43 protein-coding genes (2 of these 43 cut by a window edge) are annotated in these 57,671 nt (G+C 70.9%); 19 read left to right on the top strand and 24 right to left on the bottom strand.

All coding sequences use genetic code 11. The annotated features are described in order from the left end of the window. The 3 genes in view from BM142_RS10790 to thiD are tightly spaced (each overlapping or abutting the next) and all read left to right on the top strand, a layout consistent with a single transcriptional unit that may run on beyond the window. Positions 1–801, top strand: the 3' portion of a protein-coding gene (locus tag BM142_RS10790; RefSeq protein ID WP_092197984.1) for a thiazole synthase. 12 nt of this gene lie to the left of the window's left edge; only the last 801 of its 813 coding nucleotides appear in the window; the start codon falls outside the window, past its left edge; it ends in the stop codon at positions 799–801. Then, on the top strand, positions 798–1,385 hold the full coding sequence (locus BM142_RS10785) for a thiamine phosphate synthase (RefSeq protein WP_092197981.1): 588 nt from the start codon (positions 798–800) through the stop codon (positions 1,383–1,385). Before BM142_RS10790 ends, BM142_RS10785 begins: the two co-directional genes overlap by 4 nt. Next, complete coding sequence (thiD, locus tag BM142_RS10780) at positions 1,382–2,290, top strand: bifunctional hydroxymethylpyrimidine kinase/phosphomethylpyrimidine kinase (protein ID WP_092197978.1); 909 nt, start codon at positions 1,382–1,384, stop codon at positions 2,288–2,290. The genes BM142_RS10785 and thiD overlap by 4 nt, the downstream gene beginning before the upstream one ends. 38 nt (positions 2,291–2,328) lie before the next feature. Here thiD and BM142_RS10775 read toward each other — a convergent pair whose 3' ends face one another. Beyond that, complete coding sequence (locus BM142_RS10775; protein ID WP_092197975.1) at positions 2,329–2,949, bottom strand: hypothetical protein; 621 nt, start codon at positions 2,947–2,949, stop codon at positions 2,329–2,331. A gap of 1,653 nt (positions 2,950–4,602) precedes the next feature. Here BM142_RS10775 and fliG point away from each other — a divergent pair. Next, positions 4,603–5,667 carry a flagellar motor switch protein FliG gene (gene fliG / locus BM142_RS10770; RefSeq protein ID WP_217640674.1) on the top strand — a complete coding sequence of 355 codons (1,065 nt, stop codon included), beginning with the start codon at positions 4,603–4,605 and terminating at the stop codon, positions 5,665–5,667. Between the two features lie 640 nt (positions 5,668–6,307). Here fliG and BM142_RS24880 read toward each other — a convergent pair. The 3 genes from BM142_RS24880 to BM142_RS24180 form a co-directional block, all read right to left on the bottom strand. Beyond that, entirely contained in the window at positions 6,308–6,457 is a 150-nt protein-coding gene (locus BM142_RS24880; RefSeq protein WP_217640673.1) for a hypothetical protein, read from the bottom strand. A gap of 16 nt (positions 6,458–6,473) precedes the next feature. Continuing rightward, positions 6,474–6,812: a glycerophosphodiester phosphodiesterase family protein gene (locus BM142_RS24875; protein WP_256381291.1), complete on the bottom strand. Its 339-nt coding sequence runs from the start codon at positions 6,810–6,812 to the stop codon at positions 6,474–6,476. A 381-nt stretch (positions 6,813–7,193) separates the two neighbouring features. Further along, positions 7,194–7,397, bottom strand: coding sequence for a three-helix bundle dimerization domain-containing protein (locus tag BM142_RS24180; RefSeq protein ID WP_139228850.1), 204 nt, complete (start codon positions 7,395–7,397; stop codon positions 7,194–7,196). A gap of 154 nt (positions 7,398–7,551) precedes the next feature. Between BM142_RS24180 and BM142_RS10760 the strand changes: the two genes are divergently transcribed. From BM142_RS10760 to BM142_RS10735, 6 genes are all read left to right on the top strand, one after another. After that, positions 7,552–8,421 carry a phosphatidylinositol-specific phospholipase C/glycerophosphodiester phosphodiesterase family protein gene (locus BM142_RS10760; protein WP_092197972.1) on the top strand — a complete coding sequence of 290 codons (870 nt, stop codon included), beginning with the start codon at positions 7,552–7,554 and terminating at the stop codon, positions 8,419–8,421. A gap of 975 nt (positions 8,422–9,396) precedes the next feature. Beyond that, complete coding sequence (locus BM142_RS25655; protein WP_092197969.1) at positions 9,397–9,657, top strand: universal stress protein; 261 nt, start codon at positions 9,397–9,399, stop codon at positions 9,655–9,657. 255 nt (positions 9,658–9,912) lie between these two features. Beyond that, complete coding sequence (locus BM142_RS10750; protein WP_092197966.1) at positions 9,913–11,634, top strand: EAL domain-containing protein; 1,722 nt, start codon at positions 9,913–9,915, stop codon at positions 11,632–11,634. Between the two features lie 509 nt (positions 11,635–12,143). After that, a complete protein-coding gene (locus tag BM142_RS10745; protein ID WP_139228849.1) occupies positions 12,144–14,111 on the top strand; it encodes a sensor domain-containing diguanylate cyclase in 1,968 nt (655 codons plus the stop codon). Positions 14,112–14,472: 361 nt separating this feature from the next. Next, the gene (locus BM142_RS10740; protein WP_254790767.1) at positions 14,473–16,317 is read left to right on the top strand and encodes a SpoIIE family protein phosphatase; all 1,845 of its coding nucleotides are present in this window, start codon (positions 14,473–14,475) and stop codon (positions 16,315–16,317) included. Between the two features lie 196 nt (positions 16,318–16,513). After that, positions 16,514–17,005: an ATP-binding protein gene (locus tag BM142_RS10735; protein WP_254790765.1), complete on the top strand. Its 492-nt coding sequence runs from the start codon at positions 16,514–16,516 to the stop codon at positions 17,003–17,005. Between the two features lie 504 nt (positions 17,006–17,509). Here the strand turns inward: BM142_RS10735 and BM142_RS10730 are convergent. Together BM142_RS10730 and BM142_RS10725 are read right to left on the bottom strand one after the other, a co-directional pair. Next, positions 17,510–18,796 (bottom strand): 3'-5' exonuclease, encoded by a 1,287-nt coding sequence (locus tag BM142_RS10730; protein ID WP_092197955.1) that lies wholly within the window; start codon positions 18,794–18,796, stop codon positions 17,510–17,512. Continuing rightward, on the bottom strand, positions 18,793–19,326 hold the full coding sequence (locus BM142_RS10725) for a hypothetical protein (RefSeq protein ID WP_139228848.1): 534 nt from the start codon (positions 19,324–19,326) through the stop codon (positions 18,793–18,795). The genes BM142_RS10730 and BM142_RS10725 overlap by 4 nt, the downstream gene beginning before the upstream one ends. A 311-nt stretch (positions 19,327–19,637) precedes the next feature. On the opposite strand from BM142_RS10725, the gene BM142_RS10720 reads away from it, so the two are divergent. Both BM142_RS10720 and BM142_RS10715 read left to right on the top strand, forming a co-directional pair. Next, on the top strand, positions 19,638–20,795 hold the full coding sequence (locus tag BM142_RS10720; protein WP_092197949.1) for an SIR2 family protein: 1,158 nt from the start codon (positions 19,638–19,640) through the stop codon (positions 20,793–20,795). Then, the gene (locus BM142_RS10715) at positions 20,788–22,548 is read left to right on the top strand and encodes an ATP-binding protein (RefSeq protein ID WP_092198253.1); all 1,761 of its coding nucleotides are present in this window, start codon (positions 20,788–20,790) and stop codon (positions 22,546–22,548) included. Before BM142_RS10720 ends, BM142_RS10715 begins: the two co-directional genes overlap by 8 nt. 630 nt (positions 22,549–23,178) lie before the next feature. Here the strand turns inward: BM142_RS10715 and BM142_RS10705 are convergent. Continuing rightward, positions 23,179–24,057 (bottom strand): alpha/beta fold hydrolase, encoded by an 879-nt coding sequence (locus tag BM142_RS10705; RefSeq protein WP_092197942.1) that lies wholly within the window; start codon positions 24,055–24,057, stop codon positions 23,179–23,181. 111 nt (positions 24,058–24,168) lie between these two features. Here BM142_RS10705 and BM142_RS10700 point away from each other — a divergent pair, with 111 nt between their 5' ends. Then, positions 24,169–27,441 (top strand): ATP-binding protein, encoded by a 3,273-nt coding sequence (locus BM142_RS10700; RefSeq protein WP_217640672.1) that lies wholly within the window; start codon positions 24,169–24,171, stop codon positions 27,439–27,441. Positions 27,442–28,443: 1,002 nt separating this feature from the next. Continuing rightward, positions 28,444–34,086, top strand: a complete 5,643-nt coding sequence (gene mobF, locus BM142_RS10695) for a MobF family relaxase (RefSeq protein ID WP_092197939.1) — start codon at positions 28,444–28,446, stop codon at positions 34,084–34,086. A 559-nt stretch (positions 34,087–34,645) separates the two neighbouring features. On the opposite strand, the gene BM142_RS24500 is transcribed toward mobF, so the two are convergent. The 13 genes from BM142_RS24500 to BM142_RS10635 all read right to left on the bottom strand — a co-directional run bounded on the left by BM142_RS24500 (position 34,646) and on the right by BM142_RS10635 (position 49,419). Beyond that, a complete protein-coding gene (locus BM142_RS24500) occupies positions 34,646–35,176 on the bottom strand; it encodes a Clp protease N-terminal domain-containing protein (RefSeq protein WP_092197933.1) in 531 nt (176 codons plus the stop codon). A gap of 605 nt (positions 35,177–35,781) precedes the next feature. After that, entirely contained in the window at positions 35,782–37,950 is a 2,169-nt protein-coding gene (locus tag BM142_RS10680) for a putative bifunctional diguanylate cyclase/phosphodiesterase (RefSeq protein WP_175527221.1), read from the bottom strand. 354 nt (positions 37,951–38,304) lie between these two features. Next, positions 38,305–38,703, bottom strand: coding sequence for a hypothetical protein (locus tag BM142_RS10675; protein WP_092197927.1), 399 nt, complete (start codon positions 38,701–38,703; stop codon positions 38,305–38,307). 305 nt (positions 38,704–39,008) lie between these two features. Then, positions 39,009–39,218, bottom strand: a complete 210-nt coding sequence (locus BM142_RS24170; protein ID WP_139228847.1) for a hypothetical protein — start codon at positions 39,216–39,218, stop codon at positions 39,009–39,011. Positions 39,219–39,321: 103 nt separating this feature from the next. Continuing rightward, positions 39,322–39,552 carry a hypothetical protein gene (locus BM142_RS10670; protein ID WP_092197924.1) on the bottom strand — a complete coding sequence of 77 codons (231 nt, stop codon included), beginning with the start codon at positions 39,550–39,552 and terminating at the stop codon, positions 39,322–39,324. 351 nt (positions 39,553–39,903) lie between these two features. Next, positions 39,904–40,380 (bottom strand): nuclease-related domain-containing protein, encoded by a 477-nt coding sequence (locus BM142_RS24495; protein WP_175527220.1) that lies wholly within the window; start codon positions 40,378–40,380, stop codon positions 39,904–39,906. Between the two features lie 644 nt (positions 40,381–41,024). Further along, positions 41,025–41,357, bottom strand: coding sequence for a hypothetical protein (locus BM142_RS10660; RefSeq protein WP_092197918.1), 333 nt, complete (start codon positions 41,355–41,357; stop codon positions 41,025–41,027). Positions 41,358–41,705: 348 nt separating this feature from the next. After that, positions 41,706–42,656 carry a hypothetical protein gene (locus BM142_RS24160; RefSeq protein ID WP_139228845.1) on the bottom strand — a complete coding sequence of 317 codons (951 nt, stop codon included), beginning with the start codon at positions 42,654–42,656 and terminating at the stop codon, positions 41,706–41,708. 58 nt (positions 42,657–42,714) lie between these two features. Beyond that, on the bottom strand, positions 42,715–44,691 hold the full coding sequence (locus BM142_RS10655) for a putative bifunctional diguanylate cyclase/phosphodiesterase (protein WP_139228844.1): 1,977 nt from the start codon (positions 44,689–44,691) through the stop codon (positions 42,715–42,717). Positions 44,692–45,645: 954 nt separating this feature from the next. After that, positions 45,646–45,897: a hypothetical protein gene (locus BM142_RS10650; RefSeq protein WP_092197913.1), complete on the bottom strand. Its 252-nt coding sequence runs from the start codon at positions 45,895–45,897 to the stop codon at positions 45,646–45,648. Between the two features lie 1,090 nt (positions 45,898–46,987). Beyond that, complete coding sequence (locus BM142_RS10645) at positions 46,988–48,235, bottom strand: serpin family protein (RefSeq protein WP_092197910.1); 1,248 nt, start codon at positions 48,233–48,235, stop codon at positions 46,988–46,990. A 9-nt stretch (positions 48,236–48,244) separates the two neighbouring features. After that, positions 48,245–48,931: a hypothetical protein gene (locus tag BM142_RS10640; protein WP_092197907.1), complete on the bottom strand. Its 687-nt coding sequence runs from the start codon at positions 48,929–48,931 to the stop codon at positions 48,245–48,247. Beyond that, positions 48,928–49,419 carry a SigE family RNA polymerase sigma factor gene (locus BM142_RS10635; protein ID WP_092197904.1) on the bottom strand — a complete coding sequence of 164 codons (492 nt, stop codon included), beginning with the start codon at positions 49,417–49,419 and terminating at the stop codon, positions 48,928–48,930. Before BM142_RS10635 ends, BM142_RS10640 begins: the two co-directional genes overlap by 4 nt. Before the next feature lie 295 nt (positions 49,420–49,714). On the opposite strand from BM142_RS10635, the gene BM142_RS10630 reads away from it, so the two are divergent. The 3 genes from BM142_RS10630 to BM142_RS10625 all read left to right on the top strand — a co-directional run bounded on the left by BM142_RS10630 (position 49,715) and on the right by BM142_RS10625 (position 51,685). Beyond that, positions 49,715–49,933: a hypothetical protein gene (locus BM142_RS10630; RefSeq protein ID WP_092197901.1), complete on the top strand. Its 219-nt coding sequence runs from the start codon at positions 49,715–49,717 to the stop codon at positions 49,931–49,933. Between the two features lie 582 nt (positions 49,934–50,515). After that, positions 50,516–50,704, top strand: coding sequence for a tyrosine-type recombinase/integrase (locus BM142_RS25560; RefSeq protein ID WP_335340776.1), 189 nt, complete (start codon positions 50,516–50,518; stop codon positions 50,702–50,704). An 87-nt stretch (positions 50,705–50,791) separates the two neighbouring features. Next, complete coding sequence (locus BM142_RS10625; protein ID WP_254790763.1) at positions 50,792–51,685, top strand: site-specific integrase; 894 nt, start codon at positions 50,792–50,794, stop codon at positions 51,683–51,685. 376 nt (positions 51,686–52,061) lie between these two features. Here the strand turns inward: BM142_RS10625 and BM142_RS10620 are convergent, their stop codons facing one another. Both BM142_RS10620 and BM142_RS10615 read right to left on the bottom strand, forming a co-directional pair. After that, positions 52,062–52,277 carry a helix-turn-helix transcriptional regulator gene (locus tag BM142_RS10620; RefSeq protein ID WP_254790761.1) on the bottom strand — a complete coding sequence of 72 codons (216 nt, stop codon included), beginning with the start codon at positions 52,275–52,277 and terminating at the stop codon, positions 52,062–52,064. Positions 52,278–52,720: 443 nt separating this feature from the next. Next, positions 52,721–53,734: a tyrosine-type recombinase/integrase gene (locus tag BM142_RS10615; protein ID WP_254790759.1), complete on the bottom strand. Its 1,014-nt coding sequence runs from the start codon at positions 53,732–53,734 to the stop codon at positions 52,721–52,723. Positions 53,735–54,161: 427 nt separating this feature from the next. Between BM142_RS10615 and BM142_RS10610 the strand changes: the two genes are divergently transcribed. Beyond that, positions 54,162–54,401, top strand: coding sequence for a hypothetical protein (locus BM142_RS10610; protein WP_139228843.1), 240 nt, complete (start codon positions 54,162–54,164; stop codon positions 54,399–54,401). A gap of 6 nt (positions 54,402–54,407) precedes the next feature. On the opposite strand, the gene BM142_RS10605 is transcribed toward BM142_RS10610, so the two are convergent. Both BM142_RS10605 and BM142_RS10600 read right to left on the bottom strand, forming a co-directional pair. After that, positions 54,408–56,210 (bottom strand): potassium channel family protein, encoded by a 1,803-nt coding sequence (locus tag BM142_RS10605; protein WP_175527219.1) that lies wholly within the window; start codon positions 56,208–56,210, stop codon positions 54,408–54,410. A gap of 12 nt (positions 56,211–56,222) precedes the next feature. Next, a complete protein-coding gene (locus BM142_RS10600; RefSeq protein WP_092197891.1) occupies positions 56,223–56,609 on the bottom strand; it encodes a DUF6394 family protein in 387 nt (128 codons plus the stop codon). A 106-nt stretch (positions 56,610–56,715) separates the two neighbouring features. On the opposite strand from BM142_RS10600, the gene BM142_RS10595 reads away from it, so the two are divergent. Then, on the top strand, positions 56,716–57,671 hold the 5' portion of the coding sequence (locus BM142_RS10595; RefSeq protein ID WP_175527218.1) for an MFS transporter. It continues 265 nt past the right edge of the window; the window shows 956 of its 1,221 coding nt (coding positions 1–956); it begins with the start codon at positions 56,716–56,718; the stop codon falls past the right edge of the window.

Here is a 57,671-nt window from a genome sequence, read left to right as displayed (position 1 = left end):
GACGTCGCTCCGGCCCTGCACCGGCAGGAGGCCGCCGATCCGTTCGCGATCGCGGGCGAGCCGTTCACGTCCAGGCTGCTGCTGGGCACCGGCGGCGTACCCAGCCTGGAGGTGCTGGAGCGGGCCGTCGTGGCCTCGGGCACCCAGCTGGTCACCGTGGCGCTGCGCCGGATGGAGGCCGTCATCGGCGGACCGCTGCTGGAGGTCCTGGACCGGTGCGGGGTCCGGCAGCTGCCCAACACCGCCGGCTGTCGGACCGCACGCGAGGCGGTGCTCACCGCGCAGCTGGCCCGGGAGGCGCTCGACACCTCGTGGGTGAAGCTGGAGGTCATCGGCGACGAGACCACCCTGTTGCCCGACGCGGTGGAGCTGCTGGATGCCGCCGACCAGCTCGTGGCCGACGGGTTCACCGTGCTGGCCTACACCAACGATGACCCCATCCTCGGCCGACGCCTCGCCGACGCCGGCTGTGCCGCCGTCATGCCGCTGGGCTCGCCGATCGGCAGCGGCCTGGGCATCCGCAACCCGCACAACATCGCCCTGCTGCGCGAGGCGGTGGACGTGCCGCTGGTGCTCGACGCCGGCATCGGCACGGCCTCCGACGCGGCACTGGCGATGGAGCTCGGCTGCGACGCCGTCCTGCTCGCCTCCGCCGTGACCCGCGCCCGCGCCCCGGAACGGATGGCGCTGGCCATGCGACACGCCGTCGAGGCCGGCCGGCTCGCCCGCGGCGCCGGCCGGATCCCCCGCCGGTGGCACGCTGAGGCCTCCACCCCGACCGAAGGCCTGGCCGAGCTGTGAACCTGCCCCGCCTGCTGGTGCTGACCGACCGGACGCAGTGCGACCGACCGCTGGTCGATGCGGTTGCCGCCGCCGTCGACGGCGGCGCCCGGGCGGTCGTGCTGCGGGAGAAGGACCTGCCCGACGACGAGCGCGACCGCCTGGCCGAACGGCTGCTCACCGTGCTCGCCCCGGCCGGTGGCCTGCTAATCCACGCCGGCGCGGCCGGGTGCGTGGGTGCCTCCGCCGTCCATCTCGCGGCCAGTGACGCCTTTCCCCGGCCGCGACCCGGGCTGGTCGGGCGCTCCTGCCACTCCGGTCAGGAGGCGGCCGCGGCGCGGGCCGAGGGGTGCGACTACGTGATGATCTCCCCGGTCTTCCCGACCGCGTCCAAGCCCGGCTACGGACCGGCCCTCGGAGCGGCCGGACTCGCCGCGCTGATCGCCGGAGCACCCCCGGCCTACGCTCTCGGCGGCGTGCGACCTGCCGACATATCCGTCTGCCTCGCCGCCGGGGCGCACGGGGTCGCCGTCATGGGCCCGATCATGCGCACCCCCGGCACCGTTCCCGCCTACCTCACCGCACTGCAGGAGGCGGCCGCATGACCCCGCCCGTCGCACTCACCATCGCCGGCTCGGACTCCAGCGGCGGCGCCGGCGTCCAGGCCGACCTGAAGACCTTCGCCGCGCTCGGCGTCTACGGCACCTCGGCGGTCACCGCGCTCACCGCGCAGAACACCCAGGGCGTCCGCGCTATCCACCCGGTGCCGGCCGACTTCGTCCTCGCCCAGGTCGAGGCGGTGCTCGACGACCTCCCCGTCGCGGCGGTCAAGACCGGCATGCTCGCCACCGTCGAGATCGTCCGGGCCGTTGCCAACCTCGCCGCCGGCGGCCGGCTGCCTGAGTTGGTCGTCGATCCGGTGATGGTCTCCTCCAGCGGCGACCGGCTGCTCGAGCCGCAGGCCGAGCGGCTCTACCTGGCCGCACTCCTGCCGCACGCGGCAGTGTTCACCCCCAACCTCCGCGAGGCCGAAGTGCTGCTCAACACCGTGATCCGCACCCTCGGCGACCAGCGGGAGGCCGCCCGGGCGCTCGGCGCCCTCGGCCCCGCCACCGTGGTGGTCAAGGGCGGTCACGCAGTCGCCGACGTCGCCGGAGAAGCGGTCGACGTCGTGTGGGACGGCGATCGGGTCCACGAACTCCGTGGGCACAGGATCGACACCCGCAACAACCACGGCACTGGCTGCACCTTCGCCTCCGCGACGGCAGCCGCCCTGGCGACGGGTTCCGACGCGCACCAGGCCGTCGGTCATGCCAAGGACTTCGTCACCGGAGCCATCACCGGCGGCGCTGCCTGGCGACTGGGCCGCGGCCACGGACCGCTCGACCACTTCGCCGACCGCAGAACCCGCTCTGCTGGGGTTCTCAGGTTAAACGGCCCGACGTCCGGTCAGCGTCGCCCGGTGGGCGGCGATCCGAACGTAGACCCGACCCAGCTCCTCCCGCCCTGAGCCGGGAGGGGCTGGGTCGGTGCGCAGCTGCGCCGGCGTCAGCCCGGTCGGACGACGCAGCTTCCGGCGCTGCCGAAGCGGTCGACGGCGAATCCGCGCAGCAAGAGAAGGTCCCAGACGGCTCGGGTCATGATCTGCCGAACGGTGGCGTCCGTGTCGACCCCGAGGAGCTGGTCCAGGCTGGACCGGTCATGGGCTCGCCACGCAACGACGACGGCGTCAAACACCGGCTCCGGGCTCAGACACACCCCGCCGGTCGGACCAGCCGGGTCATGCAGCGGCAGCCCTGCCTCGGCCAAAGCCGCCGTGATCTCGAGAACCAGGGTGACGAGAGGATCCTCGTCGTCCACGTCGGCGTCCCAGCCCTCCGGCAGCCGGTCGATCTGCGCGCTGACGTGGCCAAGCCAGGCACGGTCTTCCGGAGTCGAGCAGGTAGCCAGGGCACCGTCGGGCCGAGGCAGGCCATGAGCCGGGCGCACCCCGCTGGCTGTCCCGGGCTCGCACGTGCTCGCCGCCCACGCCGCGTCGGTGCGATCGCGGAACGGTCCCGCGACAATCCTCTCCCGCTGCTCGTCACTCGCGCCGACGAGCCACCAGCTCGGTCGACACAGCTCGCCGAGCAGGAGGTCGCCACTGGTCAGACTGCGTGCGCCAGTCATCCATCACCATCCTTGAGTACAGCCGACGCGGGGACACGCCGGCCACCGCACCGTCCGTAGTGCGGGTGGTCGAACCGTAAGTGACAGACGCGCGACTTGCGGAGGCCGCCGACCCGGCTGTGATGCCGCGTGCCCGAATCGTTGCGAACAGGCTGCCCTGCGGGCGCCGACGCTCCGGCGTCGATACCACGGCAGATCGGAAGCGTGTCCACGGCTCCGGCGGGCTCCGCGCACACGCCGCCGAAGCCTCAGAATGGCGCGGCGGCCCCTCGAGGAGGTGACGGCGCCTGTGGTGGTCGTGTACGGCCTGTCTGTCCTCTGTGGCCCTCTCACGACCTACCGCCGCGTCGGACGACGTCCGCCCTGGAGTCACCACGCCGGCGGCGCTTCGGTGTGAAATCCCGCGCGACCCAGCGGAGCCGCCCTCGCACCCTCGAAGCCTCCGAGGAGAGGAACCGTCCTCACAACGCTGCGGCCGTCTCGGTTCCAGCGTCCGCCACGCCCAAGGACCCACCACAGCTGACGCATATGCCGCCTCGATCGGAAATCAGGCCGGCACAGGCTGGATCCCCTGGCGCGTCGCGAGTCGAGGGGCGCAGGATGCAAGGCGGGGGCGCCCGGCGCGCGAACGCCGACCGCCCCCTTGATCCATCCGCCTAACGAGGAGGCGACTGGACCCGTGTTGAACGCTGCGCCCATTGCATGGACCGGGGCAGAGCACTTAGGCCCACACCATCCGCTGGCGGTGAGGCGGCGATGACCACCCCCGGCCACCGGCCCCTGATCTGCTCACACTGCGGCGAGAAGCAGCCCACCGACGGCGCTCTCACCACCGATGACGGGACACCGATCAGCATCCCCCAATACGTTGCGTTGGCCGGCCTGGTCGACGGCGCACTGGTGTGCTCAGCCTGCGTCACCGCCTCCGCGCTGACGCCGGCGATGTGGGCAGGCGCAGGCACGCCGCGGCGCCCGGAGCCAGGCCGGCCGAGCCAGGGAGTGCAGAGACGGCCGTGAGTGAACGAGTCACCTGGGAGACCTGCCCCCGCTGTCGGCAAGCCGCCGCCGTCGGCTGGACCGGCGACGATGCAGTCGAGTTCGACTGCCCGGCCGGCTGCCGCATCCCGGCGTCGGAGATCCCTTGTGCCTTTCCGGTCGCCACCCAGGCACCGCGCCGTAAGCCGTTCGACGGCGAGAACGGGCACAGTGCCCGGTGAAGCGATCTTCCCCATCACCGCCGAAGCTGGCCCCGCGCACGGATCGCCCGCGGACGGCGTGCTTTACCCAGCGTAGGCGCGAACATCCATAGTGTAGCGACATGGACCACGCAGCTCCGCAGCTCGTCCCGCGCGGTTGGCTCCACGCCGACACCGGAGAGCCTGCCCGAGAGACGTCGACGGGTACAGCCACGCCCGCCGAGAGAACAACCGACAGTCAGCGAGCGGGCAACGCCGGGCGCCACCGCGCCCCCGAAGACGACGTGGTCCAGCCCCTGACGAAGTCGCGACAGGACCACACGATACGACTGCCACTGACCCGGATCGCCGTCCCGCCCCCGACCGTCACCCCTCGGTCCAGTCACCAGGAATGGCCGTGAACGACCGGCATCCCCCAGCGCGGAAGCATGATCCCAGCGGCACTCGGTAAGACCAGGTGACCGTCCTCAGCAGCGAACCCGCACCGGCCGGGTCCGCGCCGCCCTCCGCGGTGGCGCTTCCGGAGCCCTCCGGCCTGCGCAAGGCGGCGGTCTTCCTCGCCCAGCTGAGCAGAGACGAGGCCGGTGTCCTCCTCGCCAAGCTGCGACCGCGCGAGGTCGAGGAGATCACCCGCGAGCTGATGCGCCTCGGGTCGGTCGAGCCCCGGGACGTCGACGACGTCATGAACGAGTTCCACGGCCTGATGACCGCCCAGCAGTTCGTCGGCCGAGGCGGGGTCGAGTTCGCCCGCGAAATCCTTGCGGCGGGGTTGGGCGAAGACAAGGCCGACGACCTGCTGGCGCGGGTGAACGCCGCCTACCGAGAGGTGCCGTTCTCCTCACTGCGCAACGCCGACGTCCGTCAGCTGGTCACCTTCCTCAAGGACGAACACCCCCAACTCATCGCGCTGGTCCTCGCCCACCTCACCGCCGCGCAGTCGGCCGAGGTGCTCTCCGGCTTCGCGCCCGAGCAGCAGGCCGCGGTCGCCCACCGCGTCGCCACGATGGACCGGACATCCCCAGAGATGGTCCGCCTCGTCGAGGAGGAGCTCGGCCGCCGGATGGGCTCGCTGCTCGCCCACCAGGACATGGCCACCGTCGGCGGCGTCGAGACCCTCGTGGAAATCATCAACCGCTCCCCGCGGCCCACCGAGCGCTCCATCCTCGAGTGGCTGGACACCACCGACCCCGAGCTGGCCGCCAAGGTGCGCGACCAGATGTTCGTCTTCGAAGACATCGTGACCATCGACGACCGCTCCCTGCAGCAGGTGCTGCGCGAGGTCGAGGCCAACGACCTGGCCACTGCCCTCAAGGGCGTCCGGCCCGACGTCCGCGACAAGGTCGTCCGGAACCTCTCCGAACGCGCCGCCGAGAACCTCAATGAGGAGATGGATCTGCTCGGTCCTGTGCGCACCCACACGGTCGAGGAGGCGCAGGCCAAGGTCGTGGCGGCCATCCGAGCCATGGAGGAACGCGGCGAGCTGACCATCAACCGCGGTGGCGACGAAGACCTCATCACGTGACAAGACTTGCAACCCCGACGCTTGGGCCATCCACGGCGGGCGCATCGATGGCCGCCCCCGACTGCTGGTGACATGGACGAGTCGTCGAGAAGAAAACTTCCTCTTGACCGTCGAGGAACTAGCCTCCGCCGCCTACGACACGGGGGCAAACCGGCACGGACTCGCGCCGCGACCGAGCGACCTCACTGCCGCAGGACGGGCAGGCAACCATCGGAGGGCTACCAACCGCCCGCCAGAGGACGTGACGGTCGGCTCGGCATGCCCAGTCCGGTGACGTCAGGGTCGCTGCTCATCGAGGGCCAGGACGCAGCCAGGCTGGTGCGGCCACCCGGTGCTCCCTCGGCGCTCTGACCTGGATTGCCCAGGGCCTCCGTTTGGGTCTGAGCGACATCGTCACCCGACGGGAGGGGGTGTAGGGCCGGCGCACGGAACTCGAGTCGACCTGGTACACGTAGATGTAGTCCCCGGCGAAGTTGGCGAGGTCGGCCGGTTCTGCCGCCGGCGACCAAGTCCCCGCCGAAGTCGTCGATGTCGATGCGCCCAGCCATGGTGAGGCGCCGGACTGGCCAGTCCTGCAGGAACTGCTGCCCGTTGGCCAGCGCGACGATCGGCAGCTCAGGCTGCACCTGGCGCATGAGCATCAGCGCACCCAGTCGAAGGACTGGATGGTGACCTGGTCCAGCAGCCCGGCCTCACGTACCTTCCCGGCGACGACCTCGACGAACTGTGCCGCGGCGGGGGTCCGCTCGGGGGCGCCGGCCTCCAGCCTGGTCTCCACGTCCAGCGTCACCTGGCGGGCATGCCGTTCAGTGGCCAGGGCGAAGACCTCCGACAGCAATCGGCGCGCCGGGGCTGGCCTGCTGGTCGGGGAACTCCGACAGCGTGTGCGAGCCGCAGTCGATGGTGCGCACCTGGGCAGGGGTCAGGTCCTTGATGTAGCGCCCATCGGGCACGTAGGGGTGCTCGGCTCGCCGGGGAACGCGGGCACGGTGTCCGCGCGCATTTTGCGCGGATTGGGGGTCCCGGTCGTAGGTGACCACCGCGTGACCGTCCTCGGTGATCTGCACGTCCAGCTCCAGGGTGGTCACACCCAGCTCCACGGCCCGGTCGAAGGCGGCCAGGGTGTTCTCGACCGTGAGCGCGATGCCCCCGCGGTGGGCCTGCAGGTCGAAACCGCTGCGCGCCGTAACCGGGCCGTGGGTCCACGCCGGACTTGTTCGGGGCTTCGGCCCCCGCCGGCGCCGCGGCCAGAACCACTACGCCGGCTGCCACCACACCGCGAGCGTCGCGCGCGATGCCTGAGGCATGCGTGAACTCCTCTCCTCCGATGCGCGGACCCGTCCGGGTCGGGAGAGTCACGCTCGTCGGTGAACCTGACTCCCCGGAGCACGGCGGGTGAGCGCTGAGCGAACATGAAGGGGACCGTCCGTCTGTCGGCCGCTGCTGCGACCGACCCGGCCCGCGACGGGGCTGCCGCTGGCATGAACCGGCCGTACGGGTCGTCGACCGCTGGGGAACGGATCCGTCTACCAGTCGGGATCTGACAGCTGCCGCAGGGAGTCGGCAGCGACCCGCTCGACCAGCACCGGCATGAACTGCTCGACGCGGGCGCCGGCGAGTCGTCCGCGTGCCACGCGCACCGAGGCCTCCACTACCACCGGGCACATGTCCGGAAAGACCTTCTCCAGACGTTCCGCCACCGGCCCGCACAGTTCAGCCGCGTCTGCCATGGGCCTATCCCAGCACCCGCGCTGATGTCCCGCGCAGGCGGGTGCGCCACCTTGGGCCAACGTGCCCGGCGTCGTGATTCGGACAGGGACAGTTCAACCGGAGGCCGCCGGCGGTCCGCGAGTGCTTCGCCCGGCGGAGGAACCGTGCTCGGCCATGAGATTCACTCGCCGAGCCCTGCCCCTGATCGTCGCCACCGCGGCCGTCCTCACGGCCCCCGCCATCGCCCCCGCCTCCGCCGCACCCCCGACGTCCGCCGTCGAACCCCTCGAACGGGCCCACGCGCACAACGACTACGAGCACGACCGGCCACTGGCGGACGCGCTCGATCACGGATTCACCAGCGTGGAAGCCGACGTGTGGCTGGTGGACGGCGAGCTGCGCGTCGCGCACGACCTCCAGGACACCCAGCCTGGGGTGACCCTGCAGTCGCTCTACCTGGATCCACTGGCCGACCGCTTCGCCGCCAACGGCGGCTCGACCTACCGCGGCTGGGACGGCTCGCTGCAGCTGCTCATCGACATCAAGAGCGACGGACCCTCCACCTACGCCGCGATCGACGAGGCACTGCGCGCCTACCCGCAGCTCATGACCCGCTGGACCGACGGCACGATGAAGGAGCGAGCAGTCACCGCGGTGATCAGCGGCAACCGCCCCCTGGCCGAGATGGCCGCGCAGCGGACCCGGTTCGCCGGCTACGACGGCCGGCTGACCGACCTGCACTCCGGCCTGCCCGCGGAGCTCATGCCGCTGGTCAGCGACAACTGGACCCGGCACTTCACCTGGACCGGGGTCGGCCCGATGCCCGAGGCCGAGCGGGCGAAGCTGCACTCCATCGTGGCGACCGCACACGCCCACGGATACCGGGTGCGGTTCTGGGCGACCCCGGACATGCCCGGCCCAGAGCGTGACGCGGTGTGGACCGAGCTGATCGCCGCGGGCGTCGACCACATCAACACCGACGACCTCGCCGGCCTGCAGGCATTCCTGCTCGCCCACGACCCGCAGGAGCAGGAAGCCGCCTGAACCTCCATGGAATCGGGCCGGCCGGGGCGACCGTCCCCGGCAGGCCCGCCCGCGGTACCGCGCGAGCGCATCCCCGCTTCGCCGCCCGCACACAACCGGGAAGACCGGCAGTCGACCGCCCCGTCACTCACGGCATCCAGGCTCGCCGGCCCACCGTCCCTCGGGGGCCGGAGGAATGACCGTCCACTGACCGAGAATCTCTTCACCGCCCCTGCGGACGCCCCTGGCGAATCCGTCATCGGGCGCCTCGCCACCGTGCTGGCCGCGGGGCCAGGATCGTCGCCCCCCGGCAGCTGCCGGCGCATCGGAGGACGCCCGCCCGCTCCCCACAGCAGGTGGTGCTGATCAACATGTGGTGCTGATCCACTGGGACGGCTTCGACCCGCGTGCCCGACCGGGGCGAGACCCCGGACCTGGACACCCTCACCGGGCCGGGCGGCCTCACCGCCGGCTCCAGCACGTCCCGGACCGTGTGCGATCCCAGCCGGGCGTCGATCAGCGCCGGGCGCCGGCCGAGAAGTGCCGCACGGGAACTGGCCCCAGTTGAGATGACTCCTTGGTCAGGCCGTCGTTCTTTGGAGTCGGGTGACTGGATTCTCGCGCCCACTGCCCCCTGCGCAGAACGCGCCGTCACCCGGTCGTTCAGCCGACGGCTCTACCGGGCAGCGCTGAATCCCGCGGCCGGGACGCCTCGCGAAGTGTCGGTCGGTTGTTACTCATGTGACGCCTGAGCGCCATCGGGCGCTCCTAGCGTTGCCGTCGACTTGGAGACAGCGCCCCCGGCCAGGGCGCACGTTCGTCACGACCGAGAAGTCGGCAGACGGACGGTCGGCCGGGAATGTGCACGGTCGTGGTCGCAACCACAGTGAGGGCAGTCATGGAAACGATGGAGCGAAGAACCTGGCGTTGCGAGAACTGCGCCCACCAGAACGCGCCGGCACGCAAGCGCTGCAGGGACTGCGGCACCTCCCGCCAATGAGGGATGAAGCCGGTTCCCACGCTGAACGGGGAGCTTCGAATCAGGCCGCCCGTCGCCGCCTCTCAGCGTTAGCGTCGCCCCTAGCCGTACTGACCAGAGACGTCGCCGAGCTCGCGACCGACCGGGGCGCTGCAGTCATCGTCGTCGGGTGGCGTGGCCGGTCGGCCAGCCGCTGGCTCCTCCTCGGCAGCGTCGCCAAGGCCACCCTGCACCACGCCCACCGGCCCGTCCTCGTCGTACCAACCCCACGCGGCTGACCGCCCCCTGAGAACGAGTACCAGTTGCCCCTCCCGTCCCCGGCCGCGACCCTCGCCAGGCGGTCACTGCACCTCGCCGCGCGCCAACCCTCTACTCCGAGCGATGGGTCGGAGCGGTCGCGTCAAAACTGTCGGTGTCGATACGGACCAGCCCCCTTCGGCCCTTCTCCTCAGTCCAACGGAGATGCTGCCCCGTAAGGGTGATCGGGCTGTTCCGAACTGCAGGCGCTGCGTCCGCCGGTCGATCACGGGTGGGTGAGAACTTCCGCAGCCATCGCCGCCGCGGTGTCCATCGCGGACGCCGACGATGAGCAGGCGATCCTCGAGCGCACCCTGCAGGTCGCTCACGAACTGACCGGTGCGACGTCCGGACGGGCACACCTGATCGGCTCCGACAGCGCAATCGCGGTGGAGGTGGTTGAAGGTCCACCGGATCTGCCTACACGCCTGGAGAAGGTTATCGAGACCGTGCTCGCCGGGCGCTCGGTTCGCTCCAACCGGTCGAGGGGCCACCGGACGACCCCGGACGGGCCAGCCATCATCGGTGTGCCGATCACCGCCGGCGGAAAGGTGCTCGGCGGCCTCTACCTCCAGCGTTCGCCGGGGCGGGCACCCTTCAGCGCCCAACACCAGGTCCTCATTGAGGCGCTCGCCCAGCAGTGCGCCACGGCGGTAGCCCGGCTGCGGGCTGGCCGGGCTACCGACGAGCTCTTGGCCGGTCTGCACCTCACCGATCAGCGGGCCGACGACAGACCCACGTTGCCGGGAGAGCCGTCGGCCGTGATCCGTCGGCTGCTGTCCACCGCTCGCGGCGTGCTCGGCATGGAACTGGCCTTTCTGTCCCGCATCGCCGACGGCGTGCAGACCTTCGCGGCAGTCGATGCCGGGGGAAGCGCGCCGTCTCCCGCCGAAGGCTCGACCAACGAAGCCGCCGACGGCTACTGCACCCTGCTGCTGAACGGTGCCATCCCGCCTGCCGTTCCCGACGTGGCGTCGCATCCGGTCCTGGCAGCCATGCCCGTGACGACCGAACTCGGCATCGGCGCCTACTGCGGCGTCCCGGTGCGGCTGCCCGACGGCTCTCTGTACGGAACGCTCTGCGGCCTGCACCCCGACAGCATCACCGCGCCGAGCAGCGCCCAACTGGAAGCCCTGGCCGTCGTCGCCAGGCTCGTCGGGCACAGTCTCGCCGCCGAACAGCGGCTCAGCCGGGAACGGGAAGCCGACCGCCAGGCATTCCGCACCCTGGTCGACGGACAAGGCCGATCGATCGCCCTTCAGCCCATCGTCGACCTCAGCGACGGCCGCGCCGTCGGCTACGAGGCCCTGTCCCGCTTCGTCGACGGCGACGGATCGCCGCGACGCCCGGACGAGGTTTTCGCGAAGGCAGCAGCTCTCGGCCTGCTCCTGTACCTGGAGCAGGCCGCCGCCCGGTCCGCCCTCAGCCTGCTACCGCAACTGCCCGGCGACACCTATCTGTCGATCAACCTCTCCCCCGCGGCACTTCTGGACCCCGTCACCCAGGACTTGCTGCGCTCCTGTGCACCCGGCCGACTTGTCGTCGAAGTCACCGAGCACGAGGAGGTCGGCGACTACCCGGCTATCCGCCAGGCAATCGCCGACCTGCGGGCCCGCGGCCTGCGGCTGGCGATCGACGACACCGGCGCCGGCTTCGCCAGCCTGCAACACCTGACACAGCTCACGCCGGACATCATCAAGCTCGACGTCGCCTTCGTCCGCGACGTGCAAGCCGACCCGGCCTGCCGGGCCGTCGCCCGTGCCATCGCCGGGTATGCCGCCGAAGTCGGAGCCACCCTGGTGGCCGAAGGCATCGAACTCCCGGAACAAGCCACCACGCTGCGCGGTCTGGGAGCCAGCTACGGCCAGGGCTACCACTTCAGCCGTCCGCAGCCCCCTGAACGACTGTTCTCCGCTGCGCCACACCCAACGGGGTCGGTCCGAAAGGCTGTTGCCTGATCCAGCTTCCGCCTGCAAGGACCGGCAGTTGGTCACAAGGGCTGTCACCGGCCGCTGTTGCATCCCCCCCGTGCATCGCGCGAGGGTCAGGGTCGGTGGTGGCCAGAGTCAGCCGGAGTGGGCGAGATGACCCGTCTGCGGGTCGGAGTCCCGGCGCCAACGACGGCCGGCTGGGCTGCCGACTCTGCTAGCGCTACCTTGTTTCCCCGCCCCGGCCGGTGACGGACATCCCGCTCTCCCACCGGCACGCGCCGGCCGCCGCGGCCGGGGCACTCCGGTGGCGTCGTAGTCCACCACCGGATTGCCAGAACCCATTCCAATGCCGTAACGGATCGCATACGATGGGTGACGAAGCTTGACAGCGCACCTCGCTCTTTCCGGGGCGGCAGTCGCGCTTCGACCGAGCACCCGTCCCGGGTTCCGGGAACCGATGGGCGCTCCCCACAGCAGCTGGCTCCCGGACCGACGGGGCACACGCGCGGTACGCGCAGAGAGGTGCGCGTCACGACGTGGATACGGTGATCGGCCTCCTACGCGCTCTCGCGACGCTGCTCTTCCTCGGCCTGGCGGCGGCATCGCTGGCTCAGTGGCGGCAACGTCGGGATGCGCCGGCGAAGTGGGCGGCGGTGAGCTTCGCCCTGCTCGCGCTGGTGACCACCTCCGGGCTGCTGCTGCCGGACACCGGAGGCGCCGCGGTCGCCTGGGCACACAAAGTCCGCATCGCCGCGCTCATCTGCTTCCCCTACTGCCTGCACCGCTTCGCGGCCGCCTTCACCGGGATGCCGAGGTTGATCGACGCCCCGGCGACAGGGGCCACCCTGCTGCTCGCCGTGGTCACGCTGGCCCTGCCGCCGCTCGGACAAGCCGGTGAGCCGGCCCCGGGATGGTCGATCTGGTACATCGCGGCGGCCCTATTGCTGTGGACGGCGTTGTCCGCCCTCGTCGCGGCGCGACTGTGGGTCGCCGGCCGGGGCCAGGCGAACCTGGTGCGCCGGCGCATGCGCCTGTTGGCGTACGCGTCGCTCGGGCTCAGCATCGCCATCCTGACCGCCGGCACCACGCGGGCAGGTTCCGGCGACTGGCCGGCGCTGGTGGTGCAGTCGTTGGCCGTGCTCAGCACGGTTCTGTTCTGGGCCGGGCTGACGCCTCCCCGGTTCCTGCTGGCGTCCTGGCGGCACTCCGACGAGGCCGACCTCGACCAGGCCGTGCAGAGCCTGGTGGCGGCCGCCAGCCGAGCCGAGATCACCGACGTGCTGCTGCCTCATCTGGTGCGGGTTGTGGGGGGCCGCGGCGCCGCAGTGACCGACGCCGAACACGGCGTGGTGGCCGCCTACGGCGACGTGACCGACGCCCGCACGCACGGCCGCGCGGCCACCCACCCTGATGGCGCCGCAGGCTCACCCCGGCGCGTGGACTTCGAGCTTCAATCCGGCCGGCTGTCGGTGTGGGTCAGCCCCTACACACCGTTCTTCGGCGAGACGGAACTGTTCCGGGTGCGGTCACTGGCGACCCTGCTGGACATTGCCCTGGAACGCATCCGGCTCGCGGAGACCGAACGAGAGACCCAGGACGCCCTGGACCGCGAGCGGGAATTCTCCCAGCGTCTCGTCCGCAGCGCCTCGGACTGCATCTTCGCCTTCGACACCGACTTCCGCTACACCCTGTGGAACCCGGCAATGGAAGCGCTCACCGGTGTCCCGGCCGCCGCAGTCCTGGGGCAGGTGGCCTTCGAACGCTTTCCCTCCATCGTGGAGTCCGGCGACGACCGGATCTTCCGGACCACGCTCGGCGGTGACCACGTCGGCACCGGGGAGCGCTACTTCGACGTGCCCGAGACCGGAGTGCAGGGCTGGTTCACGGCCGCCTACTCCCCCCTCCGCAACGAGACCGGGCAGGTCGTCGGGGGACTCGCAGTGGTCCATGACGTCACCGCCGCGCGGGAAGCCGACCGGCTGCGCCGGGAGGCCCTGCACGACCCACTCACCGGGCTGGCCAACCGAACGCTGTTCTTCGAGCGGCTCCGGCACGCCCTGGCTCGGCTGGAACGGCACCCCGGTCCCGTGGCGGCGATGTTCCTCGACGTCGACCGGTTCAAGCAGATCAACGACCGGTACGGGCATGACGCCGGCGACCAGGTCCTCTGCGCGATCGGCGAACGGGTCACCCACGCGCTCCGCCCCGAGGACACCGTTGCCCGCCTCGGCGGAGACGAGATCGCCGTCCTCTGCGAGCACGTCGTGGACGCCGACCATGCATCGGCCATCGCCGAGCGCATCATCGACGCGTTCCGGACGCCGATCACCGTGAACCACCTGGACCTCGCAATCACCGTCAGCGTCGGAATCGCACTCGCCCAGCATGCCGGCGATGATCCGGAGAGACTCCTTGCTCAGGCCGACGCCGCCATGTACCGGGCGAAGAACAACGGACGCGGCCGGGCACAACTCTTCGCCGAGCCCGTGACTCAGCGCGGCTGAGCGTCATCCCGCGCTTCGGCGGTGCCTCCACGCAGCCGGGACAGCGCCGCTCCGCGGAGACTACGGCCGGGCCGGATCCACGAGCACAAGACGTGCTGGCCCTGCACCCGCCTGGTCCACGCCGTCAGCGCCCCCATCGGCACCTGTGGCGGCCCTACATCGTGGACCGCAGTGAGCAAGCCATGAGCAGCTCAACCATGCTCAACACGGTCCGGCCGCTACTCCTCCGACGACTCGGAGGTCGGGAGTGGCATGGAGGGCTAGTTGTGATGCACGTCACATCACCCGATGGGTTTAGGCGGTCACAATGGGTCTATCTCGGGCTGTTGGCGCCCGCGACACGAGGCGTGGAGAGCTGACTGTGACGCACGGGCGCCGGGACCATGGCGAGTGGACACGAACGGCCGACGGCCTGGTGCCGGCCGAGGCCGAGCTGGAGTTCGATGCCGAGGACGGCGACGCGCAGCGGACCCTGCTGGAGCTGGCCGTCACCGCCGCAGGCATCGGCACCTTCGACTGGGACCTGGTCACCGGCAGACTGAGCTGGGACGAACGGCTGCTGGAGATGTTCGGCTACGACGCGCACTCCTTCGACGAAACCCTCGAGGGATTCAACGCCCGGCTGCATCCGGAGGACCTCCCTCGCGTTGGGCAACTACTGCAGGAGGCGATCGACAGCTGTGGGGACTACGCGGCCGAGTACCGCATCCAGCTGGCCGAGGAGGGGCTGCGGTGGATTCAGGCCCGCGGCCGGGTGTTGTGCGACGAGGCCGGCACCGCCGTCCGGCTGTTGGGCGCGGCCTGGGACGTCACGGCCGGCCGCAGTGAGCAGCAGGCCGCGGACGCGGCGGCACGCCGCGCCGAACTGCTCAGCCAGGTTGCCGGCGAGCTGACCGAACACCTGGACGCCGAGCAGGCGGTGACTCGGCTGGCGAGGCTGATGGTCCCGACTCTGGCCGACTGGTGCATGGTCACCCTCGTCGACGACCACGCTCGCGCCGGCTTCCTCCGTGGGCTGCGGGACGTCGCCAGCTGGCATGCCGAGGCGGCGATGCGTCCGCTCCTCGAGCGTTACACCGCCATCCGCTTGGCCGCGACCACGCCCGGCGCGTACCTGCATCGTGCCCTGACCGCGTCGGGGCCGGTGCGCATTCCACCCGACGCCGGGCGGTCGGTCCGGGCGCTGCTGCACCCGGGTGAGGCCGCCGACCTCATCGCGCAGCTGGCCCCCCGACACGGCGTCCTGCTGCCCCTCCGTGCCCGGGGACGCACCGTGGGCGTGCTGTCGCTGTACACCGGGCAGCATCGTCCAGACTTCAGCGCCGAGGACCTGGCCACCGCACAGGAGGCCGCCGCCCGCGCCGGGCTGGCCGTGGACAACCGTCGGCTCTTCGACCAGCAGCGCGACGTCGCCGAGACCCTCCAGCGATCGCTGCTGACCGCACCCCCCGAGCCCGACCATCTGCAGGTCGTCGTGCGGTACACGGCGGCGGCGCGGGCCGCCCAGGTCGGCGGGGACTGGTACGACGCCTTTCTGCAACCCGGTGGTGCCACCGTTCTGGTCATTGGTGACGTCGTCGGCCACGACGTCGCCGCCGCCGCCGACATGAGCCAGATTCGGACGATCGTGCGGACGCTGGGCGCACAGACCAACCGCCGTCCCGCCGCGCTGCTTGCCCAGGCGGACCGGGTGATGCAGACCCTGCAGGTCGACACGCTTGCCACCGCCCTCGTCGCCCGACTCGAGCAGACCTCCGGCGAACGGCGCCGCGGAGTCACCCGGCTGCGCTGGTCCAACGCCGGACACCCCCCGCCGATCGTGCTCCATCCCGACGGCCGGGTGGATCTGCTCACCGGCGACGGTCCCGACCTGCTCCTCGGCGTCGAGCCTGGCACCCCACGCCGAGAATCCGAGATCACCCTGGACCGGGATGCGGTCGTGCTCCTCTACACCGACGGCCTGATCGAACGCCGCGACCAGCTCCTCGACGACGGCCTGCAGCGCCTGCGGCGCACCCTGTCCGAGCTGGCCGGCCGCGACCTCGACCAGCTGTGTGATGACCTGCTGACGCGTCTGCTGCCCGACCGCCCCGAAGACGACGTCGCTCTCGTCGCCGTCCGCCTCCACCCCCAGAACGCGCCCCGCCCAGCCGAGGCCGGACCCAACCGCACCCCACCCAATGTCCCACCTGAACCACCAACCTGACCCGGGCAACCGGTGCCGACTGGGCGCAGCAGGGTCGCGGTGGTGGACCCACCAGAGGAAAGCCGTGAGCTGACTGTCCAGGTCATCCAAGGGAACCTGCGCCGCTGTGGCCGGCGCTCTACCGGGTGCCCTCGGCGTGGCGGCCAGTCCGGCGACCCGCGCAGTCATCGATCGATGTGCTCGCTGGGGTCGCGCGATGGGGCATCGGCTGGTTCCCTGGGCGGCGAGCGCAGCGCCCTTTTCCGACGGCGCCCAAGTTGAACTGAAGGCTATGGACGACACCTGGACACAGCGACCACCCCCGCAGCTCGGCGGCCCGAGCTGGCAGTGGGAGCTGTCGACGACTGCCGACCTGCATTTCGTGCGAGCCGACGTACGCCGCCTCGTCGACGCCGAATCGGTGGTGATGAACGACGCTCGCTGCGAGCGATTCCTCCTCGCCGTCGAGGAACTGGCGTCGAACGGACTCCGCCACGGTGGGCCACCGGTGCGAGCGCGCGTCGTTGCAGCCACCGACGGGCTCCTGATCGAGGTCAGCGACTCGCAGCCCGAACACGCGCCAGAGTTGGCCATAGGGCGCGATCCCGCTCTCGGCGGGTTAGGGCTGTTCCTGGTCGCCCGGCTCACCACCACCCACGGCTGGCTCGTTACCGCCGAGCGCAAGTACGTGTGGGCCTACTGCACCTAGACCCCGCGCCGCGCTCGACGGACGCCGATCGAGAGCGCCGAGTCAGCGGCGTCCAAGGAACGGCGCCATGACCTCGTCGACCACGGCACCAGCTGTTCATCGAACCCTCTGCCGCTGATCGTCCAGCGATGTCGCGTCGCTCGGCGTGAGTCTCCTCGCGGTCGAGAACCGTCAGGAAGGCTTCTGCCCAGCGCGCCATCGGACCGCTGCGGAAAGCTGACGCCAGAGTCGGCCCGTGCTTCATGACGCCGGCAGGGCTCGGCTGGCCTTCCCTCCCGGCCCGACGTCGACCCCGACGAGTGCCGTCAACAGCGCAACCAGGTCATCCGGCAGGGACCAGAAGTCCGGGAACTACCCATCGATTCATCGCTAGCCGTATCGATGACGCTGACCAGAAGGTGGGCCTTCGAGGCCCAGCGCCAGCAGAGGTGACGTCCCGTTGAGTGGTGGATGTAGTCCTCACCGTGTGAAAAGACCGGCGAGGCCGGACTCTCCCGCCGAGCGTCAGCTCACGTGCCCGACGGCGTCCCAGAACACCGCCTCGCCGATGACCCTCACGCCTAGCGCACGGGCCTTCCGCGCCTTACCCGACTGCGAGTCGGGACAAGCGCAGACGAGGACGTCCGTCTTGCCGGACACGGCATTCATCGGCTGGAGTCCGGCGGCGCGGGCGGCATTCTCGAAGGCCGACCGCGGGCGAGACATTTCGCCGGTGAAGCAGATCCAGTCTCCGGCGGAGAAGCCACGAGACCGGCGAGGGACGGAGACCCGCGCGCCAGACCGGGCCATGGTCAGGGCGACCTCGACGTCGCCGGGCCCGAGTCCCAGCAGGACGGCGACCCGGTCGAGGTCGTGGCGCTCGGCGTCGGTGACGATGTCGTCGGCGAGGGCGACGGTGGCCAGCGCGTCGAGGTAGAGGCGGTGTGCGGCCTGGACGTGGCCAGGCCCGCATCCGAGCTCCCCCGCCAGGCCCACGAGCTGGTCGGCCTCGCTGACGCTGACCAGACGGTCCTCGAGCACCTGGTCGAGCACGCCGAGGTAGGGTGCCATCGTCACCGGCGCCGCCGCCAGTTCCGGCATCGCCGACACGAGCCTGGCCAGGTAGCCGTCGCGGTCGCGGCGGACGGCCGCCGCCCGAGACCGGGTCACGCTGCGGCAGGGCCCCGCGCCCGGCCGCCGGCCTGCCGACACCTCGGCCAGCACGCCCGCCCAGTCCCGCCGGTACAGCCCGCCGGAGCCGAGGTAAGCACCGTCGGGGTCGAAGTCCACGGCGAGCACGGCGTCGACCATCACCGCGTCACCCAACAGCTCACGCAGCCGGCACAGGGCCAGCGCCGTCACCCGCGCGTCCTCCAGCGCGGCGTGCGCCTGCTCGTGCGCGATGGACAGCGCCTCGCAGACGGTGGCCAGCGAGCGCAACGACCGGTCGAAGAACCCCGCCAGCCGCATCGTGCACAGCACCGGCGACAGCGCCACCGGCAGACCGGCACGGGCGAACTCGCGGGCGAGGAAGCGCAGGTCGAACAGGGCGTTGTGGGCCACGACCACCCGGCCGGACAGCAGCGCGGACACGTGCGGCGCCACCTCGGCGAAGGCGGGAGCGCCGACAACGTCCGAGGCCCGGATGCCGTGGATCGACGTCGCGCCGACGTCGCGACCCGGATCGACGAGAGTGCAGAACTCCTCTTCCACCTCACCGGCGTCGTCGAGCAGGACGACGCCGATCTCCACGACACGGTCGACGCTGGGATAGACCCCGGTCGTCTCCAGGTCCACGACGGCCACGCTCATGACGGCTCCTCGCTGTTCGTAGTGGTCGGCCAGCCTGGCGGGAAGCTGCGCGCGCTCCCGCCACCAAAAGTGATCAGGAACGGGCGGGCCAGGCGCTCCTTCTCCACGCCGTCCCAGGCGTCGAGCAGATCGGAGACCCGGCGGGCCAGCGCGAGGGTCCCCGCCGCCAACGGGTCACCGGAGTGTCGACCCGACGCGGTCTCCGTGGTCGACGGCCACCGGGGCCGGACCAGACTGCGCCGCGACCGCGACAGGGTGGCCAGGTGGTCGGCGAACGCCCGGTCCAGCCGTGCGGTCTCCGCGTCGATCGCGGCTGCCAGCGCGGCGAGGTCCGCACCGGAGCCGAACCGGGCGACGGCCCCCGGCGTGCTGACCAGCAGCCGCCCGACGACCAGCCCCTCAATCCTCGGGTCGTCGGCGGGAAGCACCCACGCCCCCGCCATCGACGACTCGAGACCGTCGCCCACGCTCACGTGCCAGACGACCACTCGCTCCTCGACCGGCTGGTCGACCACGACCATTCCGCGCATCCCCGCTCCCCCGTTCGCACACAAGCCTGCACGGTGCCATACGAGACGAGGCGGTTTCTAGCCATTCGATCGTGCGGTTCCCACCGGCCTCACGCGTAACAGGAAAGGCGCTACCCCGGACCGTCGTCACACCGTCTCAAGGTCGCCCCTGGGGGCGCCGACCCACCACGAGCTGGAGACGGAGCCCCTCCCAACCTCGGGAGTTGCCACCCGCCGTCGGCGCTCCCCACCCGGCCACGTCAGCGTCAAGCAAGATCGACAGCTGAGAGGGCGCAGGGGTGGTCCAGGGCACCGCACGTAGACTTGGCGCGATGACCGGCCACGCAGTCATGCCGTTCGCCAACGGCATCAGCGCGAAGCTGGCAGCCCGATCACGACATGTATGCGCCTTCCTCGGTGCTGGGGCATCCCGCGCGTGCGGGCTCCCCGATGTCGCCGGTCTGCAGACACTTGTGCTGAAGGGTCTCAACCCCGAACAGCGAACCGCCTTCGAAAGCCAGCTTGCCGGCCGTAACCTCGAAGCCGCGCTCAGTCGGCTGCGTCGCATCGCCGTGCTGCTGGATGGCGGCGACGACACGGTGGACGGACTCGGTGCGGCCGAGGCACGCGCCCTGGACCTGGCGGTCTGCCGGCTCGTTGTCAGCGCCCTCGACATCGCCAACGCTGACATCGATCCGACCTTGCGCTTCGCGGCCTGGGCGGCCCGCGCGAACTACCACCTCCCGGTGGAGCTCTTCACGGTCAACTACGACTTGTTGCTGGAGAGTGCGCTCGAGGCGCTCGGTGTCCCGTACTTCGACGGGTTCGTCGGTGCGCTGCGAGCCCGGTTTCGTGTGGACCTCGTTGAGTCCGCGCCGTCCGACGCTGATGAATGGCTCCCCGCCTTCCTGGTACGGCTGTGGAAACTCCATGGCTCGGTGCACTGGGCCTGGGAAGGTGGGGAACGCGCTGAGGTGGTCCGGGTCGGCGCACCCGTTGCTGACGCTCAGCCGGCCGCGATCTACCCTTCGGACGCAAAATACGACGAGTCCCGTCGCGTTCCTTTCGTGGTTCTCCAGGATCGACTGCGTCGGGCGTTGAATCATCCGGAGACGCTGATGATCATCAGCGGCTACTCCTTCGGTGACGCTCACCTCAACGAGGTGTTGTTCGACGCCGCTCGGCGTCGGCCACGCTCCGAGCTGATCGCGCTGTGCTTCGACGCGATACCCGATGAGCTGGTCGACCGGGCATTGACGACGCCGAACCTGCAGGCGGTAGGTGCCCAGGAGGCGGTCCTGGGCGGCGTCCGGGCCGATTGGGAAGCGCCGAGCGAGGCCCCGGCCGACCTGTGGCGCGACGGCCGCCTCGCACTCGGCGACTTCCGGCACCTGGCCAGTTTTCTGGCGCGCAGCTCGCCGCCGGAAGGGGAGCTGGAAGCCCGGCTGGCGGACCTGCTGGCGAAGGCTGCAGAAGGTGCCCATGCCTGAACGCGACCCAACCTGCATCGGTGTCGTGAGGCACGTCCTCGGCGCGCAGGTGACGGTGGCCCTGAGCACCGACCTCGCGGGTGTCGCACCCATCTACCGGGGTCGACTGCAGCCGGTCGGACAGATCGGGTCGATCGTTCGCATACCTCAGGGGCTGGTGGATCTCATCGGGCAGGTCAGCCTCCTCGGGATCTCCGAACTGTCGGAGGCGCCCGCCCCGGGCGAGGTCGTCCAGACAGGGGAACGCTGGCTGCAGATTCAACTGCTCGGCGAAGTAGCCCGGGCCACGGGGCGTTTCCAGCGCGGCGTGGGCTCCTATCCCGGCCTCGACGACCCCGTGCACTTTGCCACCGCCGACGACCTGCGGACGGTGTTCCCGGGAGCGGACAACGAACACCTCCGCATCGGACGGCTGGCCGCCGCCGAAGAAGTACCGGTGTGCCTCGACGCCGGGCGCCTCGTCCTACGGCACGCCGCCATCGTCGGCTCGACGGGCGCCGGCAAGACCAGCGCCGTCAGCGCCGTGCTCCAGCGCTTCGCTCGCGGCGGCTGGGCCGCTGCCAACATCGTCGTCATCGACTCACACGGCGAGTACGCACGAGCACTGGGCGACGATGCCACGATCCGGTCGGTGCTGGCATCGGGCGACCGGCGTCTCCGCGTGCCGTACTGGGCGCTGCCCGCCGGGGACATCTTGCGGGTCTTCGCCGGCTCTTCCGGTGGCGCGACCCTTCGCAGCCGCTTCGAGGAGCTGGTCGCTCAAGCCCGCCGGGACTTCGTCGATGCAGCTTCATGGTTGAGCCTGGACCCCGCCGCCGTGACCGCCGACACCCCGGTCCCCTTCGACCTCCGCAGGGTCTGGCATCGTCTCGACTGGGAGAACAACGAGACCCGCCAGGTCGCCAAAGATCCGGATACGGCGTGCGAGGAGAACGCGGGATCCCCTGCCGAGCTGAGACCGGCCCACTTTCGGCCGTACTCGCAGGGCGGGGCTGCTCCCTTCAAGGGCCCCCATCACGGCGTCTTCGGCAGCACACCGGAGCTGTTGCGCCTCGGACTGCTCGATCCCCGCCTCAGGTTCTTCCAGGAACCCCAGGGGGATCCGGCCGGTGTGGACCCGCTGGTGGACGTGCTCGCTTCGTGGCTGGGAGACGAACGCCCGGTTTCGGTTCTTGACTTCAGCGGGGTCCCCGCCGAGGCGAGCGAACTGGCCATCGGGGTAGTCCTCAACCTGCTCTTCGAAGTAGCGGTCCGCACGCCCGTCGACCAACCCGGCGTCGGGCGTCCCCGGCCTGTCCTGATCGTCCTCGAAGAAGCGCACCGGTACCTCGGAGCAGCGGCGGCACCCATCGCCCGGGAGTCGGTCAACCGGATTGCCCGTGAAGGGCGAAAGTACGGCATCGGGCTGGTTCTGATCACACAACGCCCGTCCGAGCTGCCTGATACGGCGCTGGCCCAGTGCGGGACCTTGATCGCGCTGCGGCTGAGCAACTCGGCTGACCAGGCGAAGATCCGTGCCGCGCTGCCCGACAGCGTGGCCGGCCTGGCCGCCGTATTGCCGTCGTTGCGGACGGGGGAAGCCATCGTCACCGGTGAAGCGCTGGTGCTGCCGGCCCGGGCCCTCGTAGACCTGCCCGAGCCCCTGCCGCGAGCCGAAGATCCCTCCCTCGCCTCGTGGCGGGCGGAGCCGACAGTCCCGGACGTGACTGCAGCGATTGCGGCGTGGCGAGGCGCGTACGATTCCGACTCGTGATCGAGTGGACACCGGTCGACGGGTCGAACCGCATCATCTCCGAGGCTTACGTGCCCGAAACGGAAACCATCCTCGTCCGATTTCCTGACGGTGTGGAGTGGGCATACTCAGCTTGCCCACCAGATGTATGGGAACAGTTCACCGCACCTGGGCAGTCCAGGGGTCAGTACATCGCTCAAGTGTTGGACGCGAAACCCAACAGCCGGTGGGGCGGGTAAGAACGAAACTGTCGGCGCGGCTCCTTGGTCACACGCACTGACCGAGGAAAGCGTGAGCGCCGACTCGCCTCGTGCATGTGCGCTGTCACCGCTCGCGTGGCGTGGGGACCCGTAGCCCGCGACCTCCGGAACGCTCGCGGCGATGCCGGGGACGGCGCCGACCGACGGTCGCCCCCCGTCGCACCGGCGTGAAACGGCGGCACAGCCCACGGGCCGACGGCGTTGGTCAGCCCCGCGACCGCCGGGCCGCCGAGGTCGCCGCTCCGACCGCCATGCCCAGGGGCACTGCGATCACGAGTCGCTGCGCGATGGGACGGTCGTGGATCACCGCGTGGCCGTCGTCATCGGCGCACGGAAACGAACGCGACCCCGCGCGCCCGGGAGGAGCGGCGGAGTCCCGGCGGCCGCCTGCTCACCGGGTAAGCAGGCTGCGGATCGCTCTGATGACGTCCGCGGGGCCTTCCTCGGCCATAAAGTGCCCGCACGAGACGGTCCGGTGCTCCAGGTCGGGCGCCCAGGCGCGCCACATGGCGGCCGCCCCCGAGCTGAGTTCCGGTCCCCAGTCCTGCTGCAGCACGGTCACTGGCATGCGCAGCCGGTTTCCATTTTCCCGGTCGGCCTGGTCGTGCTCGACGTCGATGTTCGCCGACGCCCGGTAGTCAGCGACGATCGAAGGGATGGCCTCCCGGGAGGCCTCCAGGTAGGCCGCGCGCACGTCGGCCGGCATGGCCTCGGGGTCGTTGGCCCAGGCGTCGAGGAAAGACCCGAAGAATTCGTCCGCCGCGCCGCTGATCATGTTCTCGGGGAGGCCGGCCGGCTGGGCCATCAGGTAGAGATGCCACGCCACGGTCGCGGAACGGCCCTGCAGCACGGCCCACGTGTCGAGATTCGTCAGCACGTCCAGCGACGCCAGGTGCGTGACCGCGTCGGGGTGGTCCAGTCCGGCGCGGATGGCGACCAGGGCGCCGCGGTCGTGACCCACCAGCGCAAACCGGTCGTGGCCGAGGGCCTGGGCGACGGCGACGACGTCGGTGGCCATGGCCCGCTTGGAGTACATCTGCCCGTCCGAGTCCTCGGGCTTGTCGCTGGCGCCGTAGCCGCGCAGATCGGGGCAGATCACGGTGTGGTCGGCGGCCAGATCGGCGGCCACGTGTCGCCACATCAGGTGTGTCTGCGGAAAGCCGTGCAGCAGGACGATCGGGCTGCCCGATCCCCCGACGGCGACGTTGAGAGTGACGTCGTCGGCGCCGGCGATTCGCTGGTGGGAGAATCCGGGAATGGTGCGGGGCATGGTGCACTCCGTGAGGGTCGGGGATGTCGTCCCGACAACGGTGGGGGACGCCGATCAGCATGCGATCAGCACTCACTGAGCGGACGGCGCGCGCCGGTTAACGTGGTCGGCGTGCCAGCGGTGACATTCCGGGTTCTCGGACCGGTCACCGCGTCAGACGCAGTCGGACCGGTCGACCTCAAAGGCCCGCGGCACCGCGCCGTCCTGGCCCGCCTGCTCATCGCACGGGGCCGAACGGTTTCGCTGGCCCGGCTGATCGACGACCTGTGGGACAAGCCGCCCGACGGCGCCGCAGGGGCGGTCCAGACCTTCGTCGGCGCGCTGCGCCGGGCCCTGGAGCCAGACCGGCCGGCGCGGACGCCGTCCCGGCTGCTGGTCACCGTCGCCGGCGGGTACGCGCTGCGCGCCGAGGACGTCGACGCCGAACGGTTCGAGGCCGCCGTCGCCTCCGCTGGCGAACTGCTCGCCGCAGGACGAGCCGCCGAGGCCCGCTCGCTGCTCGACGAGGCACTTGAGCCGTGGTGCGGGCCGGCGTACGCGGAGTTCGCCGAGCACCCGTGGGCGAGGGCGGAAGCGAACCGACTCGAGGAACTGCGGCTGCTGGCGCTGCACCGCCGGGCCGAAGCGCTCCTCGGGAGCGGCCGGGCGGCCGAAGCGGTGCCCGAACTCGAGTCGCTGGTCGCCGGCCACCCGCTGCGCGAGAGCACCTGGCGGCTCCTGGGCCTTGCGCTGTACCAGGCGGGGCGACAGGGCGACGCGCTGGCCGCGCTGCGTCGCGCCCGGTCGATGCTGCTCACCGAGCTCGGCGTCGACCCCGGTCCGGAGCTGGGCGCCCTCGAGGCCGACATCCTCGATCAGGTCCCGGCGCTCTCCCCCGCGCCGCCTGCGCCGACGCCACCAGCGCCGCCGCGGGAGGCGTTCGTGGGCCGCGGCGACGAGCTCGCCGCCCTCGAGGCCGCGGCGCGCACGGCCGCGGCAGACGCGCCGCGGCTGGTGCTCCTGTCCGGCGCGGCCGGCGCGGGAAAGACCGCCCTCGCGCGGCGCCTGGCCGATCGGCTCGCCGCATCCGGGTGGAGGGTCGCCTGGGGCACCAGCCCGGAGTCGGCCGGCGCTCCGGTCGCCTGGCCGTGGGCCCAGATGCGGGACCAGCTGGAGATCGACGAGGCCGAGGACTCCGCCGACGATCCGGTTGCCGCCCGGTTCCATCGTCACCGCTCCGCGGCGTCGGCGCTGACCACCCTGTCCGCCGACCGTCCGGTCCTGTTGGTCTTTGACGACCTGCACTGGGCCGACGAGGAGACGCTCGCACTGCTCAGCACGCTCGCCACCGATCGCGGCCTCGGCCGGGTGCTGATCCTCGGTACACACCGCTCGACCGACGTGACTCCCGGGCTCGCTGGGTCGCTGGCCCGGGTGGCGCGGGCCGAGCCGACGCGCCTCTACCTCGGCGGGCTGACCGAAGCCCAGACCCGGGAACTGGTCGAGTCCCTCTCCGACCGGGAGATCGCGCCCGAGCCGCTCCGGCTCCTGCACACCCGCAGCGGCGGCAATCCCTTCCTCGCCCGGGAACTGATCCGGGTGCGGGAGGCGGAGGGCGACGCAGCCCTGTCGACGGTGCCGGCCGGCGTGCGCGACGTCGTCCGGCATCGGTTGGCCCGGCTCCCGGAGAGGGCGCGCACGCACCTCCGGCAGGCCGCCGTCCAGGGGATCGACGTCGACCTCGAGGTGCAGATCCGGCTCTCCGGGGACGAGGAGGCGGTGCTGGAGAGCGTGGAAGCGGCACTGCTGGTCGGGTTCCTCGTCGAACGGGACGCCGACCAGCTGAGCTTCTCGCACGCACTGGTGCAGGAGACCCTGTACGACGACGTGCCCAGCGCGCGGCGCACCCGCTGGCACGCCGCCATCGCCAAGATCCTCGAGGCGGTACGGCCGGACCACGTCGAGACGATCGCCTCCCACCTGTTACGGGCCGGCAGCCGAGCGCCGGCCGACCGGGTCGCCCACTTCACGCGCATCGCGGCCCAGAGGGCGGAGCAGCGCTCCGCGCCGCACGCCGCGGCATCCTGGTGGCATGGGGTGATCACCGCCCTCGACCGCAGCGCCGGCGACCCCCGCGCTCGGCTGGAGGCGACGACCGGCCTCATCCGGGCGCTCGCCGTGACCGGCGACCTGGCCCAGGCCCGACGACTCCGGACAGACGCCGTCGACACCGCGGAGCGGCTCGCCGACCCGGTGCTGACCGCCGCCGTGGTCGGCGCCTCCGACGTCCCGGCGATCTGGACCACCAACGACGACGAGGCCCTGTCAACCCGGCTGGTCGAGGTGGCCGAGCGGACCCTGACGGCGCTGCCTCCCAGTCGGCGGGCGGAGCGGGCGCGGCTGCTGATCACGATCGCGCTGGAGCGGCGGGCGGACGAAGGGCCCCGGGGTGCCGCGGCGGCGCACGAGGCGGAGGACATCGCGCGGGCGCTGCGCGACCCGGCGCTGCTGGCCTCCGGGCTCAACGGCCGGTTCCTGCAAAGTTTCCAGCGTGCCGGGCTCGCGCCGGAACGGGCCCGGATCGGGGAAGAGATCGTCGCGGTGACGTCGGGCTCCCCCGAGCTGGCCGCCTTCGAGGTGCTCGGGCACCTGATCCTCGTACAGGCACGCTCGGCGCTGGCCGACTTCGCCACCGCCGACCGGCACGCGGCGGCGGCCGACGAGCTCGCCAACCATTACGGCCTGCCCGTCGTCGGGGTGTTCACCGCCTGGTACGCCGCGATGAAGCTAGCGGCCTTGGGGCGGTTCGACGAGGCGCGACCGGCCTACCGGGCGGCTGCGACGCGGCTGACCGGCACGGGGATGTCGGGGCTCGAGGAGGGCCTGCTGCCGCTCGCGCTGCTGAGCGTCGACGTCCTGGAGGGGCGGCCGGCTACTCACGCAACCTACGGCCCGTTCGAGCCGTGGATCCGACCGCTGGTGCTCCTGGGGCAGGGGGACCGACACGGGGCGCTGACCGCACTCCACGCAGTGCCGGACTCACCCCGGGACCTGTTGTACGAGGCCCGGACCTGCATCCACGCACTGGCGGCGGTCCAGCTCGGGGAGCAGGCTGCCGCGGTACGGCTTCGCGAGCGGCTTCTGCCCGCCGCCGGTGAGCTCGCCGGCGCCGGCAGCGGTCTACTCACCCTCGGCCCCACCTCCCGGTACCTCGGACACCTCGCCTCGCTCCTCGGCCGCCGAGACCCAGCCACCGAGCACTACCGACACGTGCAGCAGCTGGCTGAGCAGGTCGGCTCCCGCACTGGGTCACCCCCGCGAAGGAGCACACCGTCTGCGCTCTCCCGCGCGGAGCCGCTTGCTGTGACCGTCAGGGACGATGGAGCCGTGCGGCCACCCACATGACCGAAGCGGCTGCTGCGCTCGGCGTCCTGGTCGGCGTGGGTCGATTGTCGGGCGCATGGGCGACGCCGAGGGAGTTGCCGGTGGTGTCGTTGGCACGGTGGTCGGAGTCGGGCTCGTGTTCCTCATCCGACGGGTCTGTGCCCGTCCCGACAACGGCGAACGGTCGGCCTCTTGAGCGTCCCTGGGTACGGCGGGAGTGCCCCGTGGCAGGGCCGGCGGCGAGCCAGACGTGTGTTTTCCCGCAGCGAGCACCACCTCGATCTCCTTCGGCGTCCCGCTCGCCAGCCGAGGCTTGAGCGGAAGTGGCGGCCTGGACCACGGCGACGTAGGCCTGCGAACATCGCCACCGCACCGCGGCCTGTCCCCGTCAGGTCGCGGTGCCCCAGCGTGCCACTGTCGGCCACCGGAGCTGAGAGGCCGGCTCGTAAGGCGCCAGTCCGCCGTGCGCCTTCATCGACAGGGACCCGGTCTGTCCGCGTCGCCTGGAAACGGACCCCCTGTCGCCGGGCGGGTTCACGCCAGGGGGGTCAATTTCGACGGCCACGCGGGTGTCGCCGGCAACGCGGACCTCGCCGAGGCGACCGAGCTCACGACCCACAAGGGTCGTGACCGGGGTGCTGGCAGACCCCGCGCCGGGCAGGACACCCGCACGCCGGCTCTCCTCACGGCACGGCGCCCGCTCGCACTCCCGCTCGCACTGCCGCTCGCTCCCCACCGTGCCGACCACGGCGACCGGGGTGAGCCCGTCACCGTCACGGCCGAGATCAGGGACCTCCCCCGGAACCGGGATGCATGCCCCGATGGCGCAACAGTCGCAATTCCCCGGTGCCTAGAATCAGCCCCGACCGTTCACAACCAACGACTCCAATAAGCATTAAGCAGCCACCATAGACAGAAGCTCCCACCGCAGGAGAACAGATTCCGAAGGCCTCCGAAGAAGCAGCCCAGAAAGCGGCACACACCTCATGCACTAATGGTTTTCGCGGCTACCATCCAGGTGTGATGTCGCTGCATAAGCTGTCGGCCGGGGACGGTTACACCTACCTCACGCGGCAGGTCGCGGCGATGGATTCCACCGAGCGAGGCCATGGCGGCCTCGGCGACTACTACTCGACGCGGGGCGAGTCACCAGGGACATGGGCCGGTGCCGGGCTGGCCGGGCTGCAGGGCGTGGAGCCGGGACAGCCGGTGAGTGAAGAGCAGATGCAGGCCCTGTTCGGCCACGGCCGACATCCCAACGCCGCCGCACTCGAACGGGCGGCTGCCGCCGCCGGTCGAGACCGTGGGGAGGCAGCGGCCGCCGCCGCGCTGGGCCGGCCGTTCCCGGTCTTCGCCCCGGCCGCGGACGGGTTCCGGGCCCGTTGCGCGGCCGAGTTCGCGGCGGTGAACGCCGCCGCCGGGGTCTCCGCAGGCGCGCCGGTGCCGGCCGACGAGCGTGCCCGGATCCGCACCGAGGTCGGCCGGGCCATGTTCGCCGAGGTCCACGCCCGCCCACCGGTGGATGCGCGGGAGCTGTCGGGATTCATCGCCCGCGCGTCCCGCCCGGCGACCACCGCGGTCGCCGGCTACGACCTGACGTTCTCCCCGGTGAAGTCGGTGTCCGCCCTCTGGGCACTGGCCCCGAGGGAGATCGCCCAGCGCGTCGAGGCAGCGCACCAGGCCGCGGTCGCCGACACCCTGACCTGGCTGGAAAAGGAAGCGTGCTTCACCCGCACCGGGGCGGCCGGCATCCGGCAGGTCGAGACCACCGGATTCATCGCAGCGACGTTCACCCACCGCGACTCCCGGGCCGGGGACCCCGAACTGCACACCCACGTCGCGGTGTCCAACAAGGTGCAGACCCGCGACGGAAAGTGGCTGGCGCTGGACGGGCGAGTCCTGCACAAGGCCAACGTCGCGGCCTCCGAGCGGTACAACACCCGCCTCGAAGCCCACCTGGTCGCCGGCCTCGGCGTCGCATTCGCCGACCGTCCCAGCACCGAGGCGGGCAAGCGGCCGGTGCGCGAGATCGTCGGCGTCGACGCCCGACTGCTGACCACCTGGTCGGCCCGCCGGCGGGCGATCAACGCCCGCCGCGGCGACCTCGCGGCCGCGTTCCAGGCCGATCACGGACGCCCGCCGACGGCGGTGGAGGCGATCGGGCTGGCGCAGCAGGCCACGCTGGAGACACGGGAGACCAAGCACGAACCGCGGTCCCTGGGGCAGCAGCGAGAAGCGTGGCGGCGGGAGGCGATCGGCCTGATCGGCGGGCCACCCGGTATCGCCCGCATGCTCCACCGCGTCCTCGCTCCGCACCGCCCCACTCCCCCGCCCCGGACGACCGATACGTGGGTGCGCGAGGCGGCCGAGCGGCTGCTGGAGACGGTCTCCGGGCAGCGGGCCAGCTGGCAGTTCTGGCACGTCCAGGCAGAGGCCGAGCGGGTCGTCCGCGGCGCCGGTATCGCCCCGAGCGACGTCGACACCGTCGTCACCCTCCTTGCCTCCGAAGCCCTGTCCCCCGGCCGTTCCATACCGCTGGGCGACCGCGATCCGGTCGAGGAGCCGGCCCAACTGCGACGCTCCGACGGTGCCAGCGTCTACACCGTCGCCGGCTCCCAGCCCTACACCTCCCAGGCCATCCTGGACGCCGAGCACCTGCTGGTGGCCGCCGCCGGGCGCACCGACGGCCGCCGGGCCGAGCCCGCGGCCGTGGAGTGGGCGCTGCTCGAGTCCGCGGCCAACGGCGTCGTCCTCAACCCCGGCCAAGCCCACCTCGTGCGCCAGCTGGCCACCTCCGGCACTCGTGTGCAGTTGGCACTGGCCCCCGCGGGATCGGGGAAGACCACCGCCCTGGCGGTGCTGTCCCGGGCGTGGACCGACGGTGGCGGGACCGTGGTCGGTCTCGCACCCACCGCGGTGGCCGCGGCCGGACTCGGGCAGCAGCTGGTCGGGCACTGTGACACCCTCGCCAAACTCACCTGGCACCTACGCACCGACGGTCAGCTGTCCGGGGCCGTCCCGGGATGGATCAGCGGCATCGGCCCGGGCACGCTGGTCATCGTCGATGAGGCCGGGATGGCCGGCACCGTCGACCTCGCCACCGCCGTCGACTTCGTCCTCGCCCGCGGGGGCAGCGTGCGGCTGGTCGGCGACGATCAGCAACTCGCTTCGGTCGCCGCAGGCGGGGCGCTGCGCGACATCGCCGACACCCACGGCGCGACCACCCTCTCCCAGCTGACCCGCTTCCACGACCCTTCCGAAGGTGCCGCGACCCTCGCGATCCGGGCCGGGGAGACGGCCGGATTGGGCTTCTATCTCGACCACGGTCGGGTGCACGTCGGTGACGAGGCGACCGCCGCCGACCAGGCCTACGCCGCGTGGGCTGCGGACCACGCCGCCGGTGTGAACGCGGTGATGCTCGCCCCCACACGGGAACTGGTGGCCGGGTTGAACGCCCGCGCCCGCGCCGACCGACTCACCGCGACCGGCGCGCCCGGCGGCCGGGAGGTAGAACTCGCAGACGGCAACCGGGCCAGCACCGGAGACCTGCTGGTCAGCCGACGCAACGACCGAACCTTGCCCATCACCCGCACGGACTGGGTGAAGAACGGGGACCGGTGGACCGTGACCACGGTGCACCGCAGCGGTGCCGTCACCGCTGCGCACACCGGCACCGGCCGCCGGGTCACCTTGCCCGCCGCCTACGTACGGGAGCACGTGGGGCTCGGATACGCCTCCACGGTGCACGGCGCCCAAGGAATCACCGCCGACACCTGCCACACCGTGGTCACCGGTACCGAGACTCGGCAGCTGCTGTACGTGGCGATGACCCGCGGCCGCGGCGCCAACCACCTGTACGTCACCACCGCCGGAGACGGCGACCCGCACGCCATCATCACCCCGCACGCAGTCCGGCCACCCACCGCCACCGACCTGCTCACCACGGCCCTTGCCCGCGACGGAGCGCCGCGTTCCGCGGCGAGCACCGGCCGCGACCTCACCAACCCCGCAACTAGGCTGCACGACGCCGCGGCCCGCTACCGGGACGCCCTCGGTGTCGCCGCCGAAACCGAACTCGGTCCAGAGGGCATCGCCAAGCTGGACGCCGCCGCCGAACAGGTACGGTGCGGACTCAGCCAGTCGCCGGCGTGGCCGACCCTGCGTGACCGCCTGGCGCTGCTCGCCGTCGCCGGCCACGACCCGGTCACCGCGCTGCGGCAGGCGGCCGGCGTCCGCGAGCTGGACAGCGCCGCCGATCCGGCTGCCGTGTTGGACTGGCGCCTGGATCCCACCAGCGGTCAGGGTGGGCACGCTGGTCCGTTGCCCTGGCTACCGGCGATCCCGGCATCGCTGGCCGGCCACCCGCAGTGGGGGCCCTACCTCTCCGCCCGCGCCGGGCAGATCACGAGCCACGCCGGCCGAGTCATCGAGGAAGCGGTGGCCTGGACGCCGACCACGGCACCGGCCTGGGCGGCACGGCTGGCCGAAACAGAACATGCGGAGCTGCGGGGACAGCTCGCGGTGTGGCGGGCCGCGACTGGCGTCCCTCCGGCTGACCGGCGACCCACCGGTCCCCCACAGCTTGCGGCCGCCGAGCGGCGACAGCAACGCCGGCTGGACGCCGGCGCGACGACTGTGCTGGGAGCGGCGAGCCCGGCAGCGCGCTCCTGGGCAGCGGTGGCCGACAGCGTCGACCCACGGATCACCCGCGATGAGCACTGGACCGACCTGGTCGATCGGCTCACCACCGCCGACCGTGCCGGAGTCGACGTCGCCAGCCTGCTGATCGCCGTGACCGGCGAGCGACCGCTGCCCGACGACCTGCCCGCCGCGGCCCTGTGGTGGCGGCTGTCGGCACACCTGTCCCCCGCTGCTCTCACCAGCAAAGGACTCGACACTGCCCCGCTGCAGCCGGCCTGGATCGCCGCGCTCGGGGACGCGCTGACGCCCGAGCGCGCACAGCGGGTGGTGGCCGACCCGGCCTGGCCGGCCCTGGTCGCCGCGGTCGCCACCGGGACCCGCGGCGGCTGGGATCCGGCCGAGCTGATCACCGCAGCGGCCACCGGCCTTCCCCAACGCGGTCGCCCACGGATGCCACCGGGCGATCTGGCCGCCAGTCTGGTCTTCCGGGTCTCGATGCTCACCGACCCCGCCCCCGTCCCGGTCGACGAACCTCTGCCGGCCGACCTGCGACCTCCCGACGACGTGCACCTGCTGGCCCCCGCAGCCGATCCCGGGACGGCGACGGCGATCGACCGGGGGCCGATCGCGGCGCTCGACGTGGACGTGGAGCCGCCGTTCGACCCCGACTACGACCGCGTGCCTCCCGACACGGAGAACAACACCGCGACCCGCGCCGGTGGCCTCACGTACGTGACGCCCGACCCCTTCACCGGGAACGAGACCGCAGACGAGTCGGACCCTGCCGACTATCTGCTCGAGGAACACTTCTGGGCCACGGCCACCGTCAGCCGTCAGCGCTTGGTCGAGCTGAATCAGCAGGCAGCCGAGTACTTCGCCGACCGCTACTCCGCCTCCTGGGCGCCGGGCTACCTGCAGGGGCGGCTCGCTACCGACCTGACCGGCGATGCGCGATTCAGCCCCGGCTACGCGCCCGCCGGCTGGACCACGCTCACCCGCCATCTACGCGCCGGCGGCGCCACCGACGAGGAGATCCTGGCCGCCGGACTCGGCGTCCAAGCGCGCACCGGCCGCGTCATCGACCGGTTCCGCGACCGACTCACCTTCCCCATCCACGGCCCCGACGGCGCGGTACACGGCTTCATCGGCCGCCGCAATCCAGCCCGCGACGATGCCGGACCGAAGTACCTGAACACTGCCGGCACCGATCTGTTCAGCAAGGGCGCACAGCTGTTCGGCCTGCACGAAGGCGGCGATGCGCTGGCCGCCGGCGCCGTCCCCGTGCTCGTCGAGGGACCACTGGACGCGATCGCGGCCACCCTCGCCGGCGATGGCACCTACGTCGGCGTCGCCACCCTGGGAACCGCGTTCACCGACCGGCAAGCCGACCAACTGCTCCCCTACCTTAGCGGGCTGTCCGGCATCGTCGTCGCAACCGACGCCGACACCGCCGGAGAGCAATCAGCCGAACGCTCGTACTGGCAGCTCGCCGCCCGCGGCGACGACCCCCGCCGACTATCCCTGGCCGAGGGGTCGGACCCTGCCGACATCCTGAGCACCGGCGGGGCAGGTGCGCTCCGCGAGTTGCTGGATGAGTCCGGCAGCCTCGCCGAACACCTCATCGACCGTGCGATCACCGCTACGCCCGCCGATCCCGCAGGGGCCGCAGCGACCATCCGCGCCGCTGCCGAGATCATCGCTGCGCTGCCACCGACCCGATGGCTGCACCACGCCGACCGGGTCACCGCTGCGCTCCAGACACCACCGGGAAGCGTCCACCAAGCCGTCCTGAACGCCGACCACGCCCGGGGACTAGACCCCGCTGGGCACGCCCAAGTGGGAAGGCGCACCACCGCTGATGACCTTTCACCCACATCGAAGGCGACGCGAGAGCCAGCGGTCCCATCATCCATCCGGCAGGGCTACCCGTCCACGGACTCCACTACAGACCGGCGCTCCGACGTTCATGACGCACCACCGTCCCTCAGCAAGGACCGTGACCGACCCACCGGCGTGGAACGGTGAGGCAGGGGGTCGTTTACCCCCAGCACGGCCCGTAGACCCCCCGTGTCCCGGGATCCACCAGCGGACGGGTCATACGGGCACCGCAGGTCAGGGCCGAGCTGTAGCCGCCACCACGACCAGGGACGAGTCCGCTAAAGGTTCCTCCATTGGGCCGGCCTTTGACGGGCAGTGAGTGAGCCAGCCCACTGACGGTCCGACGCGGGCGTCAGGACTGCGGGGGTGACCATCAGACGTTCGACGGCAGCATGTACCCGCCGGGCGTACCGGTTGCTGTAGCGGATCTCCGGCCTACCGTCTCGGTCCTCGAACGTCACCGGCAGCCCTTGGGTGACCATCTGCTCGGCTACCGAGCGGGTGTGGTCCACGTCGTCGCTGAACGAGAGGTGCGTCTTTATGGCTCGCCACTTCCGGCGGTCGAGTGTGACGAGGACAACCAGGACGACGATAGGACCCACGCCGATCCGAACGACGATTGGCCAGCTCGTGTCATGCAAGGCAACTCGCGACATCGCGGCGGAGGAGAGGACGGTCCCGCCCAGTGCGCTCCAGCCGACCGCGTTCAGCTGCGCCGTCCGAAGAAACGGCCACCGCCCCGATGGCCCGGGACGGGCCGAGGTACGACGATCGGCTCGTCCGCGTCCTGACCGTGGGCGGTGTCGTCGGGCATCGACTCTTTCAGTGGTGCCGGTATCTCGCCGGCGACGGCCGGCAGGTCGAGGCCTTCCCGTTCGATCAGCGCGGGGAGCGGCGGCTGCTCCAGGACGGCGAGCAGGACATCGGCCACCATGATGGAGGTGCGGCCCTGGTCGGCCGCGATCTGTCCGGTGCGCGCCAGCGCCGTCTGCACCGCGGCGGTGAACGGGATGTACCCGGCGCGCCCGCGGCGCTGCCGCCGCTGCCCCGTCAGACTCTCCTCGGCTGCCCGCCGCAGCGCCGCGAGGCGCTCGGCGCCAACTGCGGGAATCCGGTGGGCCTCCAGCGCCCCGAGGAGGAGGTGGCCGACATCGATCTCCCGGTGGCCGCGGGTACGCGACTCCTCCTGTGCGAGCACGAGGCTGCGCCGCGCCCGATCGGTGAACCGCTCGAACATCCAACGAGACTATGGCCATCCGGTACGGGGCACCTCGGCTCGGACGCTTAGGACGGAGCCGGTCGGAGGGGAGGAGCACGACTATGGGTGACTCGGTTCACGGCTGAGCTACCGACGTCCCACGGCCCCTGTCCCGGCGAGGCGAACCTGTTACGCCCAGGGATCGATCGCAGCGACGTCGTCGCCGCCCCGAACAATTCGGAGTCTAGGCGCTGGTGACTCGCAGCCGTTCGGGCAGTGGAACTCGGACCGCGAGGTCGTCGATCCAGCCGACCGCGGCGGGCCGTCCGCAGCGGGGCACGTCTCCCAGGTGACCGCTCACTGGCCGTCACAGCGTCCTTGACGCCCGGGACGGGAGGACGCGCGGAGAAGTCCTGCTGAGCCACCTGTTGTCGCGGCCGCCGGTCGAGCAGTCGCAATCGGACATGCACTCCGGGCAGACCAGCGAGCCAGCGCCCAAGCTGGCCAGCGCCCGGCAGCCCGCCACGCTCAGCGGCGTCCCGTCCGTGGTCGTCAGCTCTGCCTGTGCCGGCTGCGGTCTTGCCGCATCGCAGTGGAGGGCAGCGGCTCCCAGATCGTCCCGGTCTGCATGCCGGGAGGTCTCGCTAGGGCACCGAGGCGGTCGGGGAGGCCGTGATGACCGGCGCCTCCGTCCGCTCCCGGCTGCGGCGGGGGGACGGCAGGAGAGCGGGGATGTCGGCTGCCGGCCGGGGCGGGGAGAACAGGTAGCCCTGGAAGCTCCGGCAGCCCAGCCGTCGGATGACGGCCAGCTGCTCGGCGGTCTCGACACCTTCGGCCACGGTCTCCAGGTGCAGGGAGCGGCCGAGCTTGGCCACGGCGGCGACGATGGCGGCGTCGTCGGGATCGGCGGCGACGTCGCGGACGAAGGACCGGTCGACCTTCACCACGTCGATGGGGAAGCGCTTGAGGAAGGTGAGGGAGGAGAAGCCGGTGCCGAAGTCGTCCAGGGCCAGGCGGACGCCGAGCCTGTGCAGAGCCTCCAGGGTGGCGATGGTGGCCTCGGTCGCGTCGAGCAGGGCCGTCTCGGTGAGCTCCAGGCAGACGGCGTCCGGATCCACTTCCGTCTCGGCCAGGATGGCGGTGACGACGCCCGGGAAGCCGGGGTCACACAGCTGGCGGGCCGAGACGTTGACCGCCATGGTCAACGACGCGCCGGGGATGGCGCGCCAGTCGGCCAGCTGCCGGCACGCCTCGTGCAGCACCCAGCGCCCGACGTCGACGATCAGCCCGGTGTCCTCGGCCACGGCGATGAACGCGTCGGGCCCGAGCAGGCCGCGGGTGGGATGCTCCCAGCGCACGAGGGCCTCAACCCCGGTCATCTTCCCGGATCGGACGTCGACCACGGGCTGGTAGAGCAGGCGCAGCTGGCCGCCGTCGATGGCCATGCGCAGGTCGGCCTCGGTCTGCTGGCGCTCCTCCAGCGCGCCGCGCAGGGCGGCGTCGAAGACCACGTAGCCGCTGCGGCCGCGGTCCTTGGCCTCGTACATGGCCAGGTCGGCGTCGCGGAGCAACGCCTCGGCGCTGTCCTGCCCGGCGAGCGAGACCGCGATCCCGATGCTTCCGCCGAGGGCGAACTCCTGGTCGCCGACCCGGAAGGGCTCGGCCATGGCCGCCAGCAGCCGCTCGGCGACCACCAGCAGCTCGTGCTCGCCGCCGATTTCCTCGCAGATCACCACGAACTCGTCGCCGCCGAAGCGGGCGGCGCTGTCGGTGGCGCGCAGGTGCCCGGACAGCCGCTCGGCGGCGATCCGCAGCAGGGCGTCCCCGGTGCTGTGGCCGGCGGAGTCGTTCACCGTCTTGAACCGGTCGATGTCGACGAAGAGGACCGCGACCGAGGTCCGGTGCCGGCGGGCGCGGGTCAGCGCCTGGTCCAGCCGGTCGGCCAGCAGGCGCCGGTTGGGCAGACCGGTCAGCCCGTCGTGCAGGGCGTGGTGGGCCAGCAGCTCCTCGGCCTGGCGGCGCCCGGTCACGTCGACCAGCTGCAGCACCCCGTGCACCGGCCACCCGGCGCTGTCCCGCACAACCGAGACGCTGGTGTCGGCCCAAATCACGCCGCCGTTGGCGTGCACATACCGCTGCTGGACCAGGTGGTGGGCCACCTCGCCGGCGGCCAGCTGCTCCAGCGCGGTGCGCAACGCGGCCCGATCCTCCGGGTGGGCGAGCTCATCGAGCACGAGCCGCTCGAGCCGGGATGCCGACCGGCCGACGATGCGACCCAGGGCAGCGTTGGTCTCGGTGAACCGGCCCAGATTGTCCGGCGCCAGGCTCACCAGCGCCATCCCGGTGGGAGCGTCGGCGAACGCCGACCGGAACCTGCCCTCAGAGACCGCCAGCGCGTCGAGCGCAGCGGTGCGCTCGATGAGCAGCTGCTGGTTGGCGGCGAGCGCGGCTTCCTTCTCCTTGAGGTCGGCGAACAGGGCCGCACCGCTCAGCAGCGCGCCGTACGTGCGGCGCAGCGACCAGTAATAGACGGCGACCGCGGCCGTCACCACCGCCCAGAGGGTGTCGTGCCAGCCCCAGCTGGCTTGTACCGCATGCAGCTCGTGCGCATCCGCGCCGGGCAACGGCAGCAGATGGACCACGTGCAGGGCGTGGCCCACGGCGCAGGAGAAGAAGATCAGCCCGGTCGCTGTCCCCAGCCGGTTGGACCGCAGCTGCCGACTGCGGGCCAGCGGAGCGAACACCGCCACGGAGATCGCAAAGTAGGCCACGGCGATCACGCCGCCGCCCACCGCGCTCAGCTGCCACGACACAGCTCCCTCACCCCTCACCTCATCGGACCCTGGTAACGGGGTTATCGGTGGCGACACCCGTTCCCCCAACCGGGGGTCACCCGATCGGGGTACCCAGCCCCCTCCCGGCGCCGGCCCCGGCGCGCCGCCCAACGTCATGACGGCGCGAATCACAGCGATGTAACGATGAGGACGGTGACAGCGGCCGACAGCCGCTGTCAACCACAGCCACGCGGTGTCCCGGCGGCGAAGCCGAGCGTCGGCGGCTCCCTGTGCAGGACATGACCGTCGCCCGCCGCGGCACGGCGCCCTCTTCGCCCCGTCGCGTTGAGGACCGCTGTGCGCCTGCCGATAAAACAGTGTCCACACCGCACGCTACCGGCCCGGCGTTGCGTCCCTGCGGCCACCGCGGGACAGCGGCACCGCGATCGACAGAGGCAGGCGCATGGTCACCTCCTGCTGGCCTGGGACCTCGGCCTCGAGCGCCAAGCGCTGAGGGGCGTGCGGCGGCGGGCAGCCGGGGCGACCGACTGCGCTCATGCGCTGCGTCTCCTCCTCGTCGGCCGGCTGCGGCGTTCGCAGCGAACCCGCGTCCTTCCAGGCCGTCTGGTCGCCCCCGTCGACACCCAGACGAACCAGTACACGGCATGAGCCGTCGTCGTCGGTACGCCAGCTCAGGATGGAGGCCGGCAGCCACGCCCCACCATGTAACAACTCGATGCCCGCGGGCTTCGTCTGCGCCGCGACGGCCGGCTGTGCTGCATGGCGAGACATAGGCGCACTGTAGGCACCGGGTTACCGGCGTCTCCGGCGGCGCGCCAGCTGACACCCCACAGTCGATGACGCAAGTAGCCGGGGCATCCCAGCCGTCACCGCAGCGCTGGTCGCGGACCGGCAGCCCCCCTCCAGCCTCACCGAGGTCCGGATGAACTAACCTCCCGCGCTATCTCCAGCCGAAGGGCGATGACCGCAAGGGGATGGCGCATCGGGAACCAGCGTCGCCAGCTCAGCAGCCAGCGAGATGCCGTGCCGGTCGGGCAGTTGCAGGTCGAGAACGACGAAGTCAGGGCTTGGGGGTATCACCAGAGGGTGACGAGCTCATCCTCGGCGAACCAGCAGTCGGCCCCCCGCGCGAACTGATCCAGTGGCATCCAGATCATTGCGAGGGGCTGCGACATGGCCTTCGCAAAACCGGGTTCACCCGGCCACAGGCGGGACCGGAACGGCGGCCTCGGCAGCCGCGCCCGGCGGCATACCCAGCCGACTTCACCACGGCTGTAGGTGGCCACGGAGAAGACGAGATCCCGTTGTGAACCCGGCTCGTAGCAGCACCAGGACCACACCGAGAGCGACCGGGCACCGGGACTGCTGACGTCGTGACTGGTGAGCGCTTCAGCCCACGATGGCGGGCGGCGGGGCTTCATCAACCCCGTGCGCGGCGAGTTCGCGTAGCAGTTCGGTGACGGCCTGCGAGTCCTCATTGGCGTCGATCTGGATGATCGATCCCCAGCGCATCCGGACGATGTGGACACCTCTTAGGAAGGCCTCGCCGTTGACGGCGCCTGGCTCGTATAGCGAGGGCGAGTAGGAGAGCGCACACAACCGCAGCTGCTGCGCCGGCACCCCAGTTCAAATTCCAAAAGGACGTGCAGGTCGATCGCCCATCGACGCGGTCGACGCACATCGTCCCACTACCGCCTCCCCATGCCAGCGCGAAGAACCAGCCCACGATGAGCGAAGACCCAACGACGACCAAGCCTCTAAGAAACTGCACGGTCTACACAACGACCGAGACCCTTCATTGATGCGGCCTCACAAAAGGGCCTAACCAATCGGTGTCCCGCAAGCGGATCCGTCTGCGGGACAACATCGTGAGTCAGCTCTTTCTCGGTACATGACCCGCTCGACGTGTGCGCCTCAGCGGCTGTGGGTCAGCTCGTAGTCGGTTCGCTGCCTTCGGTAGGTCAGCAGCTCTTAGGCAGCAACTTGGGCGGCCGCTTCGTCGATGATGGGCTCGAGGCCAGCGAGCTGCGATCGCCAGGCGTGGCCGTTGCGGAGGGCGATGAGGAGTACGTCATCGTGCCGTTCAGCCAAGATTATGTCAGGGGCTCCTGAGCCTGTGAGGATGAGCACCGGCGTTACCTGCAGTGGCGCGCCGCGGCTGGCCAGCAGGCGTTCGATCAGCCGCGCACCGTCGCGGGCCTGGGCGAGCTTGCCGGGTAGCTCCGGCACTTCGTCCAGGCGTCGGCGGCGACCGAAGGTGGCCTTGACCTCCACGGCGAAGCAGCCAGCCCGAGCCAGCAGGACATGGTCGACATCGCGGTGAGCTAAAGAGACACCGCTGATCACAGCAAACACCCCGGGAGCTGTGTGCAGCTCGATGCCGACTTCGTCCTCCAGTGCCCGGCCGAGCCGGGGAAGCAGGCCGCCGTCCGCGATCGCCAGCGACACCAGCAGCACCGTGACCGCCCCGAGGTAGGCGCCGGCTCCGCCCACGGAGGTGCGCCATGACGGCGCGTGCGGCACCGTTCGCTGCGGTGGGATGCTCGGGTAGTCCGCCAATGGGTGACTGGTGGACCGAACGCGGTGGAGGAGCATTGCATTCGCGCTGAAATCGCCCATAGGGGATCTGCGGCCATGACCGCGCTGGCGGTTGCAGCAGTCGGCACCACTGTCGCCCTGATGCTGAGCGGCTGCGGAGGCCCGAAGGCCTGCCCGGCGGTTGACCACGGCCGGACCCTCGTCGTCCGGCTTGCCGACGACGGGCCCCCACGGAGGGACGGACCGTCGTCGTGCGGTGCTCGTCCCCATGTGGCCAGGTGCAGCAGGACAGTGACGAGTTGGCCCGCGAGGTGAGCGGTACCCTGACCGGATTGTCGGCTGCGTTGTGGATGACGGACATGCGGGCTCCGGGGTGGTGACCGTGCTGGCTCCCGAGAGTCAAGTAGCCGAGGTGGAGCAGGCTCTCACATGGGAGTGCGTGGGCGACACTGAGGAGTGCGGCGGGGTCCGGAGCGTCTCCGAGCGCGCGGCCGAGCAGCTCAACGAGGAGATCGAGCTGCTCGACCCGCTCCAGTGGCCGCCGGCACGCACCCTCAGTCGATCTGACCATTCACGCGACTCCGTATCCACCCGATGAGGCAGTGCAGCGCCGCATGTCCCTCGGGTGAGGCGAAGCCTTGCTCGACTCGTGCCGCTTCGATCAGGTCAGCGCCGTCTATCGAGCCGCGCCTGTAGAAGTGCTCGAGCACGCGGCCGGACGGGGTCGCGCTGCTGAAGAGTCCCGCGATCCCGAGGGCGATGGCATCAGAGACGACCAGTGTGGTCGGCGGCCGCTTCAGCGCGGCCCGGCGGTCTAGGACGTCCGACACACCGGCGACCACCTGCAGGTCGGTGGCTGGCGTCCTCGCCCGGCAGCTGACAATCACTCGAGGCTCCCTCGCTCGACCTGTACAGTTCCATTTCTCCTGGCACATCGGCGCATATTGCGGGAAACTGAAGCAATAGTTGGGTGTCTTGCGCAACAGTCTCCGGGGCGCGAGCGAAATGCCTCTGGTGGGCATTGTTTAGTTGTTCGCCGAAGTATCGCTCGTCGCGAATCGGGCCGGACGTCACCGCCGACATGGGGCCGGGTCCGTTGGGGCGCCTCGCGGCTCAGCCCTGAAACTTGACTGGGCTGAGGCGCAAGCCCGCACGGGGACCGACTGCCATTCGCGGGTGCGAACCCAGGTCACCCGGATGCCGACGGCGCGGCCCGCGCGTCGGGCGCTTGACCCCTACCATTTCGTTGCGGTGAACAGCACGATGCGGCTGGACGAGTCTTCTGCGCGCACCCGTGTTCTTACCTGAGGCGTCGGCTGGGTCCGCCTGCTTGGCAAGGTGCCGGTGCGGGCGCTCTCCTGAGCAGCAGTTGCGGCACTGCCGGGTCTCTCGCCCGTCGCCGCCGATGCGACCGCTTGCGTGGTGAGGCCTGCGGCCTCGGGCACCTGCCGGGATTGGCCGTCACCATTCTCGTCGCGACGTGGGTCGACTGGGGGCCGGGGTACCTGTTGTCCACTTGTGTTCCCGTCGGCAGGTGACCGGCTCTGGTTTGTGACCGCGCTTTTCGGGTCTCGCGTCGGCGCGTCCATGTCCGATGCGTCCGCGGCGAGATCGACGTCGCCGGGGGAGGTCCGATCCTTGCCTTCCCGACGCATCCGCCGCACCACGCCGACGCCGACTGCCACCGCCACGGCCACCGCCACGGCAAGAGCGGACGGAGTGCTCATGAGCTGCGGTTGACCGCTCTGACCCGCCGTCGTTGCCCGCGACGCCCCACCGGTGTCAGCGTCGGGCTCCGGGGTGAGCGACAGATCGCCCAGTGGCACGAAGCCGATGTGTGGCCGCGAGATAGCCGGAGCCACGTCGCGGACCTTGTCAATGGCGACATCCCACGGGGACGGTAGGGGAACGAATGCGCTCCTGCCTTCGGTCTCCGCCACGGGTCCGGAGGCGAGTGGGGACGCACCAGCCAGCTGCCTGCTGAGCTGTCCCGTCACGCCGAGGGTGAGCAGTGCCGCTATCGCCGCCGCCGCCGCCACCGTCTTGCCTGCACGCCGAAGCTTCGGCATCCAGATCGGCTTGCGTGAGTGCCATGCATCGCGGCCGCGACGCGCGACATGCCGGGCGGCACCCCCGAGGAGGGGTGTCAGGCGCCCGCGAAGCTCCACTCTGAGTATGTCGGCCATTCGGGGTGACACCTTGAGCCCTTCCCGCACAAGAGGCGCTGAATACTTGATGAGGCGCCTATGAGGCCGCAGCGGTCTCGACGGGCGTGCTTCTGCGGGCCTGCCAGTCGGCGAGCCAGCCTTCGAGGGCGGCGGGAGGCAGCGGCGCGCTGATGACGTACCCCTGCACCTGGTCACAGCCCAGGGCGGCGAGCCGGTCGAGCAGCGCCAGGGATTCGACGCCTTCGGCGATCACGCTGAAGCCGAGCCGGTGGGCCAGGTCGGTCACTGCCGAGGTGACCGCCTCGTCCGCCTCCTGGTCGAGCATGTCTTTGATCAGGCTGCGGTCGATCTTCAGCGCGGTGATGGGCAGGATGCGGAGGAACGCGAGGCTGGTGTAGCCGGCGCCGAAGTCGTCGATGGCGACCTCGACGCCCCGACTCTGGAGCTGGGTCAGGACGAAGGCGGCGCGTTCGGGGTTGGTCATCACCGCCGTCTCGGTGATCTCCAGCTGCAGCAGTGACGCCGGCAGCTCGGCCGCCAGCAGCGCGGCCAGGACTCGGGCGGGCAGGTCGTCCTGCAGGAGACTGCGGGGGCTGATGTTGACCGCGACCTGCAGTGGCATGCCGGCCCGCCGCCAGCTGGCGGCCTGCTGTATAGCCTGGCGTAGCACCCAGCGGGTCAGCGGCTGCATCAGTCCGCTGCGTTCCAGCACCGGAAGGAACTCCCCCGGCGGCAGCAGCCCGCGGGTGGGGTGTCGCCAGCGCACCAGCGCTTCCACGCTGGTGACCTGCATGTCCCGGAGGGACACCTTGGGCTGGTAGTGCAGCACGAACTCGTCGTTGTCCAGTGCCCGGCGCAGGTCGGTGACCATGGCCAGCTGCCCGACGGTGTGCTGGTCGGTCCTCGGGTCATAGACCGCGGTGCCGCGGCGGCTGCGCTTGGCCTGATACATGGCGACGTCGGCGCGCTGCAGCAGCTCGGGCAGCGTTCTGCCGTGTTCGGGGGCCAGCGCCACGCCGATGCTGGCGTCGACGGACAGGTCGACACCCTCCACGGTGAAAGGGGCCTCCCGCAGCCGGCGGAGCAGCTGCTCGGCCCGGCCCTGCGCCGCTGCGGTGTCAGGCAGGTGGGCCAGCAGAACACCGAACTCGTCCCCACCGAGGCGGACCACCAGATCCTCCGGCCGCACCGCAGCCTGCAGAGTGGCGGCCACGCGCTGCAGCAGCAGGTCCCCGGCGGTGTGACCCAGAGTGTCGTTGACGGACTTGAACTCGCTCAGGTCGAGAAGGAGAAACGCCAGCGGACGCTTGAAACTCGCCTTGGCCAGCAGACCCCGGGCGTCCTCGTACAGGGCTCGGCGGTTCAGCAGCCCAGTGAGGGGGTCGTGGCGGGCGTGCCGCTCCCGCCGCAGCAGGCGGTGTCGCAACCACACCAAGCCGACGATGACCAGCCCGAAGATCACGACGACCGATGCCTGCTGGCGCAGCAGTCGGTCCTGCGCGGCCGCGGTGAGGTCCCCGTGCGGGAGCACCACCTGGACCAGCGCCCCGCGCGAGCCCGCGTTCTGCTCCGCGGTCGACAGGGGGAGATAGACCCGCAGCTGGGATTGCCCGTCCGCGGCCTGCCCGGACGCCGCCCACAACTTCCCCTGCCGGGCACGCACAAGGTCGCTGTCCGAGGGCTGGAGGGCGCCGGAGGCCGGGGACCCGTCGAACAGGGGAGTGCCGTCCAGGCTCCACACACGCAGGCCCAACAACTGACCATCATCGCGCAGCTGATCGACGTCATCACGCAGCCCAGTGAGGTCCTCGGCGGACAACTGTCCTCTGGCGAGGTCACTCGCGCCGAGACGGGGGCGGACGACGGTGGCGGCGATGACCTCGGCGGTCGTCGCGCCCTGGGCGTCGGCGCGTTCCTGGCCCCGGGATTCGAGTCCCTGTATCAGCCAGGCCATGGCGCCCAGAACCAGGGTGATGACAACGAGCAGAAGCAGCCGCGACATAAGAATGCGGCGTACCTGGAATCCCCTCCGGCCAACGATCACTTTCACCATATCGACGCGTTAACGGCGGCCTTGAGCGAGTGGCGGTGGCGTGCACCCATTCGAGTGGGAGGCATAGCGGCCCCGTTAATGATTAACCGTACGGGGGTGGTAGTTGCAATATCCATGTGATCACCGCAGACCCGCCACCACCAGGCGCGGCCTGTGGCCACGATCGGCGGAGTGGCGTGCGCTGCCCCAACCGGCATCCAGCAAGGCGGAGTTGTTCATCGGGTCACCATCCACGAAAGGCCTCTCAATAGAGTGAGTTGTCTTGCCTTCACTTTAGGTGGCGGTCGGTGTAACCGATTTCGGGGACATGAGCGTCACAAGTGACGGGACCGTACAGGCCGATAACACTCCGCCAGGTGCCGAGCACAGACAGGCCGGTGCAGTCACTCCCCGGGCGCTCCGCGTTTGGTCATGGTGGGGATACGAGCCCTCCATTCACAAGCTGCTGGTTTTTGTCGCCGCGGCCACCAGCCGTCAGGAATTGAACCGCACGTGCGCCCGCCTGGACATCCTCACGCCTGGCCACGTCACATATCTCCGGTCTCACGAGTCCGGCTTCATCGAAACGATGAGAAACCCAGGGCAGGTCCTCTGGGTGCCCCTTGACAACTACGGACGGCACCCCCACCACTGGTTCCTCGAGGACCAGCTCACCGCTGCCAGATCGTCGGCTACCGCTCCACCCACCGGCCCAAGCCTGATTTTCCACCGGAGGGTCGGGCCGATCAGGTGATGACCGATCACCCCGCGGCCTACCGGCGAAGCGCCCCTGACGCTGTCGGATCCAACCGCCACCGGTCACAGCGATGCCCCGGCCGGAGTGCAGCACGCCAGCCCCCCGCCCCCGAGTCCCCGCATCCCTGAGCCTGCCCAGAGACTCCAGGCAGCAACTGCCGCTACGAGAGCGGACTTGACCCGGACACGTCGGCCCGAGCGCACAAGTAGCCGCATCCACTACGACCCACGCTCAGGCCGCTCAGGACACTTCGCGCTCTGGCCCTGCGGCACCCAGGCGAACAGCATCTGCCAGAGATACCCGTCTCGCCGTTCGAGCAAAAAGTAGCCCCACCGGGTCTGAAAGGTCCGCGGCTCCCATGGGAAGTCGACCGAGAGTTGGCGGGCGTAGTCGATCGCCTGGCGGTCATCCTCCACGTCGAAGACCTCAAGAACCGTGGTGCATCCGGCCAGGAGGCGGTAGCTGGGCATGACGGCATCCCCGTGGCTGCTCCCGGGCAACCGCCGGGGAAGGCCTCGATCGACATTCCATGGCGAGACTCAGCGCTGTTGTATGAATTTGGGAGTAGACCTTATTGTGGCGGCGCCGTCTCCACTGCCCCTGGAGGCGGCGCCGTCCCACGAAAAGGTAGGGGCTACCCCTCGGTAGGGCGGCCCACCCGGGTGAACTGTGATTCAACTCACAGCGAGAGGTTGCATTCACCAGAGGGGTATGCGGCAGCGGCCAACCGCAATGCAAGGCCGCCACCGCGTGATCGGCTTACACGCCGAGAAAGTGTGGCGAGCGCGTGCTCAGGAGGCAGCCACGGCGCCCTGAGCATATCGGTGGGGGCAGCCGGGGCGTCGACGCGGCACGCCATGCCTCGGCGAGCAGTCGTCTCAGCCCCCACCTGACACAGGCCCGCGGCCCCCGTTCCACCCTCGGCATAAGGGGCTGGTGAAGCAAGCCTCCCCGCACCGGTCGCCGGGCCCTTCCGTGATGGTTCACGGGTGGTTCGGCTGGGGCCAGGGCATCAGCGGCGGTAGGCGGTCGCCCAGGTGCGGGACGCTGTCGGGGTCGGGGTCGAGGGCGGTGTGGTGGTGTTCGTGGCTGCCGGCGGCAAGATGTCCGTTCCGACCCATTCGTGATCAAGAGCGTCCTGCAGTGCTGTCGCAGGTCAGGAGGCCTGTCTCGGGTTCATCCCCGGGTCGGCGAACCAGTTCGGATGATGTCGGGGATGACGGCGCGCCAGTCCTAGCGGTCGGTCCACACCTCGCATTCGGGGAGGACCTGGGCCAGCACCAGCGGCAGCGCCCACCCGTCGGAGACCTGCTAGACCATGCCGGCAACCGCGATCGAGCGTCCGTGCGCCGATGGACGTTTACGTGGGCACCCGCGTGATTTTGCCTGCCCGACGCCTTCCTGCTGCGCGAGTATGCCGCGGCCGAGGGCGCCGAGCTGGAGCTGACCGTGCGTGCGAGGGGCCGGTGCACGTTTTCCCGCTTGTGTCGGCACGCGAGGGTCGGGCCGCGGCGCGCGTCCGTGCACCGCGTATCGCGCTGGCCGGTTTCAGCTGATCGATCAGGCCGACGGGTCGTTGACGACGGTGATGAACAGCGGCGAGTGCGTCTCGGTGTCGGTGAGCAGGAACAGGAACGGTCGGTCGAAGGTCACGACCTTCTGCGCTCCCACCACGAGGGAGGTCGCCTCCACCGCGACACCGGTCGCGGCGGCGGCCTCCGTGCCGTCCTCGTCCACTTCCAGGAACGACTTCTGGACGACCTGGGAGATGGCCAGATCGTCCTGGCCGAGCGCGGAATAGTCGCCCTCGATCGGCAGGCCGAGAGTGGCCAGGACTTCGAGCAGGTGGTGGGATTGCTCGATCCTCATCGTCGGCAGCCGCACGCCCATCGGCCGGGACTGTGCGGCAGCCAGGCCGGCCAGCCCCGCGGTATCGATCGCGCAGGGAGCCGTGCCCTCCGGCGGCAGGACGGCGATGGCGGCCAGGGTGCCGTCGCGGTAGGGCAGTTCCACCGCCTGCCAGCCGTCGGCGACTCGCATGCTCCCGGTCGCGCCGCTCATCATGTCGACGGTCACCTCGCCGGACGGCGCCGCGAAGGGGTGCGGCTGCGTGTCGGTGAACGGATCGGCCCACCGCGCCTTCAGGTGCAGCGCGTTCGTGAGGACGGCGACCGTGTCGTCGTCCAGCGGCTCATCGAACAGCTTCTCGATGATGCCGCGGGTGTCCTCGGCGACCGTCGTGTTGATCCGGTCGGTCGCCCCGCCGGGATCGCCGGCGAAGTCCAGTGCCCGCACGTCCGCGTCGAACGCCGTCGCGATGCCGTCGAGGTAGCGCGGGTCCGGTTCCAGGCCGAGGGCGGTCCAGAGCCGGTTGCTCATCTGCAGGGAGTTCGGCGCGTCCTCGTCGTCCGGGTCGCCGTCGTAGCGGAGGCGGTCGAGCGCGCGGGTGTGGTCACCCATCGCCGCGACGACCTCGGACGACCACTCCGGCAGGTGCAGAAGGGCTCGCATCGCTTCGGCGGTCTGCCCGCGGCCGGCCGGGTACAGCAGGCTCAGGGCCTCCGCCGCCGAGGTCGGCGAGATCAGAACGTTCTCGCCGGCGGCCTGCTCGCACACCGCGCGCAGCAGGTCGACGCCGAACGCCGTCTGCGCAGAGGCGACGTCGCGCGCCGTCAGGGTTCCGGCCGACAGCGGGACCACGTCCCCGCGAAGTACCTGTGGGATGACGCCGGCGCTGCCGCACGCGGTCAGTGCCGTTGCCGCCGCCGCAGCAGCCAGCACACGGAAGCTCCACGCGGATCCGGGCATCGCTCCTCCTCAGTCGGTCGCGGCCGACCACTCGGCTGCAGTCTGGGCGTCGTAGGAACGGGTAAAGCCGCAGCTCGACGCGATCGGGGCATCCAACGGCGCTCCGCCCCAGCGTGGTTCGCCCGACACGAGCAGGCGGGTGCCGATCTCGTAGGTCGGCACAGACGGCTCGGCGGAGGAGAGCGTCCCGCGCGGTGTGTCCAGGTCCACGGTCACGGTGTCGCCGGATCCGCCGCGGAACCAGGTGTGCACCCGGAAAGTCACGCCCGAGAGCTCCAGCTCCACGCCGGGCCGGTTGCTGCGCGCCGGCCCGATCGCCACGACGGTGCCGTCGAAGGCGAACGCCCGCCCGGTCACCGCCGCGGGCGAGTACTCCTCGACGCACTCCGCCGCTCCGTCGACCGGAGCTCCCGCCGGATTCGGCGCCTGGTCGCTGCTCGTCGGAGATCGCTCGCCGGTCGATTCGACGGATGCGGCGACCGCTGACTCCTCCGGCCGTGGCCCGAACCCCTCGATGGTCAGCAGCCCCGTGCTCACGGCGGCCACGGCCACGAGGCCGGTAGCCCAGGCCGTCCGGGCGCGCCGCCGGTGCCGCACCTTCCGCAGCGCGCCCTCGGCCAGGCCGACAGCCCGGGGGGCGGCTGCGGCCTCGGTGGCGAGCAGGTCGCGCAACTGCTGCTCGGTCGGGCTGCTCATCGGATCTCCTCCACGTCCACCAGGGCGGCTGCACCACGCAGGCCCGCCAGGGCACGCGACGCCGTCGCACGCACGGAGCTCTCGCTGACGCCCATGGCCTGGGCGATCCCGGCGTCGTCCATGTCGGCGTAGTACCGCAGCACCAACACCGTCCAGGCCCGCGGCGCCAGCCCGGCCAGCAGCACCCGGATGGAATCCCGCGCGGCGACTGTGTCGGCCGGGTCGCTCCCGGCGGCCGCCGTGTCGATCGGCTCGGCGGGGCGCTCCGTCGTCCACCGGCGCCGCCGCCAGCTCAGGTGCGCGTTGACCAGCATCCGCCGCACGTAGGCGTCCGGTAGACCGGCCGCGGTCACCTTCCCCCAGTGCCGAAAGGCGTCGGCCAGCGCCGTCTGGGTGATGTCCTCGGCCAGGTGCCGGTCACCGGTCAGGACGAACGCCAGCCGCAGCAAGGACTGCCCGTGGCCGGCCACGAACTCCTCGAATGTCACGCGCAGGCTCCCGTCGGCTGTCCGTCACCCCTACAGACGCATCGAGCACTCGCAGACGCTGCATGCCAGCGCACGCCGACTGTGCCATGGGCCCCCCTTACGGTGAGGGTGAGATAGCGAGGCCTGGGCTGGCGTCACGAGCGGTCCGGCACAGACAATCAGCGACTGCGGCACTCGGCGTCGGCCAGCGTCGCCGTGCGAAGACGACGCCGGAGGCTAGGTGCTGATGCGAGATTCCACCAGCCGCCGGGGACGCAAACGCCTCAAGATCCTTCGCAACGCCGTTAGGAGACGCATGACGTCGGGCGCGGGATTGGTGCTGGCGCTGATCCTGGGCGCGCTGCTCGGCGCGTACCTGGGCGGCCAGGCGGTCGAAGCCTGCACCGTGGGACCGGCCGGCGGACCTCCTGGTGGTTGTGACACCGATGTCCAACTGTCCGGGACAGGGGCGATCGTCGGTGCGGCGACCGTCGCTCTGGCGGTTGCCTGCATCCTGACCGGACGTGGACGGTAATCCGAGCGAACCCAGAAGGCGGTCAGGACTTGAGCACCCACATCTCACCCCCACAATAAGGGGGCCACGGGCGACTGTCGGAACCGGCATCATTGAGATCCCCGCGATCCAACTCCGCAATGAGTCCGCAAGACGGCAAAAAGCGGCCATGCTCAGCCGTCGTTATCAAACTATGAAAATCCAGGTCAAGCCGGTGTTCCGCCGAACATCGTTAACGGTCAAACGTCGCGAAGCTATTCGACATCCACCGCGCAGCCGCTGTCTTCCTCGTTACAGAAGCTGATCAAGGTGCAGGGGATGCTGTAGGCCCTTCCGTGCAACTGAAGCATCTGGTGAAGACCATGTCCCGGATGACGAGGCCCGCCCCGTTGTCAGACCCATGCGGCACGCTGGAAGGGCATGCCTCGCTACGGAGATCCTAATGGACGGCTCGATCACCCGCATCACGCTCAGCGACGGCTCAACCCGTTATCGCGCCCGGTATCACGCCCCAGGCGCCCGTCAGCACGAGAAGCGATTCACGCGGAAGGTAGATGCGCAGCGCTGGCTCGATGAGGCCACGTCAGCCATGGTCACGCAAACGTGGACGGCACCAGTCCCGTCCGAGGTCGGATCACCGTCCAGGAGTGGTCCGGTCGATGGCTGGCCTCGCAGACTGGCGTGAAGCCGAGCACGCGGTATCGGTACGGCAATTTGCTGCGGACGCACGTCCTCCCAACATGGGGTCAGTACCGGCTCGCCGACGTCACTCACGCCGACATAGCGGTGTGAACGGCGGAACTGCTGACACAGGGATCGGCACCCGGGACCGATGAGGTCGAGCGGCTCGCCGTCGCCGCAGGTGATGACAGCGATGCGGTGCGGCTGCTGGCGTACACCGGGCTGCGCTTCGGCGAGATGGCCGCCCTGCGCATCCGCCGCATCGACTTCCTGCGGCGGAGGCTCACCATCGCAGAGGCCGTCACCGAGGTTGGCGGCCGGCTGGAGTTCGGTACGCCGAAGACTCATCAACAGCGGACTGTGCCCCTTCCCGCGGCACTGGCCGAGCTGCTGGCCCGGCGCTGCGAGGGCAAGCACGGCGAGGACCTGCTCATGACCACGGCCAGCGGGACGGTGCTCCGACTGAGGAACTGGCGTCGGGCCGTCTTCGACCCGGCCTCACGGGCGGCTGGTCTGGCCAACGTCACGCCCCACGACCTCCGGCACACCGCCGCCTCGCTCGCAGTGGCCAGCGGTGCCACCGTCAAGAGTGTCCAGCGGATGCTGGGCCACGCCTCGGCGGCCATGACGCTGGACGTCTACTCCGGCCTCTTCGACGACCTCACGGCGCTCGCGGACCGCATGGACGCCGCAACGCGGGCCGCCGCGGAGACGCGTGTGTGCGCCGTGTGGGCGCGACCCCTCGCCGACGAACCAGCGAGAGACAAACGCCCCGGTGAAGACGGTGGGCCCCGAGGGGATCGAACCCTCAACCCGCGGCTCAAAAGCCCTCGGGTCCGCGCGGCATCCCAATGTCCAGTGCATCTAAGCGCAGTTCTTCGGGGAGCCCACGCGCATGCCCTGACGATAGATCCAGGCGTCGGCGGCGAACTGGGACGCGGCGCGGCGGCCCGGTTCGATGGGGACGAGGTCGTCGCACCCGGCATCGAGGCCGCCGGCCACACTTCCTGGATCGGCCCCGCTGGACGCGGACGCTGCCGGTCCCGTTCGGCCTGGTGTGGCCACGCGGCGGGCACGGACGACGAGCAGTAATGGCGCGCTCCACCGAGGCTGTGGTGGATCTTCCCCCGACCGATTCGGGGACGATCCCCAGGCGACACATGCGGTCAAGGAACGAAGTTCGGCAAGCGCTGCCCCTGTCCCGCGAGCGCGCGCCGTCTTGGGTGCTGCACTTTCTTCGACGACGTCACCGAGCCCCAGACCGTCGAGGTCCGGACTGCTCGGTGCGCACGGGAAACACCGGGTACTCGGCGTCCCCCGGTTGTGGCAGTCCTCGCGACCGTCCCTTCGCCATCCCGGAGGAGCTTGGCAGGGACTAGCCATGTTCCGCCCGCTGCGCTCTCCGCCGCGGAAGCGGAGCTACTTCGTTGAGGGTGCCCCCCTCCGGATTACGGCCGGGCAAGAGTGGCTATCGGCCCAAGGCCTGCGCGTGCTGTTGCTCAGCCACCCAGCGGTCCACGTCCTGCCGCCGGTACACCACACGTCGACCCAGGCGAAAGCCGTCCGGCCCGACACCCAGATGCCGCCAGTAGCGCAGCGTGGCGACTGGAGCTCGGAGAATGGCGGCTGCCTCGTTGAGGGTGAGCAGCTCCGCCGCCACGATCGGTGCGATCTCATCGTTCACAGCCAAGGCCCTCCATGCAGTCGCAGCGGGGTGTCGTCGAAGGCGACCTGGAAGCAACGCGGACCGCGCGTGCTTCGGCCTCGCATGCCGAGCCTGCCGGCACTTCTCCTGTCTTTCTCCAGTCGCGTTCGGCTCTCTCTAGGGCGCTGTGTGCCACTCCCGGGCTCGCGATTTCACGCAAACAGGAGAAAAACCGGAGGATGCTGTCAACAGCTTCGAGCGGCGCCGGGCTCCGGCCTGTGTGCTCCTCCGGAGCGTTCGCGCAGTGCGCCAGCGCGCTCGCCCGGCGTCATACGTCAGCAGCCGCCGCGGGCCTGCTCGCGCAGCGCATCAAGCCTCACGGCCGCTCGCGGCGGGCTCAGCGGCCGAATAACGGCGTCGGTTGGGCACGCCGGTCATGGCTTGCGCATCGCAACCCGTTCAACAGCAAGCGGACGACCGTCTCAGGCCAACTGTTCGAGAACCTGCGCCGCTCCCGTGGCTCGCCGCTTGCGCCCGTAGTAGACGTCTTGCGTAATCGACGGCTTGGCGTGCCCCAACTGGTCGGCCGCGCTCCTTGCGGACAGGCCAGCCTCGTCCATGAGCGTGGCCACGGTCTTGCGGAAGGCGTGGGACGTGACCCCCGGCATTCCCATCTGAAGAAAGGCCTCGCGGAGGGCCCGGCGGGTGTTGCTGGGATCGCGAAGCTTTCGACTCCGCGGCGCGGGGAAGACCGGCCCGGTCGAGGCCTCGCGCCGTCGCAACATCTCGACACACCAGCTGGGCAGTTCGAGCACCCGCTCCCCCGCTGCCGACTTGGGTCGACTGATGACCAGTCCCTGACCCTTGACGCGGAGCACCGTCCCGCTGACTGTCACGGTGCTGGCGTCGAGGTCGACGTCGGACCAGGTGATGGCACAGGCTTCGCCGATGCGCAGGCCCGTGGCCACCATGAACGCCACCAGCTCCGGCAAGTCTCGTTCACTCGCCCTCGCATCCCCGCTGAGCCACGCCCGCACGGCCTTGACCTCGACCACCGTAAGCGAGCGAGGCGTATGCCGTGGGCTGCTGGGAATACGGGCCACGTCCCGGCAGGGATTGGACTGCAACGCGTCGTGGCGACAGGCCAGTGAGCAGATGCCGCTGAGGACGGACTTCGTCATCTTGGCCAGTGCCGGGCCATGGGTTGCTCTGACGGTCGTGAGGTGACGATCCAACAGCCCGACGGTGACCTCCCGCAATCGCACGCCGCCCAACGCGGGCAGCACCTGGCGGTCGAGCCGATCGCGGTAGGCCTGCATGGTCGACGGGCTCTTGCCCTCAAGCTCGCTGAACCACTTCTCCGCGACGTCGGCGACCTTGGTCTCCAGCGTAATCCCGAAGGCACCCCCCGACCGCCCGCGATCTCGTAGCGCCACGGCCAAGGCCCGCTCGGCGGCGCCCTTGGTCGTGGCCTGTCGCTCGATCTGCCGAGTCACCCCGTCCCAGTCCCGGAAGAGACATGTCGCCCGGTATCCCGAGGGCTGCCGATAGATCCGGACGCGGCCGTGCGTCCCGAGCTCCAGGTGCGGTCGTCCCACGAAGGGCCTCCTGAGGTGAAGTCGCGCCACGGAAGCGCTCTCAGCGCCCATAGTTTACGGCCCTCAGCCATAGTTTACCCATAGAAAACTACCAACATCGTCCGATGATGATCAACGCCGCCAAACGGCCAGTACGCTTCTTACCTGCACTTTCACGAACCTGCCATCGAAGTTCAATGCCGTCCAAATGCTGGGACTCTTAATCAGCGGGTTCGGGGTTCGAGTCCCTGATGGCGCACCAGCAGCGGAGCGGCCCGATCCACCAGGATCGGGCCGCTCCGTCGTTCCGGGCATCCGGATCCGACCCTGCACGCGAAGAGGCTGCGTGGGTCCGATGTCACCGCAGCAGCACGAATGGATCATCCGTCCCCTGGTCGACGCCGGCCTCGGCCTCGACCTGATCCGGGACCTCCTCTTCCGACTGGGTTTCGCCGCCGTCGTCAGCGAGGGCCGGAGCACGGCCGCAGCCGTGGCCTCGCTGGTCAGCGACCAGCCGGCGGGCGTGCAGGCGGCCTGGCACGAGGTCATCGACCGGATGATCTCGCTGCACGGCACCCCCGCATGACCGGGCTCACCGGCCCGACCGCGACAGCCGGCGCCAGATCCAGCTGGCCGGCACCCGTCGCCCGGTGACGACGTACTCGAGGACGCCGTCCACGACGAGGGTCCGGTCCAGCGCCCGCCGGGCCACCGCCCGGCCGGCGAGGAGCAGCTCGTCGCCCGGGCGCAGCACGTGGTCGGCGTCCGGGGCGAGCGCGGCCTCTCCCGCCTGCAGCACCAGGAGCGCCATCGCGTGCAACGGCTCGTCCCGGTTCTCCGGGTTGCGCAGGAGGTCGCCCAGCCGCGCCTCCCCCGACGCCAGCCACGACTCCAGCGCCGGCGCCTCCTGCGCGGTGAGGCGGACCTTCCACAGCGTCTGGAGGTGCGAACCGCACAGCGACGTCAGCCGGTCGACGATGTCGGCCGCCCACGCGTCCTCCTTGGCCGGGAGCTGGCGGAGGAAGCGCCACAGCAGCGGGGTGGACAGCTGCGCGTACACCTCGTGGGCGATCACCTCGGCGGGCACGAGCAGCGCGTGGACCTTCATCGCGGCGAACAGCGGGGCGCTGGCCGTGTGGTTCTGGCGGGCGGCGAGGAAGAGCCGGGGGTTGCTGCGTCGCGCCGCGGCCACGAGCGAGAGGTTGGTGGTGTCGTTGTCGGTGCCGGCGACCAGCCCGACCGCGTGCTCGACGTCCGCCAGGGCCAGCACCTCGGGATCGGAGCCGTCGGCCACGAGCACGTCGGCGTCGTCCTCGACCGGCGCGCCCCCGGACTCGATGACGGTGACCTCGAGGCCCTCGGCGCGGAGGTCGGCGGTCAGCTCCCGCCCGAGCCGGCCGTAGCCGCAGACGATCCAGCGACCGCTGCGCGGAGGCACCCCGCGCTCCGGCAGCGCCGCGCCCGGACCGCTCTCCAGCCAGGTCATCAGCTGGTAGGAGGCCGGGGCCCGCAGTGCGAGACGCAGGTGGTCGCCGAACCGGTCGAAGGCGTTGACGGTGCTCGGGTCGCCGAACTCCTGCATCCGTTCGGCGATCGCCCGCGACGTGACCCGGGCGATGACCGGCAGCTCCGGGCGCAGCAGGGCGGCGGCCATGACGATCGTGAGGTTGGCCTCCTCGTCGTCGGTGAGCGCCACGACCGCCTCGCAGCAGGAGTGCCCGAGCCCGGCGACGGCGAGGTGCCCGGGGTCGCGGGCGTCGGCGGTCAGGCCCGGCACGTCGGCGTGGTAGGAGTCCAGCTCCAGGCCGTCGATGCGCTCGGGGTCGTGGTCGAGGACGACGAACCGCCGGCCGAGCGCGTCGAAGGAGTGGCCGAGCAGCTCGCCGGTCCGGCCGTAGCCGGCGATCAGGAGGAACGGCTCCCGCAGCCGCCCGACCTTCCGGCGGAAGTGCTGCAGCGCCAGCGCCGAGCGGAAGGCCCGGTCCTGGACGAGCGCCAGGAGGGAGCCGATGGCGTAGGCCCCGGCGATCACCGAGAGGTAGATCGTGATGGTCACCCACATCCGCTGGTTGTAGGTGAACGTGTGCGGGATCTCCCCGAAGCCGATCGTCGTCGCCGTGTAGCTCATGAAGTAGAAGGCGTCGAAGAAGCCCATCCGGACCGGATCGCCGTCGGCGTCCCGCCCCGGGATGAGGGTCAGGCCGAGGACGCTGACGGAGAAGATGACGATCAGCACGATCAGCGGGGCCCGCATCCGCCGCAGGATCAGGAAGATCGCGGCCGAGGCCTGCGCGGCCGAGCGGGCGGCGACGCGGAGGGCGGACCGGCGGATCCGCCGGTCGTCGGCGTCCTGACCGAAGATGTTCTTCCAGAAGACCAGCAGCGGGTTGCCCACGGCGCGCCCCGGTCAGCCGCGGTGGAAGGAGACCGTCTCCACCACGAGCAGCACGACGGAGATGATGTTGGCCAGCAGCGCGCCCCCGGACAGCGAGACGACGCTGGACATGGCCCCGGCCGTCAGCCCCTCGGTGGAGACGTACAGCGCGTAGCCGAGCACCAGCGAGGCGGCGATCAGCTGCAGGTCGGCGACCAGGCTGGTGGCCAGGTGGACCGCACCGACCTGGGTCCGGTCCCCGAACTTCAGCACCGTGGCGATCAGGTTGACCACCACGGCCGCGAACAGCTCGTAGCGGTCGTGCATGTTGGGGTCGTCCATGTCGCCCAGGAAGAACCCGAAGTTCAGCGTGGCGGCGAGCACGACGAAGAACCCGAAGACCACCTTCTCCAGGTTCACGCGCCCTCCCGTCGCCGGTCTGCCGTCGATCTTGGCCCGGCGACCCGGATTCCGCGCCCGGAGCGACGCGTCGACCTGCGCCGCCCGGGCCGGTAGCGTGCCCCCGGTGCGGACGGCGACGGCTCGCCGGGACCCCGCCCGGCGTCAACTGGACGCCCTGACCTTCGCCCTGTTCTCGGTGGCCCTGGGCACCAACGTGCCCACGCCGCTGCTGCTGGTCTACCAGGACACGCTGGACCTCTCCGAGGCCGAGCTCACCGCCATCTTCGGCTGCTACGCGATCGGGCTGATCCTGGCCCTCAGCGTCTCCGGCGCCGCGTCGGACCGGTTCGGCCGGCGGGCGCTCGTCCTGCCGTTCGGGATCGTCGCCGGGCTGGTGTCCCTGCTGTTCATCCCCGCCGCGGAGAGCCTGCCGCTCCTCTACGCCGGCCGGCTGCTGCAGGGCGCGGTGTCCGGCGTGGTGTTCTCGGTCGCGAACGCCTGGCTGCAGGAGCTCGCCGGCCCGGACCGCCAGCAGTCGGCGGCCACCCGCGGTGCGGTGTCGACGTCCCTCGGCTTCGCGATCGCCCCGGCCATGAGCGGGGTGCTGGCCCAGTACGGCCCGGCGCCGACCGCGCTGCCCTACCTGGTGCACGTCGCCGTCCTGGTGGCCGGGCTGGCCGCGCTGGGGCTGGTCCCCGAGACCGTGCACGAGCGCCGGCCGGCCCGGCTGATGCACCTCGGGCTCCCGCCGGAGGCCCGGCGGCCGTTCCGCGCGCTGCTGGCTCCCACGGCGCTGGGGGTGTTCGCCTTCCCGGCGGTCGCGGCGACCCTGCTGCCGCTGCTCGTGGTCCCGGACGGCGTCGGCGTCGCGTACGCCGGCCTCCTGGGCGGGCTCGCCCTGGGCGCCAGCGCGGTCGCCGCCCGCGTGGGACGCAGCGTGGACCGCGGAGCGCCCCTGGGCATGGCCCTCGGCGCGGCCGGCCAGGCCGTCGGGGTGGTCGCCGTCGTCCTGGGGTCCGAGCCGTTCCTGCTGCCCGCCGCGGTGCTGCTGGGGGCCGGCGGTGGTCTGTGCCTGACCGC

The sequence above is a fragment of the Blastococcus tunisiensis genome (assembly GCF_900112815.1).
Lineage (GTDB): Bacteria > Actinomycetota > Actinomycetes > Mycobacteriales > Geodermatophilaceae > Blastococcus_B > Blastococcus_B tunisiensis.
Note: the sequence above shows the minus strand (reverse complement) of the source record. Positions and strands in the feature narration are given on the sequence as shown.

Excerpts from the sequence above, each read along its gene's own strand:
- BM142_RS10775 (WP_092197975.1), bottom strand. The coding sequence starts at position 2,949 with ATGACTGGCGCACGCAGTCTGACCAGTGGCGACCTCCTGCTCGGCGAG.
- BM142_RS10715 (WP_092198253.1), top strand. The coding sequence starts at position 20,788 with ATGCCTGAACGCGACCCAACCTGCATCGGTGTCGTGAGGCACGTCCTC.
- BM142_RS10630 (WP_092197901.1), top strand. The coding sequence starts at position 49,715 with ATGACGTCGGGCGCGGGATTGGTGCTGGCGCTGATCCTGGGCGCGCTG.
- mobF (WP_092197939.1), top strand. The coding sequence starts at position 28,444 with ATGTCGCTGCATAAGCTGTCGGCCGGGGACGGTTACACCTACCTCACG.
- BM142_RS24500 (WP_092197933.1), bottom strand. The coding sequence starts at position 35,176 with ATGTTCGAGCGGTTCACCGATCGGGCGCGGCGCAGCCTCGTGCTCGCA.
- BM142_RS10730 (WP_092197955.1), bottom strand. The coding sequence starts at position 18,796 with ATGAGCGTGGCCGTCGTGGACCTGGAGACGACCGGGGTCTATCCCAGC.
- BM142_RS10725 (WP_139228848.1), bottom strand. The coding sequence starts at position 19,326 with ATGCGCGGAATGGTCGTGGTCGACCAGCCGGTCGAGGAGCGAGTGGTC.
- BM142_RS10645 (WP_092197910.1), bottom strand. The coding sequence starts at position 48,235 with ATGCCCGGATCCGCGTGGAGCTTCCGTGTGCTGGCTGCTGCGGCGGCG.
- BM142_RS10735 (WP_254790765.1), top strand. The coding sequence starts at position 16,514 with ATGGGGCATCGGCTGGTTCCCTGGGCGGCGAGCGCAGCGCCCTTTTCC.
- BM142_RS10720 (WP_092197949.1), top strand. The coding sequence starts at position 19,638 with ATGACCGGCCACGCAGTCATGCCGTTCGCCAACGGCATCAGCGCGAAG.
- BM142_RS24160 (WP_139228845.1), bottom strand. The coding sequence starts at position 42,656 with ATGGCCGACATACTCAGAGTGGAGCTTCGCGGGCGCCTGACACCCCTC.
- BM142_RS10705 (WP_092197942.1), bottom strand. The coding sequence starts at position 24,057 with ATGCCCCGCACCATTCCCGGATTCTCCCACCAGCGAATCGCCGGCGCC.
- BM142_RS10675 (WP_092197927.1), bottom strand. The coding sequence starts at position 38,703 with ATGTCTCGCCATGCAGCACAGCCGGCCGTCGCGGCGCAGACGAAGCCC.
- BM142_RS10650 (WP_092197913.1), bottom strand. The coding sequence starts at position 45,897 with ATGCCCAGCTACCGCCTCCTGGCCGGATGCACCACGGTTCTTGAGGTC.
- BM142_RS24180 (WP_139228850.1), bottom strand. The coding sequence starts at position 7,397 with ATGGCAGACGCGGCTGAACTGTGCGGGCCGGTGGCGGAACGTCTGGAG.
- BM142_RS10640 (WP_092197907.1), bottom strand. The coding sequence starts at position 48,931 with ATGAGCAGCCCGACCGAGCAGCAGTTGCGCGACCTGCTCGCCACCGAG.
- BM142_RS10655 (WP_139228844.1), bottom strand. The coding sequence starts at position 44,691 with ATGGTGAAAGTGATCGTTGGCCGGAGGGGATTCCAGGTACGCCGCATT.
- thiD (WP_092197978.1), top strand. The coding sequence starts at position 1,382 with ATGACCCCGCCCGTCGCACTCACCATCGCCGGCTCGGACTCCAGCGGC.
- BM142_RS25655 (WP_092197969.1), top strand. The coding sequence starts at position 9,397 with ATGAGGGATGAAGCCGGTTCCCACGCTGAACGGGGAGCTTCGAATCAG.
- BM142_RS10760 (WP_092197972.1), top strand. The coding sequence starts at position 7,552 with ATGAGATTCACTCGCCGAGCCCTGCCCCTGATCGTCGCCACCGCGGCC.